Here is a 57,671-nt window from a genome sequence, read left to right on the forward strand (position 1 = left end):
AGCAGCGTGACACCGCGACGAAGGGCCTTCGAGTTGAAAGTTGTTTTAGCGTCCACCGGATCCTCCTCGGCCACCGCCGCCACCACCACCGCGAGTTCCACCGCCGCCACCACCACCGCGAGTTCCACCGCCGCCGCCACCTCGTCCACCACCACCGCCTGGACCTTGGCCGCCGCCTCCACCACCACGGGGCCCACCGCCGCCGGCGCCTTGTCCACCACCCGGACCTTGACCGCCTCCTCCGCGTGGTCCGCCACCGTTACCGCCGGGACCATTCCCGCCAGCTCCGTTGCCACCACCACGCGGACCGCCGCCTGGACCTTGTCCACCACCACCGGGGCCTTGGCCGCCGCCCGGTCCTTGTCCGCCAAAGCCGCCATTCCCACCAAAGCCGCCGTTACCCCCCGGACCGTTACCGTTGCCGCCAGGGCCTTGTCCACCAGCACCACCTTGACCACCCCCAATGCCACCGAGCCCGCCTGCTCCGGCACCAGCACCAGCGGCCCCTGCAGCTGCACCGAGTTGCGCAGCCGCCGAAGTGCTCCCCGCCGAAGCCTGGCCTTGGTTGGCATTTGCGCCGATCGATTTTTTCATTTCCGCCGCGGCCAGTTTGGCATCGGCTTCGACTTGCGGATCGACGATCCAGCGTGTGAGTTTGAAGGTAACCGGCGTCGTGGTGACCGCGGGGTCTTGTTCGACCAACACTTGAATGGAGAGCAAACCTTCCTGATCGATGGGCAACATTTCGACCGAGCACAACCATTCGCCCGAATCATCGGCGGGCTCTTTTACGACCGTTTCGGGCAAGGTGATGCCGCTGGCAATCTCGGCCATCTTGCTTTCGGCGAGCAACTGAGCCGTCGTCGAATCGCGAGCGATGGCAGCCGAGCGAGCACCAGTGCGGACGTGAAAGCCGAGCACAGCGAGCGCGCCGCCCAGAATGGTGAGGGCCAGCATCACTTCGAGCAGTGACAAACCACGACGATTACTCATGGAGTCACCTCGCCTGGTTGAATGGCGGCCAGCAGATCATCCAGCTTCTTTTCATCGCTGACCTGACTCGTGCCAGTCAGGCCGCGCAGGTTGATTCGATAGGCGTCTTGTTTCAAATCGCTCACGATCACGTAAGCGTCGGTCGCCGAACCATCCGGATAAAACAGAATCGGCCGGGACCACTGGCCACCTTCGGCTGTACCGGCATTCTGCAGCGAGGTCTCTACCGCGGAAGCCCGCGCCTGAAACTTCGCTTCGCCCGCGGCGAACGTAATGCCATCTTCCAGCTTCTTGGTTTCGACGGTTGCGTCGGGAGCTTCTACGGTGCCACCAAAGCCGTTGGTTGCTTCCGATTCGCCCTCGGTTGCTTCATCGCCCGAAGTCCAGGGCTGCAGCGAGAATTGATTGCCGTTCAGCTCGTAGCGGAAGACCTGAATGCGGCCGGTCTTCATCGCTTTAACGTGGGCTCGCGACCAGGCGATGCGCATCGATTCGGCCGCACTCTTCAGACGTTGGCGGCGGAGCATGTTGAGCACGTTCGGCGCGACAACCGCGCCGGCGACAACCAGGATCAGCAGCACCATCATGATTTCGATGAGCGTGAACGCACGGCGAGTCTGTGCAGGCAGCAATTCAACGGACCGCGAATTAGCGGACCGCGAAAACTGGGCGACAGAATGACATTCGCCGGGATGCATCGCTCACCTGTTTCAGACCAACCATTCCTAGAGACGAATGTCGTCCTGAGTTCCCGAAACCCGATCCTTGCCGTTTGAAGTGATGGTGTAGTTCTCACCATTCGGCTCGTAGTTGTATTGCTGATCCCAGGGATCAACCGGCACGACCCCCTTTTGCAGGTAGGGGCCCTTCCACTTGCCTTCCGGCACATCGTCAGGAGCGTTCACCAGACCCTCGAGGGTCGATGGCGGCATGCCGACGTCGAGTTGGTAAGCCGTGCAGGCGCTGCTCAACTGGTTCAGCTGATTCTTGGCGGCCCGTTCGTAGGCAGTCGCTTGCATTTGCAGCACCGACACACCGACGATCGAACCCAGGACCACGAGAATCCCGAGCACGAGCAAGATTTCGATGAGCGTAAAACCACGCCGTTTCTGCCGCCGCCGATTGACCAGAGAGGTCCGCATATCCGCTTCCTTCTACTAAAACCTGACTTCCAACTCATTTAACCCCTGCGGACGCCATCAGTCTCGCCGGGATGCCGCAAAAATTCGTTCGCGGCCGAATTATTAAAATCTATTAACCCAGAGCGCCCGCCATCTTGATGATTGGCACCAGCAAGGCAATGACCACCATCAGAATAACCGCCGCCAGAACCACCAGCATGAGGGGCTCCAGCAGCTTCACCAGCAAGTCGAGCTGCCGGGTCGTCCGCCGCTCGAGGCCGTCGGCCATGTCGACCAACACCTTGTCGAGGGTATTCGATTCCTCAGCCACGGCGATCATTTCGACCACCATCTTGGGAAAGTGACCGCTCGAGGCGAGTGGCCCGGCCAGGGTTTGACCGGACGAGATATTTTCGGCCGCGGCTGCCACAGCCTGCGAGATGACCTTATTGCCCGAGGCATCGCGACTGATATCGAGCGCCTTCAAAATCGGCACGCCATTGTGCAGCAGCGTTCCCAGCACGCGGCAGAACCGAGCCACCGCGAAGGCTTGAAAAATGCTTCCCGCCACCGGCACCTTGAGCTTCAATCGATCGCTCAGCAACCGGCCTTCTTCGGTCTGCAGCCGCATGTAGACAAAGATCCAGCCGACCACGGCCGCGATCACGAGCAACCAGCCCCACGAACGACAAAAGTAGCTGAAGTTAAGCAGGGCGTCGGTCATCCACGGCAGTTCGCCGCGCTCGCGGAGCTTTTCGAACATCACCGCAAACTTCGGCACGAAGAACACAATCAGGCCAGTAACCACCGACGAACCAACAACACCCAGAATGATCGGATAGGCGATCGCACTCATCGTGCGGCCCTTGAGCTCTTCCTGCAGTTCGGTGAACGATGCCACCCGTTCGAGCGCGTCTTCGAGAAAGCCGCCTTCTTGTCCCGCGCGCACCATGTTGATGGCCATCTCGCTGAACGCTTTCGGAAAGCGTTGCATGATGTCGGCCATCGAGTTGCCGTCCTCGACCTTGTGATGCACCTCGGTGAGGATCGACTTCAGATTCTTGTTCGACGTTTGATCGCGGAGCACCGCCAGCGATCGCAACAACGGCACGCCGCTGCGGAGCAGCGCGGCCAGCTGGTTGTAAACGCCAGCCATGATGTTGCCGCGCACCTTGAGCTTTGCCCCCGGCGCCAGATATCCCTTGCCGACGGTCACCTGCAGCGGGAACAACGTCTTGCCAGCCAACAACGAAATGGCTTCGCGTTCCGACTGCGCAGCAATCATGCCGGTAACTTTTTGACCGGTGAGCGTGCGAGCGGTGTAAGCGAAATCAGGCATGTGCGGAGGGGCTGGGATTTATATGAACTCCCTCTCCTCGGTACTCCGGGGAGAGGGCTGGGGTGAGGGGCTGAAGTTAGTGAGCGGTGACCTTAAATCTCCATCCTAATCAACGCTGAAAAAACCGCTGCTAGTGAGCAGTTCCCTCAGCCCTCTTAATCAACATGCTAAAATCGGCTTTAGCGTTACGAACGACTTCTTCGACACTACTGACACCATTCAGGACCTTCCGCCAGCCATCTTGCCGGAGCGTGATCATCCCTTGCTTGGTGGCCGCTTCGACGATCTTCCAGCTGCTGACGCGGTCGTGGGCCAACTGGCGAATGTCGTTGTCGGTGATCAGCAATTCGTAAATGCCAAGCCGGCCGCGATAACCAGTCGTGCGACATTCACGGCAACCGCTTGGTCCGTAGAGTTGTCGCCCGGGCAATTGATCCCAGGGGAAGTCTTGAGGGGCGTCTTCTTTGCCCAATGTGATCGGCTTCTTGCAGCTCGGGCAGAGACGGCGTAACAACCGCTGGGCCATCACTGCTTCGACAGTGCTCGCCACGAGGAACGGCTCGACACCCATATCGACGAGCCGCGTGTAAGCGCTGGCCGCGTCGTTGGTGTGGAGCGTGCTGAACACCAAGTGGCCCGTTAGCGATGCTTGAATCGCGTTCTCCGCCGTTTCCAGATCGCGAATTTCGCCGACGAGCACGATGTCTGGATCGTGACGCAAGATCGAACGGAGCGATTGGCCGAACGTCAAACCGATCTTGGTGTGAACCTGAATCTGGTTGATGCCCTGCAGCTGATATTCAACAGGATCTTCGGTCGTGATGATCTTCACGTCCGGCGTATTGATCTCGAGCAGCGCACTATAGAGCGTCGTCGTTTTGCCGGAACCGGTCGGCCCCGTCACCAGAATGATGCCGTGCGGCAGATCGATCGATTCGCGGAACGCTTTGTACGTATCCTTCTCCATACCGATCTGTTGCAGATCGAATTTCATCGCGCCCTTGTCGAGCACGCGCATGACCAGGCCTTCGCCGTGGATCATCGGGATGATCGACAAACGAATGTCGATTTCGCGGCCCGAAACCTTTAGCTTCATACGGCCGTCTTGCGGCAATCGCTTCTCAGCGATGTTGAGCCGCGCCATGATTTTCAAACGGCTGATGATGGCCGATTGAAAGCGATTGATTTCCGGCGGCACGGGCTGCGTTTGCAGCAAACCGTCGACGCGGTAACGAATCACGACGCCCGAGGGCTGCGATTCGATGTGCACGTCGCTCGCTCGCGACTCGATCGCTTCCAGCAGAATTTCGTTCACCAGGCGAACAACCGAGGCCTCCTGGGCCATTTCCGATAGTTCGCTGCCATCGGTTTCGATCTCGCTGAGGAGTTCGATCCCATCGTCTTCATCTTTGACGGCCGCTGCGACCAGGCCATCGACCGTTTCGCTGCCGACGCCCAAGTGCTTTTTGATGAGCTTCGAGATTTCCATCCGCGAAGCAAGGACCGGCATGACCGAGAAACCGGTCGCAGCCGAAACTTCGTCGAGCGGATAGAGATCGAAAGGGTTGCTGGTCGCCACCAACAACTGCCCACTGTCGCGGCGAATAGGAAAGAGCGTTTGCCGGTGAATCAGCCGCTGCGGAAAAGTCTTCAGCAACGAAAGATCAACCTCGGCTTCGGTCAGATCGATGAAATCAATGCCCACTTCGTCGCCGACCGCGCGCAAGGCCGCCTCTTCGGTCAGGAAGCCCAACTGCACGACGGTTTCGATCAGACGAATACCATCGCCGTGACCGTTGGCCTGCGAGCGCGACTGGGTAAGCTGCCGCTGATCGATCAATCCGCGGCGCAGCAGAATTTCACCGGCTTCCATCGTGTTCCAGACGGGTAGGGGGAGGGTCGAAGCACATCGTTTCAGGCAGGACCAGCCATCGGCGGCCGGCAACAGGCGAGCAGCTATCCATCATAAAGCGCCGCTCCGCGCCGCCCAAGCTTAATCAGGGCGGCAGCGGAAATTTCCAGCACTGAGGCGATACGCGATCGTACCCACAGCCTGCGGGCGAAGTTTCTACCAATTGCAGATTAGCGATGGCAGGCTGAAATGGCATCCAACCTGCAATCTTAACTCTGAGATCTGCAATCCTTAGTCGCCGTTGGCGGGACGTTGCAGCGGAGCACCACGGCCGCCGCCACGGTTACCTTGGCCGCCACGGTTACCTTGGCCGCCAGGACCACCTTGGCCACCGGGACCACCACCGAATTGCGGCTGGCTGAATTCGAACTTGGCGCCGAGCGCCTTGTCGAGCTTGGCCCGCTGTTCCGAGGTCAGAACACTCAGGATTTCAGCCTTGGTTTCTTCTTGAAGTTTGGCGATTTTCTTTTGCAGTTCGGCGCGAACTTCTTCAGCCTTCTTCGCCAGAGCTTCCTTCTGAGCGTCAGTAATGTTCAATTCCTTGGCCAGATCGTCGTTGATCCCGCCCGGCGAACGAGTGAATTGCGACGAACGTTGCAGCATCAACTGCTTGAGGCGTTCACGCTGCTGGGGCAACAGGATGGCGTCGAATTCCTTTTGCGTGGTTTCGCGGAATTCGCGGAACTTCGCGGTCCGTTCGTCTTCCGACAGATCGCGCATGCCACGGAAGAAGTCGCCGGCCTTTTCGCGTTGCGATTCGACCAGGGCATCAATCTTCTTTTCTTGATCGGGGACCAGATTCAACTCGGCCTTCACCTTGTCATCTTGAAGCAGGCCGCCGGCACCGCCACCACCAAAGCCACCCGGCCCACCGCCGCCAGGACCGCCTCGGCCGCCGCCCGGTTGTGCCTGTGCGAGAGAAACGAGCCCGACAGCCAATAACGCTGCCACCATGCCGATGCGAAACTTCATTGCTTACCACTCCCCGAAAAGATGAAATACAAGAAATACTGGCTGTGCCTGCATCCCGGTCTGTAAAGCATCAAACACCGAAGTACCCATGGGGGTATCGCGAATGCGGCAACCCGCATAGATCGAATTTGTAACTTTTCGTCACGCTTGCCGCTCCGGATTGCGTTCCTAGACTTTGCGAGGATCGCGAGTCAGCTCTTCCAGCGAAGGTAAGTCCTTATGACCGCAACAGATCTGCACTACAACGGCAAGCACCTCTTTTGGTTTGGGGTGGGCAATTTCAAAAAGACCAAAGAGTTTGCCGCCACTTCGGGCATGACCAACCACCAGACCGCCGACGAACAGGGCGAGCGCGACCGCGGGCCGATTCCCGAGGGGCAATACAAGTTCTTCATCAACAACGCGGGCACGGCGCATGTCGTGGACCCCAGCGATGACAACTTCACGCTCGACACCCGCCAGGGGATCGAGAGCCTGGAGGACATGAAGGACGACCAAGGTCACACCTTCAATTCGTCCGCCTGGGGCAAGAATCGGGTTCGCCTGAACCTCATCATGCTGAGCCATCCCAATCCCAAGACCTCGCAGCGAGGCGGTTTTTACCTGCACGATTCGCACAAAGGCTTCACGCACGGTTGCATCGAGGTGGATACGGCGTTCTTCAAACGCCTGCGAATCTTCGCCACCGAACAAGCCAAGCACAAAAACGGCAAGAAATTCCTGACCCTGCTGGTCAAATATCCCACCGCCGATGCCAGCACGCGCGGCGCAACGGCCAAATAGCCAATCGTTGATGGGTGTGTGTCAAAATCGCCCACCCGCCTCCAGATTGCAGCAAATTGCAACAGTTTGCTACTTGCCGGAGCACGCCAGCGGAAGTTAACGTGAAAGGAACTGCCCTGCCGCAGTTCCTCTCTCATCTCCGCAGGTCGTTCGGCCGCCATGCTTGCTTATCTCGTTATTCGCGAAGGCTCGAAGTGGACCGACGTTTTTCGCCTGGTTCCTGGGCGAACCGTGACCGTCGGCCGGGCTGGCACCAACCAAATCGTCATCAAGGACGAACGTTGCAGCCGGAACCACATCGAAGTCTTTTTGAACCGCGGCGAATGGACCCTCCGCGATCTCGACAGCCGCAACGGCACGTTCATCAACGGCAAGCAGGTCCGCGGCGACAATGTTCTCAAGCCGGGCGACATCATCCGCATCGCCAACTGTCAGCTGGGTTACGTACACGATCTCACACACGCCTTTCCCGATCCCGAAAGCAGCAGCGCCATTTCGATGCCGCTGCCGACGGGAGACGACACCATTCTCGGCGCGCTGATCGCCGATACCGGAGAAGTGCTCGATGTGGGTGACGCGAGCGTGCACGAGGTCAACGAACCGACGCACATCACGCATCGCCGCGGGCAGACGCGTTACCTCCGGCCTTCGCAGGCCAGCGATTTGCCGATTCCGCGCATCGGCCAAGCCGCGGCGAAACTTTGCCGGCTGGCGTTCGAACTTGCCAGTCAGCCCGATATTCCCAGCGTTGCAAATCTCGCATTGAACGGTCTGTTCGAAGGGACGCACGTCGATGCCGGCGCGGTGCTGCTGCTGCCGCGCGGCTATGAGGGGGCCGGCAATCCCACCGATCTGCAAGTCGTCGCTTCGCGCACTGATCACGAACCGGTCTATCACCGCGCCTCGAGTTTCTTGGCATCAACAGTCATCCGCGACGGCGAAGCAGTGCTCGCCCGCAACATCGAAGGCGACAGTCAACTCGGTCTGCGCGACAGCAAGGGTGAGTTCCACGCTACGAGCGTGATGTGCGCGCCGATCCGCCAGGACAAAAAAGTCATCGGGTTGATTCATCTCTACTCGACCGAAGACACCCGCGTTCCCGATCCCGACGATCTAGAGTTCACACTCGCGGTCGCCGAGAACCTCGCACTGGCCCTCCGCAATTTGCAACGGCAACAAGAGCTCGCCGAAAACCTGCATCAAACGCGCAACGAAATTCTGCAGCTCCGCAAGCAACTCGGCGCCGAAAGCGAGCTCGTCGGCAGCAGCCTGGTGCTCAACAGCGTGCAACAACAAATTGCTCGCGCCGCGCCGAGTCGTGCGACGGTACTGATCCGCGGTGAAAGCGGTGTGGGCAAAGAACTCGTGGCCCGGGCAATGCACTACGCCAGTCCGCGCAAAAAGGGCCCGTTCGTCTGTTTGAATTGCGCTGCACTTTCCGAAACGCTGCTGGAAAGCGAACTCTTTGGCCATGAACGGGGCGCGTTCACCGGCGCAACGGAGCGTAAGATCGGCAAGTTCGAAGCCGCCAATGGTGGCACGATCATGCTCGACGAAATCGGCGAAATGAGCCCGCAGATTCAAGCGAAGTTCCTCCGCGTGCTCGAAGGCCATCCTTTCGAACGCGTCGGCGGCAGTTCGCCGATCAAGGTCGATGTCCGCGTCATCGCCGCCACCAACCGCGACTTGGAACGGGCCGTGGCTGACAGTACGTTTCGCCGCGATCTTTACTTTCGCCTGCGCGTCGTCGAGATCTATGTCCCACCACTTCGTAAACGGCCCGAGGATGTGATCGAGCTCGCCCACTATTTTCTCGATCGCTACAACGCCGAAACCGGCCGCAAGATCCAAGGCTTCACGCCCGAAGCAAACGAGCAAATGCAAAGTTATCGGTGGCCGGGCAATGTTCGCGAGTTGAAGAATGTCATCGAGCGCGCCGTGGTTCTTTCGCGAACTGATCTGATCGACGTCGACGATCTCAACCTTTCGACGCTCGGCACGACAACGACCGACTCCAACGAACTGCCGGTCGTCAAAGCCACGTTCGAGCCGATGTCGCTCGAGGACTTGGAAAAGAAGCACATCCACGCCACGCTCAACGCGACTAACTGGAACAAAAGCCGAACGGCTTCGATCCTGGGCGTCGAGCGCTCAACGCTCGATCGCAAAATCAAACGCTACGAGCTCAAACCACCGGCGGGACGCAGCGATTGGTTGGCGACAGAGTAGGCGGTTACGTTCGCTTCGCGATTCGTTCCTGAAACACTTCCCGCCAGCTTTCGGCTAGTTGCGGGAGCGCCGCAATTTCCGCAGCCGCGGCCAAGTTTTTCTTTTCGAAATACATCAACTGCTGAGCGCGGGTGATGTTCCAAGTGGGATGCGGCCGCTCGAGCAATTGCAGAGGCTCTCCAGCATCGATCGCGCCTGGCTCCAACACACGCACATACCAACCGCTGCGCCCGTTCTGAGTTACCTGCCGAGCAAGATCGGCGATTCGCCACCGGCGCGACAGTTTCCAGCATGGCTGCCGCGGCTGAGAAACTTCCAGTCGCGCGCCGCCGAGTTGAAACACATCGCCGATGCAAACGGTGTCTTCCGTCAATCCGGCAACCGTGAGGTTCTCACCAAACGCGCCACCTGACCAATCGACTTGCGTGTGTTCCTGTTTCCAAAACGGAAAGTGATCGGCCGAATAGGTCAGCACTGCCTTGTCCACGCCGCCATGAAATCGCAAGTCGGCCTGGCCATCGCCAACAATACCGAGCGGTGTGACTTCCGCTGGTCCTGTGATCGGCTGTTTGAAAAAAGCGGTGGTCCACAGACGATCGTTCTCATCGACGGCATCTTCGCGGCCGTAGGTTTGTGGCTGGGCAACTTGAATCGAGAGCAACGTAGCCTGCGTCACCGCTTCACCTTCATTTCAGTCGTTGTCGTTCGTTGTCATTTCAGCGCGCGTGACACACGTGGATCACAGAGAACGACAATTCCCCAAATGCCAAAACCGATGCAAAAAAGACAGCAAGGACTGCACGGCAAGAGCGCAGCAATCGAGCCGATCCACGCCATCTGCAAACCTTTGCCACGGAACATGGCGACCGCCCCGACAATCATGCCTCCGATGTGCAATGTGCCGACGGTGCCCAGAGCAAGCACCGTGAATAGCAGTGCGTCCTTGTCCTGGCCTTGCGGATTGGGATTGAGAACTCCAACGGCGATTGTCAGCAGCATGTAAGAGAGACAAAACACCACGCCGATGACGATACCGATCGCCGGCCCGAGCAATTTTAGTCGCACCTCTTGGTTGGTCAGAGGCATCTGATCCATGGGTGAACCCGCAAACGTCGGTGACGCGTAGGGGTTCACGGGACCGACGGGTCTGCCGCCAGAAGGTGCGAAATCGCTGAACGGATTGGCCTGTGCCGGAGACGGCGACGAAGCGCTCGGCAGGGATGCGAACGGACTCGATATTCCGCCTCCGCTCAGTGGCGTCAGCGGCTGCAGGCCGGAACTGGGAGCTGCTGGCGACGAAGTGTCCGGCACCGCCGAAATGGTCTGACAACTAGGACAGCGGGCCTTTTTTCCCGCCGCGTCGTCGTTGACGCGAATGCGTGTTCTGCAGCTCGGGCAATCGAATTCAATGGCCATAACGGATGGGGTGATAGCAGCGGAACTTCAAGCGGCGGCGTGTTTTCGGTGCAATTGTAGCCGCGCCGGTTCAATACGGTTGCAAAGGCCCACGCAATTCCACTGCGCCGCGGCGGATCTACGCCGGATCAGAGCTGTCAGCTCTGCCGTGTCTGTGTGGAGGCGGATGGTCGATTTTTCGCAAGCCACTAGCCAATTACAAACTACCCGAATTAGCTACGATAAAGTGTGATAATTGGGACGCAATATTGCTGGCGATTCTTGCCCTTAAGTCTTTCTTTGCAATGACTTGCAGAAAAAATGGCTTCTCGCATTGCCTGTTATAATCTGGGGGTATGAAAGGGGGGCGTCGCCAGCGTGAATGTTACCTTTGGAAAATGGATCGTCGGTCGCTTGCAAAAAAAGTCGATATATTTTCCACAGGAGGCGCGAACCTTGGGTGATCCAAGGCGTCTAACCTGACAGAACCACAGCGGACATGGTCTGGTCCGAGCCGGGTGACAAAGTCGCCGCTCGAATTTGCCGTTTTTCGCTGAGGTTGATAGGTAGGCCGGTCAGCCAGTCTCCTTACTATGAGGATGCAGGGCTGACGGTCAGGTACAGTTTGTGTCAGTCGAGGAGAAGTTAGCCAATTTTTGCTGGCAGTTGTTTGCGGGCGAGGTTCGAGCGTCTGGGCTTTGCAAGCCTGGACATCCTTCGCAGCAGAGCACTTATTAGCGTCAATTCGGCCTAGTTTTTCACTCAGGAGTTGTAGTAGTCGTTGTTGTTTTTTTCGTTTCTCTCGTGAGCAGGGCACTCCAGTAAAGTGCCTCCTTGCCTCGCGCGAAGGGAGTTTTGCAATGCGCAGCATCATCAATACCATCGCCACCGTGACGCGTAATGTCGTCGTCGCCGCGAATCGCCAAGCCGTAACGGCAGTGGCAGGTATGGGTACGCTGCGCGTAGCAGGCCACCCATCGCGCCATCTCGATACCGGATCGGCAGGAATAAAGCGCGGCAAATCGGGCTATGAACGCTCCGATTTGTGGTTTGCGTGGCTTCCGTGCCAGCTATTCCGGGATTTGTGCCCAGCCGTTGACCTCAGTAGTCAACGACCCGGGCCATCATCCCGGAGCCGGCGTCCGCAAGGGTTCAGAAGTCGGTTATGTGGGTAATCAGTCGGGCTTTGTGCTGCTAACGCAGCGGCCTGACAACTCACAAAACCTACTCGCTCCGTAGCGGATGCCAGCCGGGCTGGATGTGGATGCTCCACATTCGCGTTGCCCGCCGCTGTTGCCGCTCGTTGCTCGCACTGCACTTTGCATCGCCGCCTCCGGCCGATCCCGCGCTCGTCGTCTATCCAGACACAGCTCGCAGGGTTCGGTTCGCTCGGTTGCGAATGCACCAAACGAGAGAACATCCATCATGAACGGTTTTGAAAACACTTTGGAATTGCAGAATTTGGAATTGATTGCCCTGGTGCAGCGCGCTCAGACGGGTGACCGGGTCGCCTTTGGCGAGTTGTTCGAGCGGTTCGAGCGGCATGTGCTGGCGATCGCCATTCGTCGGTTGGGTGACTACGCCGAGGCGCAGGAGCTGTGCCAGGACGTGTTCATCCAGGCCCTGACGAAGATCAGCCAGCTGCGGCAGCCGGAAGCTTTCGCGGGTTGGTTGCGGTCGATCACGAACCGGATGGCCATCAACCGGGTCGTGCGGAAGAGCCACGATCAGCCGCTCGATAACGAAGCGCTCGAGCTGAACTGCATCGTCGAAGAGACGCCGCTCGAGAACGCGCTCGAGGACGAGCGGAAGGATCGGGTCCGGGAAGGTCTCGCCCAGCTGGGCGATGTCGACCGGGAGACGCTCGAAGCCTTCTACGTTCGGGGTCAGTCGCTGGTCGAAATGGCCGACGAATTCGACGCGCCGCTCGGCACGATCAAGCGGCGGTTGCACGTCGCTCGGAAGCGGCTCGCGAAGCACGTGGAAGAGCTGGTGGCTGTGTAAGCTGCCGGGTTCTTGCTCTTAATCCTAACTCCCTCTCCTCGGTACTCCGGGGAGAGGGTTGGGGTGAGGGGTTGAATCGTGCTTGTACATTTTTTGATAACAACAATCTGGGCGAGCTATCGATCGATAGCTCGCCCTTTTTGCTGCGCGGGGCGAACTTCGCTAGAATGCCACCAGCCTATCGGGGCTGGCCGGAGCAATTTCGTGATGAATCCTTTCCTGCGCGCCGCCGTTCTTGCGGTTCTCACCTATGGCCTGATTTCTTCGCTGCGCGCCGATGAACCCGAAAACGTCGCGACGGTCAGCGCCAAACTCAACAGCGACGATCCGTCGGTTCAGTGGGATGGCTTGAGCGATCTTGTCGTTTCGCACGAAGGGCTGGTGGGCTGCTTGCCCGCGCTCGTCAAGTTGGCGCACCGTGACTCGGAATGGCGAGTCGATGCCCTGGTAAAGATCGGCCGATTCGATCGTCGCGCCCGGGGCACCGGGCCACAAATTGCCGACTTGCTCGAGCATGCGAACGTCGACATTCGCATCGCCGCCGCCGATGCAATTTTGCGCATCGAGAAAAAGAACGAGCCGTCCGTGAAAACTTTAGTCGGCGCACTTCGAGCCGAAAATGCCCTCCGCCGAAAATCAGCTGTTGAGGCACTGTCGTATCACTCGCGTGTTTCGCAGAGTGCGTTGCCCGCTCTGCTCGCCGCCGTCAACGATCCGGAAAAAGACGTTCGCGCCGAGGTCGCAACGGCGCTCGGCGAGATTGCTTCGCCCACGTCCACCGAAGTTTTCGCGACTCTCCAGAAACTTCTCGACGACAAAGACCCCTGGGTTCGCGGCCACGCCGCCGCCGCCCTGTGGCAACTCGATGAGCCCGCCGAGGCACTGCTGCCGACACTCACAAAGCTGGTGAAGGAATACGAAGTCGATCCCCGCCGTGATGTAATTCAAGACATCTGGGGCCACGACGCGGGGATCAAATTGATTCAAAAAATCGGCTCCGCCGCCGAAGCGGCTGTGCCTGCGCTCACCGCCGCGCTCGATAGTCCGCAAACCGGCGAGCGTCTGGCCGCGGCCGATGCGCTCGCGGCCATCGGCCCAGCCGCGGCCCCGGCCATCGACCGCTTGAGCAAATCGCTGCGCGACACCCAAGGTCACACATTTGTTTTCGCACATCGTGCCTGGTTCGTGAGCGATCAAGCAGCCATCGCTTTAGGCAAAATTGGGCCGGCGGCGCGTCCCAAATTGTTCGCGGCCCTCGAAGATCCTGATGAGCGGGTTCGCAGTCTGGCCGCGTCCCAATTGGCGACCATGCCACCAGACAACGAGACAGTAGCAGCGCTGCAAAAGTTACTCCGTGACAAGAGCGTTCCCGTGCAAGCCAGTGCGGCCTTTCATCTCGGCAAACTGGGACCGCGCGCCAAAGTTGCCGTGCCGGAGTTAGTCAACTTGCTCAACGAAAAAGGGGACTGGACTTCCTTTCCTGGCGGCGGCATTGGAACAACCTATAGCCTCGCAGACCATGCGGCCGCAGCGCTGCAAGAGTTAAAGCCCTCGGTGGCAGAGGTCGTTCCCACGCTCGTTGAGATGCTCCGCAAGGATCAACGCCTGGAACCCGCGCTGCAAAGATACCTACGCGAATTGGGACCAGCCGCGAAAGATGTCATTCCGCTACTCGAGCCGCGGCTGAAAAAAGCGGAAGAGCGGATGAATATCGCCTTGGTGCTGACGCGAGTCGCGCCGGATCATCCCGGTCTGCTCGATTTGCTGCAGGACCACTTTGATCGAAACAACAACATCGAGACATTCGCACAGGCGGTTGGGGAGTTGGAGCCGCGCGGTCGCGCTGCTCTTCCAAGGTTGCGACGGGCGCTGGAAAAAGATGGAGAGTATCTTGAGGTTCGCAGTGCAATTGCTCCCGCGCTCGTGCGCATCGATCCGGACGACAGTTCCGCCGTCGTGCTGTTGGCGGAAGTGTTGCAGGCCGACCGATGGAATCGCTTGGATCCGGGGGCGAAGGACGCTTGGCGCGCGCTGGGCAACAAGCGAGTCGCCGCTGAAGCGAAGTTACTTGCGGGACTCACGGCAGTGGGCACCGAGCCGACGGACAGCGCCTATTTTCGCGATGTGCTGGAAAAGGAAGCCCGGCTGCGATCGGCGTTGTTGCTGCACGACTTGGGGACTCAAGAACCAGCAGTCGTCAAAGCTCTGATCGCGCTCTGCGGCTGCGACGGTTGCAGCGTGCGCGGTGAAGCTGCCGATGCGCTCGGCGAAATCGGCTCCGCTGCTGCCAGCGCGGCGACGACTCTCGTTAAATTGCTCGACGACGAAGATCAGTACACGGTCGACGGCGACTTTTACGGCAATGTTGGGACGAAACACCTGCCCGGCGATCATGCTCGCGACGCCCTCTCCCGAATTGGCACGCCAGCGATCCCTGCTTTGCAAACTGCCCTGAAATCGGACTCGCGCACGATTCGCCGCCGCGCTGCGGAGGCAATCGGCAACATGGGCACTGCAGGCCAAGCGGCGGGCGATGATTTGCTCCGCGCACTGCGGGACCCGCATCAGGCAATTCGCGCAGCCGCCGCGCGGGGACTCGGCCAACTGGGCGAAGCGCGCCCCGCTACGATCGAAGCCCTGACGACGGCTGTTGCCGACAAGCATCTGGCCGTTCGTCTCGCGGCTCAGGAATCGCGGGCGGCACTGACAAAAATTCGCAACTAAAGAGTGACCGATGTCTGATGCGTACTTACGAATCGTGGATGTGGAAGTCCCCGAGGAAGATGCTCCTGCGATGGGCAAGAAGGTGATCGATCGGTTTCGCAAACTGGGGCTGATCACCGGCAAACTGAATAAGAAGTGTGTGCTGGGTGAGGGTGGTGGATATGTGCCAGGACCTGCGATCACGAAGTACAAGGTCTATCGCCACGATATCACCAAGTTCTTTCCACCGCAAAAAGGCTATGAGTTCTTTGACCATCGCTGGAATGGCGCGGAACCGATCGTCGGCGGGCATTACAACTCTTATGCATTTCCGGAAGCCTGGGCCGGAGCGACTTGCTCGAAGTGCAACAAGCCAATCAGCAACCGCGACGACGAATTCTTCTACGCCATTTGCGATGCAGTGCAGAAGTGGCAAGAGGAAGAATGCCGAGGCCCCGTTGCCTGTCCGCTTTGCAAAAAGAAAACGGATATCACCAAATGGCAATGTCGTACGCCGCTCGGAATCGGAAATCTCTCGTTCAGCTTTTGGAACTGGACCGAGTTCGACTCGCCTGACTGGAGTATTGATATTCCAGCCATCGTGGCCGAGGTGACGGGCACACGATCGAACTGACTTCGGGAAATATTTGAGAGCAGTTGTTGAGAGGGATGATTGCTTACGATGAGTGATGAATTTGAAATGCTGGTGGATGTCGACGTTTCTTTGAAAGATGCACCCACGGTCTGCAAGCAGGTCGTCGATCGGTTGCGCGAGCTGAAGTTGATCACTGGCAGATTGACGAAAGAATGCGTACTCGGCAAGAGTGGTTACATGCCAGGGCCAGGTGTCGCTCAGGCCTATCGGCGCGATAAGCGAGAACATGACTTTCGCGAACTGAAGACTTGCGGCGTTGAACCGGAGGTCGGCAGGCACTTTAATGTTTGGGCGCTGGGAGAAGCCTGCGAAGGGTTTGTTTGCCCGAAGTGCGGTGAGGCGATCGACGCCTTTGATGAGAAATTCGGTGAGTCGCTGAATTCCGGCCTGACTCTCTGGTCGGAGCAAGCATCCAAAGCTCCTGTCGCTTGTCTGCATTGCCGCAAGAAAACTGACGTCACCAAGTGGCATTGCCATCCGCCGCTCGGCTTCGGCAATCTTTCGTTCAGCTTTTGGAATTGGCCGCCGCTCAACTCTCCGTCGTGGCAAATCAACATTCCAGCCATCGTGCGCGAAGTGACCGGCCACACGATTGTTGAGTCGTATGGGCACGTCTAACGTTCACTCGCGCAGCGCGCGGGCCTGTTGGTGGCATTGCTGGATTCGCGATGCTAGTTCCGTGACGATTTGCTCATCGCTCATGTTCGCAATCAGTTCTGCGGAAATCGGCTCGCCAATGACCACGGCCATCCGGCCGAGGCGAGGCAACTTCGCAGTGCGCGGCCAGGCTTGGAAGGCGCCGTCGAGGCCGACCGGCACGAGTGGCGCTTTGCTGCGGCGAGCGACGGAACAAAATCCGGGTTTCAGCGGCAGTACTTCGCCGTCGGGAGTGCGAGTTCCCTCGGGAAAGATCAGCACTTGCTCGCCCGCTTTGAGACGGCGGAGCGTTTCCTTCAAGCCGGCCAGGCCGCCACCCTCGCGATCGATGGGAATGGCATCGAGGTAACGAATCAGCGGCGCGAGAATCGGATTGTGGAACAACGTATCGCGGGCCAGATAGTTCATCCGGCGATTGCAGGTCAGGCCGACCAGCACGGGATCAAAGAAGCTTTGATGGTTGGAGCAAATCAACCCGCCGCCGGCCTTCGGGAAGTTTTCCGAGCCCTGCCAGCGCAGGCGAAAGCATACCGTTCCGGCCAATCGTGCGAAGACGCGGAAGGCGTCGTATCCAATTTGCTGAGACCAGGGACGTTCCATGCGGCAGAAATTCAAGGGTGCGATTCACGTCAGTGAATATTCTAATTCGACGGCCAGCCAGTGTGGGAACAGGGGCAAAACTACTCAATTTGTCGTATCAACCACGCCGATTCTTCGGTTAGACTGGGCTTCAGTCCCGCCACCTCTCCCTGGTGCTGATCATGCATAACTCCCGCCGTGCGTTTACGCTCGTTGAGCTGCTCGTAGTCATCGCCATCATCGGCGTACTCGTGGCGCTTCTTTTGCCCGCCGTGCAGGCCGCTCGCGAAGCTGCCCGGCGGACGCAGTGCAAGAACAACTTCAAGCAGCTCGCGCTCGCGATTCATACTTATCACGATTCGATTCTCTACCTGCCGCCGGGTTATATCTCGACCAATCCGGGCGTGGCAGGTTCGTCGTCGTGGTGCCGGACCGGCGGTTTGCAGGGCGCGCCTTGGACGGTTTTGATCCTGCCTTACATCGAGCAGGGGAACCAGCACTCGCAGTTCAATTTCAACTCGACGTTTCAGGACGATAGCAATGACATGAATGTTGCCAATCGCGCTGTGGTCCAGCCGATGAAGTTCTTTGCTTGCCCGTCGGACATTCGCCTGATCAAAAACAAAAACTGGAACAGCTACTTCGGCGTGCAAGGCGGCGGGGCGGCTCCCGATTGCGGCAACACCGATTGCAGTGCGGCCAATGAGCGCGGCATGTATGTGACGGGTTTGCTCTACGCCGGTTCCAAACTGGCTTTCAAGAATGCGACTGATGGCACGGCCAACGTCTTTTTGATCGGCGAAAATCGCTACGGCAGCACCGTGTGGGCGGCCAGCGCGAAACAAGACGGCTGCGCGTTTGTCCGCAACATGGCCGGTGCTCAAGATGCGATCAACGTCTTCAAGACGACAGGCGTGCACGAAACACGCGGGTTCAGCAGTTACCATCCTGGCACCTGCGGATTCGTGATGCTCGATGGTTCCGTCCACACGGTGACGGAGAACATCGATCTGAATACTTACCGCCAACTCGCCCAGCGCGACGATGCTCTGCCAACCGGAGGCTTTCAGTAGTGACTCGCTTGTCCGTTTTGTTATTGATAATGCTGTGGGCGTGCCTCGCGGGCTGCGGCAGCAATAGTGATGGCCCACGACGATATGCAGTTTCCGGCTCGGTCACCTACCAAGGCAAGCCGGTCCCCAAGGGCTTCATCACGCTCGAGCCCGATGCAGTTGCCGGCAACAGCGGCCCCGGCGGCGGCACAGAGATTCGCAACGGCAAATACAACACGAAAGTGGCCGGTGGTGTTGTGGGTGGTGCCTACAAAGTTCGCATCGTCGGCACTGATGGTGTGAAGGTCACCGTTTCGGGCGAAGAGTTGGCCGATGGCCGGCCGCTATTCCCGCCGTATGAAACGACGTTGGAATTTCCAAAGCAGGGGACCGTGAAGAATTTCGAAATCCCGGCCGCACCCTAGCCAGGATTTGCCAGTTAGCTAAACGAGCGTAAGTTCTCGTTGGCGTTTTTGCACGATTCCTTCGAGCTTCGTGATCACTTGGTCTTGGGTGAGGCCATCGGTGCAAACATCGATGGCATCGGCGGCGCGGCGAAGCGCACCGTACTCGCGCTCGCTGTCGCGTCGGTCACGTTCGTTGAGTTGAGCGAGAACATCTTCGTACGAGATAGCCTCGCCACGCTGTTTCAGCTCCGCATGCCTGCGCCCGGCCCGTTCCTCGGCCGAGGCCGTGAGGAAGATCTTGCACTCGGCATTGGGGAACGCGATCGTTCCTTGATCACGGCCTTCGGTCACGGTGTCGTTGCTATTGGCAAACTCGCGTTGCAGTTGCACGAGTCGTTCGCGAACTCGGCGGTTATCGGCGGCAAGAAAAACTTGTGTGGCAACTTCGCTGGTGCGGATTAGCGCGGTCACATCAAAGCCATCGAGCAGCACACGGTCGTCGTGCATGATCAGCGAGACCCGCTGCGCCATCTCGGCGATCGTATCGTGATCTTGCGGGCCCAGTTTGCGACGGAGTGCAGCGTAGGTAATTGCGCGGTACATCGCGCCGGTATCGAGGAATTGAAATCCCAACCGGTGGGCGAGCCGCCTGGCCACGCTACTTTTGCCGGCCCCCGCGGGGCCATCGATGGCGACGATCATGCTGACTAAAACCTCACCTGGACCCACTGCCATTCATGCGGCGTGAGTTCAACTCGCACTTTGCCTTCTTCCACTTCCAGCTTTCGCAAACCTTCCCCTTGATAGTCGACAACCTGCCCGCTGGCCAGAGGCCGAAAAGTGCGAATTGCGGCCTTCGCCGGACGGCCCTCGGTTTCTAGCAGTCGTAACTGCAATCCAGCGACGCGTCCCTCTTCGACAAGGGGCTGGCAGGACGTGACGAAGACATTGCGCGCGTCGAGATGAGCCAGCCAGCCGGTTGTGCCGGAATGCGGACACGGCGCGTTCTCGACGACCGTTGGCCCGGCCAAAAGCGAGATGGCTTCGGTAAGAGGATACTTTACATCGACTCCCACGCCGAAGTTGAATTGCCGGGCACGCTCGCCACGGGTGATCAGCAGGCTATCGAGCATCCGCGAATCGTGGCGACGATGAAACGGCAAACCGCCCGTGAGAATCGTCGTGTTGTCCTTGACTGTAACCACGTCGATGTAGTGCGGCGCTTCGCATTGCTTGCCGCCGAAGGGCACGCGGGTTTGATGCAGCGTGCGAAACAGTTCCGCGGATGGATCAGGCCAGGCGAACCGAGCGCAGTAGTATGAGTTCCACGGATCGGCCCGCGGCTGTTCGATGGGATCGAGCTCGACCTGAATCTGCAGCACACGACTGCCGCGCGAGACGCGATATTTCTGCACAAAGCCCGCGAGTTTTTTTCCCTCACGATCGAGCAAGCGACCTTTGCAAGTGACTTCGCCGATCGCGGTGGTCGCGGCGGTGACTTCAACCGAATCGGCTGCCATCACGGAGTAAACTGCCGTTTCGTCGGGATCGCGATAGGTATCGCCCGGCTTTTGTGATGGCCCCGGCAGCCGCAAAGCAAGTTGCTGCGACATGCGATTGCCGCGTTTACCGTACTCGTGCAGCGCGCCGAGTGTGCCGGTGACGGGGTTGATGATGGCTTCGAAGAATTCGTTGCGGAGGACGTTTTCCTCAGCCAGCATCGGCTGCTTGGTGTCCTTGGCTGGTTTGTTCTCCGCAGGAATCCAGACAAAGCCCAGCGGTGGCACGTCAACGACGACCTGACCAGCCGCAGCAGTTCCACCGACTGCGTAGATTGGCTTTTCAATCGCCGGCAGCGCGGTGAAGTTCTTCACCTCGATTGTCTCGCGACGAACGAAGCTATGGGGATTCACCACGAGCACACCTTTGCCCGCAGCGCGACTGCGGCCAGCAAGGGCATCGCTCAGGCGAGCAGCCGCGGACGACTTTCGGCTTTCTGCTTCCGCGATCGCAGTCGGCGAGCCCATGACGTCGTCGGCATGATCCGGTTCATACTTAGCAGCCGATTGCACATCTCCGCTGACCGCGCTCGCCAGGGATTGCATCGTATTGGCAACGGTCTGCAGAGTGTGCTCTTGCCAGTAGCGAACCGAGTTGGAAATCGGATCGTCCTGCCGACGAATCACGCCTTGCTTGAGATACGGCGACTTGTAGCGATCGGGTTCAAAGCGATCGATGTGACCGGGCTGCGCCGTCTCGCGGAAGTAATGCTCAACGGTCACGAATTTGCCGAGGGCCGAGCAGTATTTGGCGATCCGCTGCAAATCACCGAGCCAGCAACAAGCCTGTCCGGGCCAGTGCGCGAGGCAAATCGTGGCGACGTGATCGCCGTCCATCGATTCGCCGAGCTTGGTGGCGTAGGTCACAAACGTCTGCGGTTTGGAAGCATCGAGCGGCGGCCGCGCAATGGCGTCGATGGCTTGGCCGTCGAGACCTTCCCAGCGAACCTTTAGTTGCGTGCCGTCGGGAACCTTGCCGTCTTCGAGCGAAGTATGGAGCGCGCCTTTGTAACCAAGGCGATTCAAAATGCCCGGCAGTTGCGGCGTGAGACCGAATTTCCAGCGGCCGTAAACTTCCGGCGGCTTGCCGAGGATCGATTCGTAGGCTTGCTTGCCCAACTCAAGTTCCGCCTCGATCCCTTCAAGCGACAACAGCGGTAACCGCCGTTCAGTCCCTTCGCCGCCGATGATGCCGAGCGTGCCTTGTTGGATTCGTTCGCGCACGAGTTCCAGGGACTGCGGTTCCTTCGCTGCCAGTTGCCCAGCAACTGTGCCCGAGATCAGCAAGTTGCTCGGCGTCGTCGTGACCAGTTCATCACGCAGCGGCTGACCGATCGTCGACTCGGCCATCAGCTTGATATCGATGATCAAGGCATCGACCGGGTAATAATGATCACGCTCTTCAGCAAGCAGGCTGAAACACGCGCCGAGCTTCTCGCGGGCTAGTGTTTCGTTTCCTTCAACTGCCGCTTGAGCGGCGGCGACGGCCTGGCTCTTGAAATAGGTTTCGTCGAGATTGCTCGAATAACGCATCTGCCGCGTGAGCAGCGCAATCTGCAGATAAGCGTAACCCAGCGCGAGGAAGTCCGCGGCCAAATCAGCATTCACCGGATTCTCGCGCGGGCCGAGAAAGGCGAGCGCCGCATCGACGATTTCCTGGCGATTCGTTTTGCCGCGAATCAAACAGCCGCCCGACTCTTTCACTCGCTGGGCATAGCCGGTTGGCAGGCGTTCTTTGCAAACCGTCGGCACGGCGATGAGTCGGCCGGGCAACTCTTGCGGCGGATCTTCAATCCGTTTCCATTCCAGCGCCTGCCCCGCCGAAGCGATCAACTCGGGATGCCACAGCGCCGACCAATTCGCGAGCAGGCTCTGCGAATCATCCCCATCGTGATACGTAGGAAAATCTTCCAAGCTATGGCAAGGAAGCAGGATCAGTAGTTCGGTGAAACGAGCCATGGGCGGGAGAGCGAAAGAGAAAGGTCGGCACGACGCCTCTCGTTGGCGAGAGGACGCGTCTTCAGGCGGGGCACATTGCCTCCACGGATGCCCTCGCTCACGCTACGGGCTGTCTGAAGACGGCATTGTAGACAATGCCACCTTAATTATTGCCGCCGCGAGCGCCCAGTGCGAGACGCCGATTCACATACCAATGCCGCAGATATTCGATGACGGCAGGCAGGATCGAGACAAACACGATGCCGAGGACAACCAGTTCGAAGTGCTCTTTGATGATCGGCAAGCCGCCGAAAAAATAGCCGGCAAAGGTCATGCTTAAAACCCAGAACGCGCCGCCGACGACGTTGTAGAACAGGAACTTGCTGTAGTTCATCTGCCCGACGCCGGCCACGAACGGCGCAAATGTCCGAACGATCGGTACGAAACGGGCGATGACAATCGTCTTCGCGCCGTAGGTCTCAAAGAACTTTTGCGTCTTCTCTAGATGCTTGGGATTGAGCCAACGCGAAAACTTACCGCTAAGGACGCGCGGCCCCAGGTAACGGCCAATGTGGAAATTGACCATGTCGCCGAGCACTGCCGCAGCGAATAGCAGCACGCAGATCAGCCAGACATTCAGGCCCGAATCAGGATTCGCGGCAATCGCCCCGGCAGCAAACAGCAACGAGTCACCCGGCAGAAACGGCGTGACGACGAGCCCCGTTTCGGCGAACACAATCGCGAACAAAATCGCATACGTCCACAGACCATAGTCGGCCGTGAGCGTGGTGAGTTTGTCATCGAGATGGAGAAACCACTGCAGCCAGTCGGGCACGCGAGGACCCTTTGCAACTTCGTTTCAATCGTGAACCTAAACCCATTATAGGTTTTCCCTGTGCGCAGCCCCAGGCGAATAAGCCGCACAATCGGCGTAACTGGCATGAGGAAATCACGCAATTTGCCGGCTGTGCGTTCTCTATTACTCCTTGGCGAGCGGCACGTTGATCCGCGCTAGATAGATTGCCGACTTCCCTTCGTGTGATGAATAGAAGCTCATCCACAACTGGTTGTCGTGCCAAACCAAGCCGGGGTAGCTCGTGTCGCCGCCACTCTTGAGCGTGAGCACCGGCTCGTACTCGCCGTCGGCAGTCATCCGCGCGACGGCCGTCTTCGTGCCGCCGGGATAAGTCCGTCCAGCCGCCCACAGCGAACCATCGGGGAGCTGAATGAAGTTCGGCCCGCCGACGCGATGCTTGGTTTCGGTCCACTTCCAACTGGTGTAAGGCGCTGAACTGCGACCGATCCAGCCGTTTTGCGTGCCACCTTCGCGACGGACCAGCGCCACCATTTCGCCGTCGGGCAAAAAGCGGAGCGTCGTTTCGTTGGGATGGCCAGGCACGTCGAGATGCGTGACCAGTTCGTACTTCACACCATCGCTGCTGGCGACGAGTTTCAACTTCCAATCGGCGGGCCCCGGTTCGGCCTTGCCAGTCTTCGCTGCCTCTTGCGCAGCCGCCGATGTCCGCTCCGATGCGTCGTACGAAATCCCATACGCCTTGCCGTCGTGCCAGGTTACTCGCCACAGCCATTCTCCTTCGGTCAGTGTGCGAACCGGCGGCGTCCATTCTTTTCCGTCTTTTGAAAAAGTTACCCGCGGCTGCCGGCCGAGCAATTTCTTTCCCTCATACACCGAGCCGCCGGCGACCATCATCAAGCGGTTGTCGGGCGTGATTGAAAGCTTGGGATCGCGCAGGTCGATACCCTTTTCGCCGATCAGCGCCGCCGATTCCCACTTCTTGCCATCGCCGGAAACCAGCACACGCAACTGACCGTCGCCACCGACGTGAGCATCGGCTTCGCGAAAGCTGCAGCAGCCGAAACCAGAGAGGTCGTTGTCAGGAAAAGGATCGCCGCGAAGAGGAGTCGGTGCTGTTTCATGGTATGAATGAATCTGGAGGAAGCTCGCGCCCGCTACTTCGGGGATTTTAAAGGAAGACGCCGCGCGGTCCCAAGCAAAAAGAGAACGCAGCCATGGATTTGTTGCCGGAACATCTGAAAGGGCAGTCACTCTACGACCGGAGCTATCAGAAGCGAACCGACGCGCTGACGGCAGCCGCGGCCGATCCACGCTGGGCTGAAACTTGGACGGAGCTAGGACAGGGTGCGCCGACGCTCGCTGGTCTCGCGCGAATTTGTTCCACGGCGCTCGCGACCGGCGGCAATCCCGATCTGCCGTTGTCGCTCGAAGCCAAGACGTTGCTTGTGGCCGCGAAAGAGCGCGGCACGCTGGAAGTGAAAGGCTCGAATCGGGCCTTTGATGCTCCCGGCCGAATGCTGGCCGTCTATGTCGAATCGGCTGCTGATCGCACGCTCATTTTCCGCAGCCGCGAGAATCCCGCGTTCACGATTCGCTTTCTCGCCGGCTTTCGCGAACTCTGCCAGGCCGGCCTCGCGATGCATCACATCTATCACGAGTTCTCACTGACCCGCGACGGCCTTGATCGGGCCGCCACGGTCGATCCCAGCGAAGTCGAACGCCTGCTGGCCATGGCGACCGACTTCGGCGTGCTGGAGTAACTAGTTCCAACCGTGCGCGTCGCGCACCTTGATCATCGTCGCCAGAATCGTATTCCACGTTTGCGGATTTTCGAGCACCGCATTGGGGAACATGCAGCCGTCCCAGCAGATGTGCCGAATGCCGCGGCTGGCAGCATCTTTCAACCAACCGCCGGCCGTCTTGACGATGTCAAGCTTGCCGTTCGGATCATCGGCGGCACAGTGACGGCCCGTCTTGTCGTGCGAACCCGTGCCATGCACGCTGCCGTCGTTCTGAGCAACGTGGAAATCAATCGTCCACGGCCGCAGGGCTTCGGTCATCTTGTGAAAAGCTGCGTCGAACTGCGCCTGATCGTAACCGGGCTTCAGTAGCGCGGCTTCTTCGGCGTTGTAACCGAGCAGATACAGATAAGTATGGGCCTGATCGGCTTGGAAGCCGACAGTGCCGGGCATGTTCACTTCGTTCAGCAGGTCGAGCATTGCCTTCCACGAATGCATGCCGGCCCAGCAAATTTCGCCTTCGGCAGCGAGACGTTCGCCGTGGTCCTTCGCCACTTGCGCCGCTTCGCGAAACGTTTGCGCGATCTTCTTCGTATTGCCGACCGGATCGGCCGACCAGTGGCTGGGCGAATCAGCCGAATCGATTCGGATCACGCCATACTTCCGCACGCCATGTTCGTTGAGAATCTTCGTAATCCGGCAAGCCTTCTGCACCGCGAGGACGAAGTTCTTGCGATCTTCGGCGCTTCCCATGGCCGAACCGCCCACCGTCCCTGGCCAAACCGGCGCGACGACCGAACCAACATTCAAGCCATAGCTGGCAATCTTATCGGCCATCGCGCGGATCGCGTCGTCACTGGCATCGGGATCGGTGTGCGGATGAAACAGAAATAGATCGATCCCTTCAAACTTCTGGCCGTTCACATTCGCCGCAGCAGTCAACTCGAGCATCCGATCGAGGCTGATCGGCGGATGATCGGTGCCGGGCTCTTTGCCGACGAGACCGGGCCACATGGCGTTGTGAAGTTTGGGATAGGTGTTCGGCATGGAGAGATTTCCTTCGGTTAATCTTTGATTGAATTCAGCCAAGCAATGTAATCGTTGATGATATCGAACTCGTCGCGTTTGGCGTGCTGCTTCAGAAAGCGTTGAAGATCAGTGCGCGCGATCATTGGGAATGCCAGACTACGTTCGATGGTTTCGTACTCGGCCTCGGGAGTACGACCAAACAGCTGCAATCCGCCACGCTCGTAACGCCAGATTTCAGGAATTCCCAAACTGGCATAAGCTTCGAAGCGGTTGAGCGACTTGCTCGTCACATCGACCTCAATTACCAAATCAGGCGGCGGATGCTTTTCAAGTGTGATCCGTTTCACTCCACGAACTTTCGCGGAGTTTGCCACATAGTAACACTCGTCCGGCTCCAGTCCGCGATTTTTCAATTCGCGCTTCAAGGTAATGGAGCCGCCGGATGACATGCGAATCTGCAAGACAACCGAAATGTTCTCGACAAACCGTGCGAGCAATTTCTTGATGGCTTCGTGTTCGTGAGAGAGCGTCATGATTTCCAGCGTGCCATCCACATAAGTGTGAGGGAAACGACGGTCTTCAAACGCTTCCAGCAGTTTTTCGTAAGCCTGCCAGGAAACATCCTCCAGGAGGAAGCAGGCAGACTTCTTTGGTCGCTGAACGATCATCACGAGACTCGCTAAACTTGGGCGCTACTTCGCATCCCCCACCATCGGCACCTTCTTGTGCACATCGGGTCCGAAGTACCGCAAACCGACCAGCGGTTCGCTGCCGGTGTTTTCGATTTCGTAGCCCTTGGTGGCGGCATCGTAGCTGATGAAGACTTCGTCCTCGGTCTCTTGGCCGAAGCGGATCATCGCCGGCGTTTGCAGCGCCAGTTTGCCGATGCGGCCCTTGCCTTGCACCGTGATCCAGCCGCTGCTGCCGGGGTCCTTGATGGTGCACTTCACGCCCGGATCGATCGTCAATTCCTTGGCACTGAAGAGTTGCTCTCCATCGACGTGGCCGTAGACGATCCACTTGTCGGTGTAGCCCGGGCCGCTCGACTTCTTGTCGACGATTGGTTCCAGGTAGTTGTTGTTCTTGAAGTGCGTATCGACGTTCTTCTCCCAGTCGAGTTGACCGATGATGAAGTCGAGATCCTGGTGCTTATCGGCAGGCATATCCTTCACAAGCAATGACCATGGCACGTAGCGACCTTCGACGATGTTCTGAAACATGCCGAAGACGTCGCTGCCCCATTGCGGTTCATACGTGCAGAGCGAACCTGGAGCGTGCAACACGCCCGGCGGAATCAACCAGCCAGTGCCGCGCTTCAGGCGATAGGCTCGGCTGAGATCGAGAATGCCGTTCTCGCCCTTGTTCCAGTTCTGCAGGCACTTCTTCAGATCGTCCTTCGTGGTGCCGGGCTCGAGGCCCATGAAGGTGTAGCAAAAGTTGTTGTCGACGTTGTTGTATTGCGGCGGGAAGTAATAGCTCTCGGGCTTTCCTTCTTGACCGACGAGCTTCGCGTTCGCGGCGCTCTGGTGCATATGGTGTGGGATCGGCCCCATGTTGTCGAAGAACTTCGAATAGACCGGCCAGCGGTTGTACTTCTTAAACATCGTCTTGCCGATGAGTCGAGCGCCGGCTTCTTCGACGGCGTCGCGGAGCAGGAACTGCTTTCCTTCGAAACTGGCAAAGCTCAGGCCTTCGTGCCAAACACGACCTTCGTTGGCCGCTTCGGTGGTGCTGCTGAACCACCGCTCATCGATGCCGCCGCGATTGGCGCCATAGGCGTAGAGATCTTGCGGGTGCAACTTGATCCGGCGGCCCGGGTGCAAAAAGCTGCGCGGCACCCACGTCGGCGTGAGGCGGAGCACCCCTTCTCCCTTGTCGAGCGCCCGATCGAGAATTTTGCTGATGCTGTCCTTCTTCACAACGTTCGGTTGAGCTGCTGCGGTCGACATGGTTGCGGAATCACTCCAGTGGGGAGAGGCGAATTATCGAATAAAAAGAACAGAAACAGCCAGTTGTATTCGGTTTAGCAGAGGGCGACAAGCCAAGCAAAATGCCGAGTAACTACGGTTTTTCACTGCTTGGGCAGGTGCAGACGAACTTCCGGCAGCCGGGACAGCCGCTACCATACTTTTTGGCTACAGCTTCGGTCAGGTCGATGCCGGCGACGTTGGCCATGGTGGTGAGCCAGGCAAGGACGTCGGCGAATTCACCGAGCCGTTCTTCATGCGAACCGTTGCGGAGTGAGGTAGCGAGCTCGCCCACCTCTTCAGCAAACCAGAGAAAAGTCCCTTCCAGACCGCGGGCCTGGTCCTTTTCGAAGTACATCTCTTTGATGAGGGCCTGCAGATCGGCGAGCGAAATATTGGTTGGCTGGGTCATGGTTGTTCTCGGTGAAAAATGTAGCTGAATTCGCCAGAATTCAGATGGTCGAGTCTGGTTACCGGTTCTGAATTCTGGCGAATTCAGCTACTTCGTTTTAATCAGCTTTTTGAGTTCTTCGAGATCGGCGAAGTCCGGCGCTGCTTTGTTGAGGTCGCCAAGCGCAATTTCTGCCTCGGCCGTTTTCTTCAATTTAACCAGTGCACGGATCTGATCTGCCCGCCAAGTGGGTTGCGAACCATCGAGCGAAACAGCCAGCCGTAGTTCGCGCTCGGCCAACTCGTACTTTTCGAGACCAAGCGCCGCAGAACCACGCAGCGCGTGGGTGGTGGCGTCGCGCAGGTTGAGAAACATCGCGTCCGTGGCCCAGCGATATGCTACTGCGTGATCCTTGGCCGCGAGAGACAGCTGCGCGAGCTTTTTCCGCATCGGCAAATTGTCGCCATCCTTGGCCGCGAGTTGGGCGAGGATCGGCGCGAGCTTGGCGTCGTCTTTGTTGCTCAAGTAAATCCGCGCAAGACCTTTCAGCCAACGGTCGTCGGCGGGAAATGCTTTGCGGCCGCGCTCGTAGCACTTTTCTGCACCAGCCAGATCATTCGCCGCGGTCAACAACTCGGCGAGCAAACCGAGCGCATCGGCATCGGCCGGTTCGACTTCGATCGCCGGCCGCAGCAACGTCAGCGCTTCGTCATCATCGCCCACCAAGCGAGCAAAGCGGGCGAGGACATACGCGGCCTGCATTTGCTGCTTGTCTTTTTCAAGAGCGAGTTTGGCCCAGCGACGGGCTTGGGGGCGATTGTCTTTCTCGAGATACGCTCGCGCGAGAATCGCCGCGGAGCGGGCATCGGCTCGATTGTCTTCGGCGGATTTCAGCAGTTGTTCGATAGGCCTGGCATGCGGCGCGGTTGGGGTTCGCAATTTGTCGACTTCGGCAGCGAGGAACTTGTCGTAGCCGGCATCAAAATCCTTTTGATTCACGCCCAGCGTTTCCTGAATGGCGTCAACGATGCTTTTGCGATTCGCGAGTGCTGCGAGGAGCTTGGCGATCGATTCGCCGCCGAAGCGGTGGCGGATGTAATCGACGTAGATTTCCGACTGGCAGTAAGCAAGCGTCCAATCCTCATGATTCGAGGGTCGGATGAAACCGAAGGTGATGTTGTCGAGTTCGAACAGATCGCCCGCCTCGGCGCGTTTGAGCAGTATCTTGTTCCAATCGGCAGGTCGTGGCTGATCCTCGAGATGAACGGCCAAGCCCTCGGTCAGCCAGTGCGGAATGCGAAAATCGGTTTGCTGCAGATTCACGACGTGCACGAACTCGTGACGCAGCACGCGAGCCCAGTTGATCTTTTCGCCCAGCTCGTCGGGCGAGACCATCGCGACCATTTTTCCCGCGCACGCCCCGATCGTGCCGATAAACGGCAGGCCGACCATGCGCGCACTGAACCAGCCGTGCCCTTTGGTATTCTTCGCTCGGCTGAAGAATTCAATCAGCGTTTTCTGCGGGGGGGCGAAACCGAGCTCTTTGGTGATCTGCGGATAGATTTCATCCTCGAGCACCTCGGCCGCGTATTTCGCCACCAATTCACTCTGGCCGCGATCGAATTTCAAAACGAAGTGCTCGGTTTCGAGTACCGCGTAGTTTTGCAGCACATCGAGCACTTCCAGCGTGTTCTTCACCCGCACGTTGAATGGATCGAGCTGGAACGCTTCGTCGAGCAATTTGGCCGCCCGCGGTTCATCGCCGAGTCGCATCAGCGACAAACCGAGGCCGCCGCGGATGTAAATGTGCTGCGGCAGTTTTTCGAGTGCCGCCGAGTAGAACGCTTCGGCGAGCGCGAAGTGCCGCATTCGATCACAGGCTTCGGCAGCGACGTAATAGACTTCACCGAGGCAGGTTGGTTTTTCATCAAGCGGCTTGAGCAGTTCGCTCATTCGAGGTGACGACTTCGCTGGTATGCCGCCGTCGAGATACCCGAAACAGGCCAGCAGCCGGCCTTTCGTTTCTAGCGAGTGGGGCTGTAACTCAATCGCTTTCTCCAAGAGCGCAATCGCCGCGGCCGGTGATTGTTCGGCGATGAACGTATCGGCTTCTAGTTGGCGAGCGAGGAGCAGATCGTCGCGTGCTTCGAGCGATCGTTTAATTGCGGCTCGAGCGCGCGGGAGATCGAACTTGTCGACCAAAAGACTCGCCTGCGCGGCATGCAACTCAGCAGCCCGCGGATGAATCGCCAAAGCCGCCTGCAGCTGATCAGCAGCATCGGCTTCGTTGTACTTCTCTTGGAAGAGGAGACAACTATCGAAGTGTGCCGGCCAGAAGCGTTCGTTTCGTTTCAGCGACGTCGCGTAGACATCATTGATGATCCGCGCGAATAGTCCGGTGCTTTTGCCATAGCGAGCGTAGCGGGCCGCCGCTTGGGCGATGATCCGCAGTTCATACGGATCCTTGATGGTCTCCAGCCGGTTCATCACGGCGATGATTTTCAGCCAGGCTTGCTGGGCTTCGTCGAGCTTGCCGTTGAGTCGCGCGAGCTCGGCTTGAACAAAGCGGGCCGTAATCGAGTTCTCATCTAAGTCGCGGGCACTATTGACCGCTAGTTCTGCGAGTTTCAAATCCCCCTGATCGAGCGCCAGCCGTGACTGTTCAGCCCGCACTTTGGCATCGCTGGGAAACCGTTTCACGGCAGCCGCGATTTCTTCGGCGGCTCGTTCGCGTTTGCCGACTTCCTCGTGGCAACGCATCAAACCAATCGCAGCCGCGGGATTAATCTCACTTTCTTCCGCAAAGGCTTCGCGGGCTTCTTCGTAGCGCCCTTTGAGGAGTAGATTTTGCGCCGCGGTTAGATCGGCTCCATGCGCCGAAAACGCGATCGTCGCACATAATGTAAGAGCGACAAGCAGCAGCCGCCCCCTTACTCGCACGGTCTCGGGGAACGTAATATGGAAGGGTTGGCTTGCGGAACACATGCGTGACCTGTTGAGCCCGATGATCAGCCACCGATTGCTATTTGGCAGCCTAAACCATTCCGCCCCTTGCGAACATGACCGAGCCAAACGCCCAAGATACACAGCCGTTCACGACCGTCGCCAAAGTGGGCGAGATTCCCGAGGGGCAAGGAAACGCGTACGCCGTCGGCGGCCGGATGGTCGCGGTCTTTTGCGAGGACGGCAAGTATTTCGCCATCGACGATTTTTGCCCGCACATGGGGGCGTCGCTCGCTGGTGGCTATGTCGAGAAAGGGGCGGTTAGTTGCCCCTGGCATGCCTGGCGATTCTGCATTCACGACGGCAAATGGCTGGATAACCCGCGGATCAAGATCGATGCCTTCGAGACCCGTGTCGAGGGTGACGAAGTGCAGGTGCGCGTGCTGCCGAAGGCTCCGCCACCGGGTGCGGTTACGCCATCGTAGGGTGGGTCGAGCGGTACTCCGCGAGGCCCACCGGGTTTCACGTTTAGCTAGCAGTTCTGGTGGGCCTCGTGGAGTACCACTCGACCCGCCCTACACAAAGCTCGCATTGACCCAAAACGCGGCAGTGTCGATACTCCGCAGCATTCATTCTCGCGAAAGTCCGTCCATGTCCGCCGTTGCTACTTCTGTTGACCTTGCCAGCTACTGCCGTGAAACGGCGGCCCGCGTGCAGCGTGCTGCCGCCGAACTGGCCGTTTGCACTGGTGCGCAAAAGAATGGTTGGCTGCGAGCGAGCGCTGCCGCGTTGCGAAAAGCGACGGCGGAAATCCTTGCTGCCAACGAACTCGATCTGGCCGCTGCGCCGGGTTATGGCTTGACCGACGCTGCCATCGATCGCTTGCGGCTCACTCCCAAGCGGATCGAAGAAATCGCCATCGGTCTGGAAGAGGTCGCCGCGCTGCCGGATCCGGTTGGCGAAGTGATCGAATCAACGGTTCGCCCGAACGGCTTACAGGTGCTGAAGACGCGAGTGCCGCTCGGCGTCGTGTTTTTCATTTACGAATCGCGACCGAATGTGACAGCCGATGCCGCCGCCATTTGCTTGAAGAGTGGCAACGGCGTGATTCTGCGCGGCGGTAAAGAAGCCGCGCATTCAAGTCGGGCGGTGGTCGATGTCCTCACAAGTTGTGCTGCCGATTTCAACTTGCCGCCGGATGCATTGCATCTGGTCGAAACTCTCGACCGGGCCGCTGTCGGTCATTTTCTCGCCCTGCCGCAATACATCGACGTCGCGATTCCCCGCGGCGGCGAAAGCTTGATCCGCCGTGTCACGGCAGAAGCCAAGATGCCTGTGATCAAGCATTTCGACGGCAACTGCCACGTCTATATCGACGAACACGCCGATGCAGCCATTGCGGAGCGGGTGGTCGTCAATTCGAAGTGTCATCGCCTCGGCGTCTGCAACGCTGCCGAGTCGCTGCTGATTCATCGTGCCGTCGCTGCGAAGTTACTGCCTAGCATTGCCGATGCGCTCACGAAGAACGGCATTGAGATTCGGGGCGACGAAGCGACGCAAAAGTTGATCAACGCGAAGCCAGCCACTGAAGCCGACTACGGCACGGAATATCTCGGCCCGATCATTTCCTGCAAGATCGTCGACTCGCTGCAGGCCGCCATCGACCACATCAATCGCTATGGCAGCAAACACACCGACGCGATCATCACCGGCGATCTCGCAGCGGCCCGCACGTTCACGGCTCGCGTCGATAGTTCCGCCGTAATGGTCAACGCCAGCACGCGGTTCAACGACGGTTTTCAGTTCGGCCTCGGCGCCGAAATCGGCATCAGCACTGACAAGTTCCACGCCCGCGGACCGTGCGGATTGAAGGAACTGACGACGTATAAGTATGTGTGCTGGGGCGAAGGGCAAGTCAGGGATTAGGACGCGTTGTAGGGTGGGTCGAATGTACCACGAGGCCCACCGAACGGACGCAAGTCAAAGGAGTGACCGCAGTGGCCGACGAAGTTCTCAGCCAGGCCGAAGTCGAGAGCCTGCTCAGCCAAATGGAAGCGGGGGGCACGCGCGCAGTCGCCGCTCCCGTGGCACCGGTCCCCGCGGCTGGAGCGATCGCCGCTGGCAAAACGCCTCGACCTCGCGAAAAAGTCACCCCCTACGACTTCAAACGCCCCGAGCGCGTCGGCAAAGAACAAATGCGGGCCCTGCAGTCATTGCACGAGGGCTTTGGCCGAAATTTCGGCGCTGCGATGTCGGCACTTCTCCGCAGCATCGTCGATGTAAAACTCACCAGCGTCGATCAGCTGACCTACAGCGAATTCGTCTTCAGCCTTGAGAACCCGACCTATTTCAACGTCTTGCGCGCTGAACCGCTCGAAGGAAATCTGATTCTCGACATCAATCCCTCGATCCTCTACCCGATCATCGATCGCCTACTCGGCGGCGGCAAGGAAAGCACGCCCACCGCGCGCAGGCCGCTCACCGAAATCGAGCTTCGCCTCGTCTCGCGGATCACGCAGCTGTTCCTCAATGAACTGAAACGTGCCTGGGAAAATGTCCTCACGTTGAAGCTTTCGGTTGAGCGCGTCGAAAGCAATCCGCAGCTCGTGCAAATTGTGCCGCCGAACGAAGTGGTCGTGCTGATCAGCTTCGAACTGATGCTCGGCGAAATCCGCGGCATGATCAACCTGTGCATTCCCTACAACTCGATCGAACGCATCGGCAGCAAGCTGACGTCGAACACCTGGTCGAGCTACGGTAAGCAAAACATGTCGCCCGCGCAGGTCGCCCAAATCAGTCGGCAAATCGATCGCGCCTTAGTCGACGTCGTCGTGACGATGGCAGAAACGAACATCACCACCGAAGACCTCATCGGCCTGCGCGTTGGCGACATCATCACCACCGATCACGATATCCGCAGCCCCCTGCAAGTCGCAGTGCAGGACGTGACAAAGTTTCACGCGAGCCCCGGTGCGTTCAAGGGACAGAAAGCGATCAAGATCGAGGCGACTCTGCCTCCGACGCCCAAGGTTGGTTAGAGCGACTTCGCGACCTTTTCGCTGAGTATCTCGCAAAACGTATACGGGGAAGTGGTAAGATAGTCGAATGCCACCTGCTAATTCCCCCGCTGACAAACCGACTTGGAAATCAAACCCTCGCGTTATCCTCCTCGGTTCGGGAGACCGCCCCAACGTTCCGCAAGGTGCTGAAGACCTACGCCCCATCATCGAAAAGCATAGCCAACTCGTTCATGAGGATCTGCACTTCGTCCCGGGCTCGCTTCCGACTGCGGACTTTGCCGTCGTGCTCGGTGGCGATGGTTCGATCCTCCGCGCCGCAAAGTTGATGGGCGCCGTACAACTGCCAATCCTCGGCGTGAACATGGGGAAGCTCGGTTTTCTCGCCTGGCACAGCCCGGGCGATTTTGCGGAAACGCTGCCTGAGGTTGCGGCGGGAAAATGTCAGATCGTCGAGCATCTGATGTTTCGTTGTTCGCTGGTCCGCGATGGCAAAGTGCTGGAGTCGCATCTCGGCGTGAACGAAGCCGTCATCGCCACCGGCCATCCGTTCACGATGCTCAATGTGCATCTGTATGTCGACGGCGATCTGGCCACGACTTATGCCTGCGATGGCCTGATCATCAGCACGCCAGTGGGTTCGACGGCGCACAGTCTTTCTGCCGGTGGGCCGATTCTGCGCAGTACGCTAGCAGGCTTTGTCATCGTGCCGATCTGTCCGCACACGATGACGGTTCGGCCCGTCGTCGATACTGCCGAGCGCATCTACGAAATGGAAGTGTTGCAGCCGAATCCTGGCACAACGCTGGTTATCGATGGCCGGGTGATCGGCCATTTGCAGCCCGGCGATCGAGTCCGCGTCGAGCGGGCTGATAGCACGTTCAAGCTCATCGCGGCCCGTGGCCACAATTACTACGCGACGCTGCGGGACAAATTGGGCTGGGCTGGAAACGTCTATCGGAAGTAAACTCTCCCTTCCGAAACGCCCAATCATTCATCTCGCAAGGACGCGCCGATGATTCGCACTTCCCTGCTCACCGCCGTTTGCTTCGCCTTCACTGCCACGATCGCGCTGGCGCAGAACGACGCCGAGACCTTTGACCTCGCCTACAAATTCGAGGCCGGTCAGAACTTTCACACCAAGGTGCTGCACCTAGTGACGGTCGAAACGCGGATCAAGGGGCAGACGCAAGTCGCCACCACGCGCAGCCTGTCGACCAAGACCTGGAAGATTCAGAAGATCGCCGACAACGGCAACATTACGTTCGTACACATGGTCGACCACGTCGACATGCAGCAAACAGTAACGGGCCGACAGGAAGTGAAATACAACAGCCTGACTGACAAGAAACCGCCGCACGGCTATGAGCTCGTCGCTGCCGCCGTCGGTGTGCCGCTGGCCACCGTCACGATGGACCGCCACGGCCGAGTGCTGGAACGCAAGGACACGCACAATCAGTTCAATCCAGGCATCGGCGAACTCACCATTCCGCTGCCGCAGCAAAAAGTGAAGATCGGCACGAAGTGGTCGATTCCTGACGAAGTGAAACTGAAGCAGGACAACGGCCAAGTGAAGAAGATCGAAACGATGCAGGTTTACAAGCTGGAAAAAGTGGAAACCGGCGTCGCCACGATCTCGCTCGAAACGCAAGTCATCACGCCGCTCAACGATCCCAAGCTCCGCAGCGAGCTGGTGCAACGGCTGCAGCGGGGCACGATCAAATTCGACCTTGATGCGGGCCGTTTAATCGCCAAGCAGTTTGACATGACCGAAACCGTCATTGGTTTCAATGGCGCCGACAGCCAGATGGAATTTCTGGCCCGTTTCACCGAAGAGCCCTCCACTGGCGTTGCCACGGCTGAAGTGCCAGGGCAACCGGCGAAGCGCTAAGTTTTTCGTACTTGCTATCCGGCAGCTGGCGCAACCGCTCGCTGCTGCTGATACGCGATTTCATACGAACTCTGCACCGGATCGGGCCGTTGTGTTTCGCTGATTTCGCGCAAGGCATTTGCGCAGGCGAGAAACGCATCGACAATCAACGGATCGAAATGGCGTCCCGCTTGTTCGCCGATCATTTGCACAGCTTGCTCGTGCGGAAAGGCGTCTTTGTAGACGCGCTTCGTCGTGAGCGCGTCATAGACGTCGGCAACGGCGACGATCCGGCCGCACAGCGGAATGTCGTTTCCAGCGAGGCCCTGCGGATAGCCCGTGCCGTCGTATTTTTCGTGATGCGTCAGCGCGATGTTGCGGGCCATGCGCAGGAACTTGGCCGTGGGGTATTTATCGAGCGCGGCTTGCAGCGTATCGGCGCCGATTGTGGTGTGCCGCTTCATCACTTCGAATTCTTCGGGAGTGAAGCGGCCCGGCTTCAGCAGAATCGCATCGGGAATGCCGACCTTGCCGATGTCGTGCAGCGGGCTTGTCTGCTGAATCAGGTGAATGAACTCGCGGTCGATCTCGTTCGGGAACATCTGCCGTTCCAGCAGATATTTTGCCAGGCAGCCGCAGTATTTTTGCACGCGCTCAAGATGTTCACCGGTATCGGTATCGCGACTTTCGGCAAGACGGGCTAGGGCAAAGATCGTTACGTCGCGTGTTTCGAGTCCGAGGATTCGTTCTCCCGCGCGAACTCGCAGAATTAGTTCCGGTGGATGAAACGGTTTGACAATGAAATCATCGGCGCCGGCCGCGAGACCTTGCACAATTTCGTCGTTGCCGCGATGACTCGTCAGGAGCACGAAATAGATATAGTGCTCGAACTCGCCACTGCGAACCGCGCGGCACAGTTCCAAGCCAGTAAGGCCCGGCATATCCCAATCGGAAACGACGAGTTGCACGCGCGGTTGCTGCGGATCGGCCGTTTGTTGCCGAAGAATATCGAGCGCTTCGCGGCCGTTGCTCGCCGTGATGACGTCAAAGCCCGAACGCTGCAGCGTGTGCTCCAGCATCGCGAGCGCGATTTCGTCGTCGTCTACTAATAATGCCAACATGACGTTTGTTTGCCCCGTTTGTTGGTTCAGTTACGCCGCGCCGCCGGCAGTCGCCAGTTGCGCGCCCAGCTGATTGCTCAGCGCGACAATGGCTGCTTCGGTGTGCGAGGCTGCGTGACGTAGTTCCACAAGGAGCGCTGGCAGGGCGTCCGCTTCATGCTTCTTGGCCAAGTCCTCGAGACCACGAGCGGCTGCGAGCAACTGCTGGGCTTCGAGATTGGCACTCATGCCCGCGAGCGAGTGAGCGCCGCGAGCGAGATTTTCAAAATTGGTTTCTTCCGCGGCAGTCAACACGCTGAGCACGTCGACCGGAATGCGGACGAGGGCTTTATCGAGGACTCGCTTGAGAAAGCTATCGTCGTTCATGCACCGAGCACGGAGCGGCTTGAGATCGAGAATCGGCAGGATCTTTGACATGGACTCTTCTTCGACCGGCTGAGTTGTCGTTGCAGTCGCCGCTTCAGGCGTGGATTCAGTTGTTGTCGCCACCGGTGTTTCCGTACGCGGCAGAATTTCTTCGATCGCGGCCAGCAGCAGCGTGGGGTTGATCGGCTTGGTCACGTAGTTGTCCATGCCGGCCGACAAGCAGCGATCGCGATCGCCGGCGACAGCGTTGGCCGTGAGGGCGATGATCGGCAGCCGACGCGCGGCTTTTGTCTCGGCTTCTTGTTTGCGGATCGTCCGTGTCGTTTCAAAGCCGTCGAGCTCCGGCATCTGGCAATCCATCAGCACCAGGTCGTAATCGCGGCGAGCGAGTTCCTCGAGTGCGAGGCGGCCGTTGCCGACTAGTTCGCAGTGATAACCGGCCGCGGCGAGAATTTCGGAAACGACTTGCTGATTCACTTCGTTGTCTTCGGCGACCAGAATCCGCACGTTCTTCTTGTTGATGCGGAGAGCTGGAGCAGCGGCGGGCAACGCATGCGGTTGGGCCTTCCGCTGGGGTCCGAACATTTCGACCACCGTGTCGAAGAGCTTCGACTGACGAACTGGCTTCGGCAAACAGGCCGATAAACCACTACGGGCCAGGCGTGGATCATCGAAGAGGGTGCCGGAGGAACTGAGCATCACCAGGCGAGCTTCTTCGAAATCGGGCTGCAGGCGAATGGCCCGCGCCAGCTCGAGGCCATCCATTCCGGGCATGTTGAAATCGAGCAGCACCAGCTGAAAAGGCCGTTTCTGACTATGGCCCATAGCGAGGCGTTCGAGAGCTTCGCGACCACCAGGAACCGTGTCGATCGGCAGGCCCCAACTAGCAAATTGCTCTTCGAGCAGCTCGCGATTGGTTTGATTGTCGTCGACCGCGAGCACTCGCACGTTGGCGAGATTTTGCGGCATGATCAGCGGTCGACGCTGCGTGAGGGGTTGTACCTTGAGCGGAATCGTGAACCAGAACTGCGAACCTTTATTGAGCGTACTGTTCACTCCGATCTCGCCGCCGTAGAGCGTGACCAGCTCGCGGCAAATCGCCAGGCCTAAGCCAGTTCCGCCGTATTTGCGGGTGGTCGAGACATCGACCTGCGAGAATGATTGGAACAAGCGGTCGACGCGGTCGGTTGGAATGCCGATGCCGGTGTCTTCGACGGTGAAGCGAACGTTGACGACGTGCTCATCGGGATGCTCCACTTCGTCACGCAACGCATGCAGCACCACTTGGCCGCGCTGCGTGAACTTTAGCGCGTTGTTGATCAGGTTCACCACGATTTGCCGCAAGCGATCAGGATCGCTCGCCACGCTGGTCGGCAGGTCGGGAGCAAGATGACAGACCAGTTCGATTCCTTTTTCGGCGGCTTTCTCAGCAAACAGCTCGCAGCTGTCTTCGAGCAAAGCATGCAGATCGAAATCGGTTTGTTCTAACTCCAGCTTGCCGGCTTCGATCTTCGAAAAATCGAGAATGTCATTAACCAGGGCCAGCAGAGTGTCGGCGGAGTTCTTCGCGACGCGAGCATAGCGATGCTGCTGCTGCGTGAGGTGAGTTCCTTGCAGCAATTCGAGCATCCCGATCACGCCGTTGAGCGGCGTGCGGATTTCATGGCTCATGCGGGCGAGGAACTCGCTCTTGGCCGAGCTCGAGGCGAGGGCGGCTTCCTTCTGGCGGATCAGTTCTTCGGCGTGCTTACGTTCGCTGATGTCTTCGACTGTTCCTTCGTAGTACTGCACATCGCCGGCATCATCGCGAATCACGCGGGCATTTTCCGAAATCCAAATCACCTTGCCGTCGCAGCGAAAGACTTGCGATTCGAAATTGCGAACGACCCCGGTCTCTTTGATTTGCTGGGCAAACTCATGACGCCGCCGCGGATCGACGTACAACTGATGCTGAATATCACGAATGCCCCGCTGCATTTGGCCGACGTTTTCATAGCCGTAGATGCGGGCAAGCGTGGGATTGGCGGCAATATATTGGCCGTCGGGAGTCGTTTGAAAAATGCCTTCAACGGCGTTCTCAAAAATGCTGCGATACTTTTCTTCGGCGGTGCGCAGTGCTCGCACAACATCTTCGCGGCTGCGGATCTCAGCTTGTGCGCGCTCGACGACGCGGTTGTAGAGACCGGCGATTTGGCCGACTTCGGTACTATTGTTTGCCGGCACTTCCTGGCTGAAATCGCCAGTGAGTCGTTGCTCCTCCATCGCTTGCAACAACTGAGCAACGGCAACAGAAGTGGTTGTGCCTGCCGGAACGGCGTGATTGGTCGTTGAGTGCGTCCGTCCGTTGCGGAACAGCCACCAGCAAGTGCCGCCGAGAACGCACGCAAGCGTCGCCAGGGCGCCAACGGCGACCAGGCAAACGCAGACAATCATCGATAGACCTTCGGCTGAGAAATTGGAAGTAATCATGACACGATCATTCATTGCGAAAATGACGACCGGATCTTTACCGCCAAGTAAGATGCCGACCAGGATGTCGTTCACCGCGAGCAGTAATGCTGCGCACCGTGAACTTGCAAATTATTCATGCTTCAAAACCTAGCTTGCGGGAAAGTGCAGATAACGAATTCGTGTCACAAATTCCACTACTTTTGGATCGGTGGTGCGGTTTATGACGGTGGTTGTGCCCCGGCTGCGTAGTTGGCAGCCGTGCTTTGAGCGAGCGACAACAAGCCCCATGGCCGCTAATGAAGCTGGCTAAGGAATACCAATCCACCCACGACGACGATTGCGAAGACCACCAAGAACAGTATTAAGCAACCGCGTTGTGAATCTTGATGCGACTTCAAACAATCAGCGCAATAATGCTCGATATGAGTCGAGTGGGCGCCGCTGAACTGGACGTTCCAGACGTGCGCGATGCAACTTAATTGGTTGCACCTATGGCAACGAGTCGTAGCCGGCTGAGCACAGGCATGGCATGTGGCAGCAGAGCCTTTCGAGGCAGGCCGCATTGGATAGCCGCAGTGCGGGCAGGCTTCGGCGGCTGTCGAGATTTTCTGCGCGCACTCAGGACAAATGATCAAAGGCATGTGGATCCCTTTGAACGGTATTCGCTACTGGTAAGCGACTATTGTAAGGAGTCTTCGCGGCGAAATTGCAAAATTATTTTGATGGAATTATCCTTCACATCTGCCAAGATGATTCTGCGACTTCATGATTCCTGCTGGGTCGGAGTTCTTGAGATGAAACTTTGGTTGACGAGCCTGCTGTTCTCTTTCGTCCTCTGCTCGCTCCCCTTTGCCGCTACACCCGCGCAGGAAAAGCCCGCCGCTGAAAAAGGTGCGCTGCGAACTTGGAAGGCCAAGGAAGGAACCTTCTCGACCGAAGCGAAGCTCTTGGAAAAGAAGGGCGAGGAAGTTGTTCTGGAACGGCAGGACGGCAAAGTGATCACCGTACCGCTCGCCAAACTCAGCTTCGACGATCGGGTGTATGTCGCCGATTGGTTGAAGAACTCGGTGTTCGGCGGTCCTGCGACACCAGCGAAACCAGTAACGCCTCCGGCATCGGGCGACACTCCTGCACCGGCGAAGGAAGATGCCTTTGATGCCGCCGCGGTTCTGAAGTCTTGGGACGTTCCATACGAGCCCGTTCAATTGACACTGCTATCGCGCTGGAAGCTCGATCGCAAACCAGACTATTTAGAGTTCACCGCCGATGGCGAGCTTGTTTACGCGGCGTTCTATCGCGAAGCGAAGCATCTGATCTATCAAGCCAAGGATGCGAAGCTGCTGCACACAATCGAGTATGGCACGGCGCCCCTCACGGCGGCGGCGATCAGTCCCGATGGCAAGCATCTGGTAACCACGCTCGGCGATAAAGGCTGCGGTGTGTATGACATCGCGGCCCAAAAGGAAGTCTTCGTGCACGAGCGGCCGAAGAACACGACGCGGTTGCTGATGATGGCCGGCAAGTCAACCTGGCTGGTGGCTTCGCAACCAAATGGCGTTTGGCATCGCTATCCATTGCTCGGTGGCCGCGGCTTGGAAGTGCCGTTGCCGAGACCCGCGGATGCGGCAGGCGAAGCCCCTGAGCCGGCGGCCGATACGCACACCGAACTGGCGAGCAGCGCCGATGGCACGCGGCTGCTCGTCAGTTATTCGTCGAAGCTGGGCGGCGTATTGATCGCGACGTTCAACGAAGACGGCACGGCGAAAGATCCGTATGTCGTTCCCATCCGTGGCCCGCTCAACGGGCCAGTCGCCATGGGCAATCGCATCAGCTGTTTCCAGCTGGTGAACAATCAACTCTTTTGGATGCGGCAGTTCGATGAGCCCGGCAATTCGCCGCTGCTCCCTTTCCGGCTGCTTGCTCCGGCTCCGCCGCAGATTTTTGTTTCGCCCGACGATCAGTTTTCGATGATCTTTGAACCGACCCCGGGTGTACTCACTTTCAAACATCTGAACTCGATGTATTCGAAAGGCTTTCAGCTCTACGACCAATACAAACCGGAACTGGTACGCATGAATTGGGGTCAGGAGCGATTGGCCTTTTGCGATGCCGAAGGGGGACTCGAAATCTTGAAATTCAGCGGGCTGCAGTCGCCCGCCCAGAAGATCGATGCCGATCTTCAAGCCTGGCTCTTGAACAAGCAGGACGATCGCATCGAAAAAATGGCAGCGGTACTCGAGAAAGAAAAGGGCGAATTCGCTGGCACGATGGGGGGCGAATCGAAGCTGAAGTTCATGGTGAACTATCTCCTGACCGCCCAGCCGCTGCGTTACATCAAGGGACATCCGCCGCTGGTGGAATGGAACAAGCGGGCTGCCGAGACGCGCCTCGGCCGTTATCACCGCCTGGAACTCGCCATCGGCGCGGCGTGGCGATCACGCGGTGGTGGTTTCGCCAACACCGTGACTCCCGAAGGCTGGAAGGGCTTTCATGAGAAGCTCGCCGAAGCCGAGGAGATCGTCGAGTCGTTCGCCAAGGAAGCGACCATTCCGCCGATTGCCTATCCGCTGATCTTCGATGTTGCCAAGGGACAGCAGTGGGATGAAGACCGCGTCAAGAAAATCGTCGAGCGGATGCTGAAGGAATGCCCCGAGAATCACCCCGCGCATGCCTCGTATTCGGAAACGCTCATGCCACGCTGGGGTGGCGAAATCGATGATTGTAAGAAGTACGCCGAGCGTCTAGTCAAGGAATTTCCCGGCCCGGTGGGCGAAGGCGCCTACACAGCGATCGCCTTGCGACTGCACAACTATCACGCCGCGGGAATCTTCGACGAGCTCGGTCTCGACCGCGAGAAAGCGCAAGCCGGCGTGAAGCACCTCTTTCGCGATCAGCTCGATACACCCCGTTATCGGCAAACCGAGCTGCTGATGGCCATTCTCGCCCGCAACAGCGAGAAGGCCCGCGAATGGAAAGCGGAGATCGTTCGCAAGAACGACGCCTGGCTGCCGGGTGTGATGCAGGAGGCGTTCTTCACCAAAATCATGACACTGCTGAACTAGTGATCGTGTCCGTGACCACCGAAGGCGATCTTTTGCGTGAAGGGCTTACCGGCGATGGTCACTTCGATCGTCGCAAGCTCGGTCTTGATCGGGCCGTGTAGTTCGCGCTTCACCAATTCAAACTGTTGGGCCGTCGGCATGTCGCCGGTCGTGCGATCGACGGCGGCTAGTTCGTGCGTGATGGTTTCGTCGCCTGACTTTTCCTTGATGACGATCACTTCTTGAGCACTGGCAGCGGCAGGGTTCTTTTTAATATCCTTGTCGAGCAAATAGACTGTCACCTTGCCGCTCTTATCGTCGAGCACAAACTCGGCGTGATATTCCTCATCGCCCAGCGCCATTACCTGGCCTCCGTGCGGGCCATGTTCGGCGTGCGAGTGAGAATGCTCGTGACCGCCGTCCCCTTTCTTTGGCGGAACGGGATTGCCGCCACCGCAACCCGTCAGAAAAAAGCTGCCACAGAAAAGAGCGGTCAAAACAAACAGCGCGCGACGTTGCATCGGATAAACCTTGAATAAAGCTGCTGGAGAGCAAATGGACATGAAAACCTCAGCTGCCAGCCATCGTATCGCTGCCAGCGAACGATTCGCAAGGGAGCCTGTGGTAAGACCCGCGCAGAGCGAGTTTATTCCCCCGCTTTAACTCGATTGCCGAATAATCAAGCTTCGGCAAATTGCGATTCCGCGGCCAATCGATAGTGTCCCTGCTGTGCCAGCAGTTCGTCGTGCGTACCCAGTTGCACGATGCGTCCTTCCTCGAGCACCATCACCAGATCGCAGGCCCGCAGCGTGCTCAGGCGGTGCGCCACGATGAACGTCGTACGGCCACTCATGGCTTGTTCGATCGAACCGAGAATCTCGTGCTCAGTGTGGGGATCGATGGCCGCCGCCGGATCGTCGAGCAGTAACAAGGCTGGATCTAGCAGCACCGCGCGAGCAATCGCGATCCGCTGGCGTTGCCCGCCCGATAGATCGAGCCCACTCTCGCCGAGCACCGTTTGATACCCATCGGGAAGATCGACGATAAACTCATGCGCCGCGGCGATCCTGGCCGCCTTCTCAACCTGCGCTTGCGTCGCCTCCGGATGACCAAAGGCGATGTTCGCGGCCACCGTGTTGCTGAAGAGAAATGTTTCCTGAAAGACCAAGCCGATGTTTTGTCGCAGCTCATCCAGATCAAGCGTCCGCAGATCATGACCATCGAGGGCGATCGATCCGCGGGTGGGATCATAGAAACGGCAGAGGAGGCTCAGCAGCGTGCTCTTTCCAGCGCCGGTCGCGCCGAGAATGCCGATCCGCGTGCCGGCGGGAATCGTCAAATTCACATCGCTAAGGACCGGCGAACCGGGCACGTACTCAAACCAGATGTCGTTCAGCGATACATCGCCGCGAGCTCGACCGATGTGGGCTGGCGCGACGGGGTTCATCACATGAATGGGCGCGTCGAGAATCTCAAACACTCGCTGCGCACCACTTAAACTTTGCTGCACGCTGTTGGCAATGTTCGTCAGATTCGCCACTTGGCTTGAGAACTGCTGTAGCAGCCCAGCAAACACAATGAGACCGGATCCCAATGGCAGTTCGCCGCGCGTCACGAGATACCCGCCATACGCGAGCAGAATCACCAGGTTGATCTGCGTCATGTAACCAATCAGCGGCCCAAAGAGCGACACTCGCCAGAAGATGCCCTGCTGCTGATCTTTCACCTCGCGGTTGTCGGCGGCAAAGCGGTTGATCTCTTCCTGCTCGCGGCCAAAACCCTTGATGACCTGGACCCCTTGAATGCTCTCGGCCAGCCGCAGAATTACGTTGTCCACCAGTTCGCGATTGCGGTCGTATAGCGGCCGCACCATCCGCGAGAAAATCGCCGTCACCAGCCACATCAGCGGCGTGGTTGCCAGGCAAGCTAGCGTCAGCCAGACGTGAATGCTCAGCATGTAGCCCATGAAACCGATGAGCGACAGCGTGAGAATGACCAGCTGAATCAGCACGCCGTCGACAAAGGCCCGCACCGACTGCACGTCGCTCGTCACGCGGTTGATGATCGAACCCGTCGCGTTGGCATCGAAGAAATTGAACGACAAGCGCTGCAACTTGTCGTAAACCTGCGCCCGCAGATCGACCACAATGCGAGTGTGAATGAGATAGCCGGCCGATAGTGCGTAGGTGTAGTTCAATACGCCGCGGGTTAGCTCAAGCGCGAGAATGAAACCTGCGATCGCAGCTACTTGCCAAATCGGTTCCCAATAACCGGGCGGAAAGCCAAACGCGAGTCGGTCGGGCACGCCGGCCTTGGGATCGATGAAATGCCGGATCAAATCGATGCCAAAACCGGTAAGGCCCAAGCAGGAGAGCGAGGTGCACAGAAGCAGCGCCTGCAGCACTAACAGGCGAATACAGCCCCAGCGATATTTCCAGCCGAGCCCGAGCATGCGGCGCATGAGCGCCCAATTGGAGGTACCAGGCTCGGCGGTGGGAGAGTCAGCAGACAAGGTTGCAGAGAATAGAGGCGGAAAGTGAAACCGCCATTCTAGCAAATAATGCCCCCGGGCCGGCTTGGGAGGTTAATGGCTTTTGCCTTCCTCGAAGTAGCGCAAAAGCCAGTGACCCTTGCCACAGGGGCAGGGGCGATCGATGAACTACTTCTTAACCTTCACAATCTGCATCGAATTCACATCGAACCAAACCTTCCCCTTCGTCGCGCGCATTTCGGCGACAAGGGCGACTTCCTGTGTCGGCTGGGTGACCACGAACTCATGTTCCAGATCGGTCCAGCCGGTAGTTCCTTCCAGTTTGTTGGTTCGCTGACCGCCGGAGAGACGCAGGCCAGCGCCCGTGCCGGAGGATTCGGTAACGGCAGCCACTTCGGTGACGCGAGCCTTGCCTTGCAGCTTGTACGTGCCGGCCTGGAGCAACACTTTCGTGCGGAAGGAATCGGCGCAACGGCCACTGGCGCCAACGCCGATTACCATGCACTTCACGCCCGTGGGAGTATCTTCCGTCAGCATTGCATCGGTGGCCGGTTGCGGCGCCCAAATCGCGACCTTGCCCACGCCATTCGAGTCGAACTTCAGCGGCCGCGGTTCGATGGTCGCGTTTTGCGTTACCAGGCTTTTCGCGCGGTTGGTGAGGCGTTCTTTCAACCCCTTCATTTGATTGTCGTGATCGTTCCCGGCGTTCGCATTGATTGCGGCGAGCACGGGGCGGGTGCGAGCGTGAATCTGGTCGAGCCGCTGATGTAACTTATCCGGCGGGTTAAAAATCGGCAGCAGTTCGTTTAGGCGATCGCGATAACGGCCTCGCCACTCAGGATTCGACATCACCGCATTGGCCACCATCGCGCCCGGCACGTTGAGCACGCTGGTATTCGTATCTCCGAACATCTGATCCATGCCGTGCGGAAAGAAATACGCCTTTTTATTCGTCGGATCGAAGTAGAACTTGTAGTTGTTGCGGTTGTTGCAATAGCCGTCCCAGTGGCAACACATCAGCTCGAGCGCCATGAAACTGAGGAAGTTGTCGACGTCGAGCAGGGCATCCACCCGTTCCCAACGCTTCGCGGCATCTCCCTCTCGGCAGGCGGCGACCAGCGCTTTCACATCGGCTTTGTCGTCAGCGCCTTTACCCTCGTCGCGCTCCATGTTGCCGTCGATATCCTGGCAAAATCCGCCGTCGTAAAGATTGCCGTCGTTGTCGGCAAAGTGGCGTTTGAGGAAGTTCTTATCGAAGCCCTCTTTCAGTCCGTAAAAACCCAGATCGCGATTGTTAATCCAGACGCGGGCATGCGTCGCGCGAGCCGCCGCCACGCCGCCGGCCAGGTTGATATCGCTGCAGATAATTTCGTGCAGATACGACGGATCCTGTACGCTGTTGTTGAGATGAAACTTGATCATCGCATGGAAGTTTTGCTTCTTCACATACTTGCCCATGTTCAGCGTGACGGCCGGCCGGTCGTCGATGCTGCGAAAGCTCCCCGCCGCTCCTTTGCACTTGATGCCGACATCTTTGTATTCGGTCTTGTCGTTCTCAACGACGCGGCACTTCACATAAGCCCGCAGGTTGCCGCGGAGCTTGTTCAGTTCGCCATCCTCGATGAAGATTTTCATCGTGGGGATTTCGCCGTTGATGAAGAACGCATCGCTGGCGTCGGGCGATTTGCTCTTTTTGCGCGGTAGCGGGCTGTTCTGCTGAGCCAGGGCGGTCTGTGGCAGATTGGCCCAATCGATGGCGGCAGCCGTGGCCGCGATACCCAGAAATGTCCGCCGCTGAATCGAGTCGCGCATGAGCGTGGCCTTCGCTGCCTGGTTATCCAACGATCAGAAAAGTCCCGGGCTTGATAAGCAGGAGCAGGCCCGGTCACCAACAAGTGGCTCCATCCTGCGAGTCTGTTACACCCCGCACGCAAAAGCAAGCCGGGAAAGCGGTTCGAGCCAAAATCAATGCTCGTCAACCAGCGCTTCGGCCAACGGCAACGTCACCTGCACGCGCGTTCCTCGCCCCGGCTGGCTGTCGATTTGAGTCACGCCCCCGATCAGGCGAGCTCGCTCTTTCATCCCCGTCAGGCCATAACGGGTCGACTTCACCTGGGTCGGATCAAACCCACTTCCGTCATCCGCAATGGTGAGCAGCAATTGCTGACCACTCTGCTCGACGCAAACCTTCGCTGCCGAAGCACCGCTGTGGCGGCTGACATTGTTGAGCGCCTCCTGCACGATGCGAAGGATGATCATTTCGAAGGCCGGCGCCAGATGTCGCAGCTGCACGTTTGTTGTGAGCGAAACCTGCAAGCCGTGATCCTCTTCAAAACGCCGCACCAGCTTCTGCAGCGAAGCGATAAAGCCGGCCTGATCGAGCACCACAGGAATCAGGCCGCGAATCAGCCGGCGCGCTTCGGCGACACTATCCCTTAAGGTGCGAATCCCTTTTTCCAGGTTCGCCGCTGCTGCAGGATTTTCAAAAGTTGCCTGCCGGGCCGCTGATTCCAGCAGCATCGCCGCGCCGGCCATGTCCTGCACCACGCCGTCGTGAATTTCAAAGGCCAGCAGTTGCCGGTCGCGCTCGTGCAATTCCAGCGAGCGATGGAGCAGAGCCCGTTCGCGCAACAGCAATTCGTGCTCCGCCCGCAAGGCGGCGCACTCGGCGCGCAGCGACTCAAGCGATTCTTCGGCAGACACGATTCATCCTTCGTGAGGTCGTTGCTTCGATGCACGACTTAGCTGGGGCCCAGTGCAAACATACGTCACAAACCGGGCAGGATCTGGCTCTCACTCAACTTATCCGCGAATTACAAACTCCGCCTTTGCTGATGCGCGAAATGAATGGATTATTCACTTTCGGAGTTGGCCCTGCTCGGCTATCGCTTAAACGAAACCGAACATCGATAAGTACCAAACAATCACCTGATTTGCCGTCTCAGAATGTTCGGCCAGGTTAATCAGGGGGAGATAAAGCCACCGAACGGAATCCGAATCGAGGTATTCGTTGCTGACCAGCCAATTGGCGGGGCCGATCGATAGAACATAGGCGACCGGCAGCAACAACAGCACAACCAGCGTAGCGACGGCGGCGGCAGAACGGCGATTGTCGGTACGCTCGGTCATGGCAGAATCCCTCCCGTAGGCCTGAACGACCAGGCACCTTCCATCGCCCATCGGCCGGAACAGCGCGGAGCTTGTTCCGGCCTGCTGCGACTACTACTTACAGGTAGCGGTTGAACAAATTCTCGAGATATTCCTGCCGGCCGCTCTTGTTCGGGGAGACTTCCCCCTTCTGCAGCATGTAGGTTTCGAGCGAGGTGAAGTCAGCTTTGCCGCTTTCGATCTCGGCGCCCACACCGCTGTCGAAGCTGCTGTAGCGTTCCTTCACAAACTTGTCGAATTCCCCTTCGGCTCGGATCGCTGCGGCCACCTTCAAGCCCTTGGCGAACGCATCCATGCCGCCGATGTGGGCGTAAAACAGATCGATCGGCTCGAAGCTTTCGCGGCGGACCTTGGCGTCGAAGTTCACGCCGCCGGGGGCGATGCCGCCGTGCTTCAAAAGCATCAGCATGATCTCGGTCGTCAGATAGTAGTTCGTCGGGAACTGATCGGTGTCCCAACCGAGCATCACGTCGCCCGTATTGGCATCGATGCTGCCGAGCGCACCTTGCATGCCCGTGTAATCGAGCTCGTGCATCATCGTGTGGCCGGCCAGCGTCGCGTGGTTGGTCTCGAGGTTCAGCTTGAAGTGCGGCAGCAGGTCGTACGCGCGGAGGAAGTTCAAGCAAGCCGCGGCGTCGCTGTCGTACTGATGCTTGGTCGGTTCTTTCGGTTTGGGTTCGATCAAGAACTGCCCGGTGAAGCCGATCTTCTTGGCGTAATCGACAGCCATGTGGAAGAACTTGGCCAGGTGATCGATCTCGCGTTTCAGATCGGTGTTGAACAGATTCTGGTAGCCTTCGCGGCCGCCCCAGAACACATAGTTCTCACCGCCGAGTTCCTTCGTCACTTCGAGGCACTTCTTCACGCTCGCCGCTGCGAAGGCAAAGACGTCGGCGTTGCAGGTCGTCGCAGCACCGTGCATGAAGCGCGGATGGCTGAACATGTTCGCCGTGCCCCACAACAGCTTGATGCCGGTGCGTTGCTGTTCTTCCTTCAGAGCCTTGGCGACCGTGTCGAAGATCTTGTTCGTCTCGGTGAGGTTTGCTCCTTCGGGAGCGACATCGCGATCGTGAAACGCGTAATAAGGCGCGCCGAGCTTTTCGATCAGTTCGAAAGCCACGCGGACGCGCTTCACGGCGTTTTCGACGCTCGGGCTGCCGTCATCCCAGGGGCGAATCGCCGTGCCGGGGCCGAACGGGTCGCTACCCGTGCCGCGGAAGGTGTGCCAATAGACGATGCTGAACCGCAGGTGGTCCTTCATCGATTTCCCTTCGATCATTTCGCTTTCGTTGTACCAGCGAAACGCCAGGGGGTTCCTCGACGACGGGCCTTCGTACTTGATTTTGCTGACTTCAGGAAACGCGGCTGCCATGACGGTTGTGCTCAATTCCAAAGACAAAAGACGGAGAGTAAATCCGGGGCGGGCCCGGTAATGAACCGGCGTTATCGTCGCAAATTCCCCCCTCACTGGCAACGGCCAACCGCCCTGGCGTGGATGGGGGTTATATAACAGGCATGAAGAATTGCGAATGGCCCGAAATGCTTGCTGGGATTCGATCTGCGAAAAACATGCCACGAGTTGCTATAACCTTTTATAACCCTTTTATAACCTCTGATTACGACCTGATGACGAGTTGCTATTGTTATTCTATCCCCAATTAATGGCAACTTGTCTGCCGTTACCGCGTCCCAGACGATCGGCCTACTTGTCCTGCTTTTTCTTCTGCTTCGTCTTGGCGGGAGTCGCTGAGGATTTCTCTCCAGGTTCAAGTTCGGCTGGCCGGGCAGCAGCGAACTGCTCGAGCGCCTTTTGCAACTTGGCCGACGCCGTTTTGGCAGCCGCCGATTGGTCCGCCGCGGCAAGCGCCTGCTTCTCGTTCGGATCGGCTTTCAGGTCGTACAAATCGCCGTTGCGGTAGAGTTTGTATTCGCGATCGAAGGCAAACTCTTTCACCGTCAGATTGTCGTTCTGCCGCGGCGAGTACCAGTGATACAGCCATTCGCGTGGCGAACCTTTTTCGCCACGCAGCTGCGATAAGAAACTCACGCCGTCGATTTTCTCCGGCAAGTTCTTTTCCGCCGTCGTGCCCGCCGCGGCGACAATCGTGGGGAGCACGTCGACGCTGCTGATCAGGTCGCTGTTCACCTGCCCCGCCTTGATTACCGCCGGCCAACTGGCGATCAGTGGCACGTGCGTGCCGCGCTGCGTGGTCGTTCCTTTGCCACCTTTGTAGTTCGCATTCTGAAACTTGCTCGTCACACCGGTCCCCGTGCCATTGTCTCCGAGGAAGATGAGGAGCGTGTTGTCGCGAATCCCCAACTCGCCGAGCTTCTTGTCGAGCTCGCCGATCATCTTGTCCATGTACGTCGTCATGTCGGCGAAGTGCTTCTCCGCGCGATTGACCTGCTCTCCCATCGCCCGCGGATCCCAATCGGCACTGTCGGGCGTCGGCTGAAACGGATCGTGAGTCAGCGTCATGGGGTAATACAGAAAGAATGGATGATCTTTGTGCCGCGTGACAAAATCGATCGCAAACTCATTCAGCAACTTCGGCCCATACTCGCCGTTCGTAAAATCCTTCTCTACGCCGTTGTACTCCAGCCCCGGATTCGCATACCGCGGCGGCCGTCGCGTCTGTTGCCACAGGCACGATTCATCGAAACCAAAATGCTTCGGCGAATCGACCTCGCGCCCGAGTTGCCACTTGCCACAAATGCCGGTCGCATAGCCGGCTTTCTTCAGCACATGCGCAAACGTCGTCTCCGTCCGCCGCAGCGTGCCGAAGTTGACGTAGTTCCGCACGTTGTACATGCCCGTCATCAACTGCACCCGCGTCGGAGTACACAGCGGCTGCACATGACACTGCTCAAACCGCATCCCACCCGCCGCAAGCCGATCGAGATTCGGCGTTTGATAGGACTGGCCACCATTGGCGGTCACGCACTCATAGCCAAAGTCATCGCCTAGGATCAACACGATATTCGGACCGCTCGCGAGCGCATCAGCAGCCAACGCAACCAGCGAGAGAAACAAGGCCAAGATTATTTTGATTCGCATTCGGTCACCTAGTTTCGTTCCGGCGGAACCATCGTCGTTGCCGCAGCCACTCGAGCGTCGGCAGTCACGTAAGGTTCGCGTCTTTGCGACCGCAGGTACAGCCCCTGCAGCAGCATGTTGCAGGTCATCAGCGTCGCCACTTCTAGCGGCGCCCACATCGGCGTGAGGGCAAAGACAATGGCCATGACAAACATCACGCCGCCGACGATGTAATAAAAACCGGCTTCGACCGCGTGCGAGAGAAAACTGAGCGCCGCGGCGCCGGCCCACAGGCCATAAACCATCAGCCGCAAGTTTGGTCGGTCGGCGGGAACGGTGATGAGCACCACGCTCAGGAGCACGGCCATCGCAATCGTATGGCCGATCCAAGTCGTGAGAAAATGCTTCCGTTGCCAACTCGGAATGAGCCGCAACGACGGCGCGCCGACGCGGATCATCAGCGGCAACATGACAAACAGCACAAAGCTGGTCGTCGCGATCATGCCGTTGGCGTAATACGGCTTGCCGGTGAGAAAGTACCAGGCGATGAGATGCGTTGTGAGTGGAATCGGACAGAAAAAGAGCATCCACTTCGTAAAACCCTGAATCCGCTCGTCGAAACCGTGATGCGTAATCGTACGCGTCACCTGTTCGACTAGCGTCAGCGATTGCGCGCTGATCGGTTCATTCTGCAGAAAGGCCTGCAAGTCTTGGGCGAGCGCTGCCGCGTTGGCGTAGCGATTCGCCGGTTTCTTTTCGAGGCATTTCAAGCAAATGATTTCGATGTCGCGCGGAACTTTCGGCTGCACCATCCGCGGCGGCAGCGGATCTTGTTCGCGCACGGCTTGAATCGTTTCGATGACCGAATCGCCTTTGAACGGCGGCCGACCGGTGAGCATTTCATACAGCATCACACCCAGCGCGTAGACATCGGTGGCCGGGCCGATTTCGCTGCCGTTCCCAGCTGCTTGTTCCGGCGCCATGTACGTCGGCGAGCCGATGATCGCGCCGGTCAGCGTGTGGGCGATATTTCCTTCGGCCCGTTTCGCCAGGCCGAAGTCAGCGATCTTTGGCGTGCCATTGGCATCGATCAACACATTGCCGGGCTTCAAGTCGCGATGAACGATGCCGCGCTCGTGCGCGTGTTGAATCCCCTTGGCCAGCGCGAGAATCAACTCAGCCGCCCGTCGCGGCGGCAATGCGGTCCCTTCGATCTGATGCGAGAGATTGCCGCCGGGAACAAACTCCAGCGTCAGATAAGGACAGTCGTTCTGCTCGCCGATTTCGTAGATCTGCACGATGTTCGGATGCGCGAGCCGAGCGACGGCTTCGGCTTCGGCGCGAAAACGCGAGAGCTCTTGTCGACTCGCATTCACGCCCGAGAGGATCATCTTGATCGCAACGATCCGGTTGAGCGCCAACTGCCGCGCTTTATAAACGACGCCCATTCCTCCCTGGCCGATCAGCTCCAGAATCTCATAGCCAATCAAGTTCGGCAGCGCAAGCGGCGTGCGACCTCCTGCGAAGCTCCCTGATACTTCCGGCGAGAGTTCGAGTGCAGCGAGAATCTTTTCCCGCCGAGCGATCCGATCGCGCAGCTCTTGTTGCAAGCGAGGATCATTCGGACAGAGCATTTCGGCCGAAACCGATTCACCGGCAGCGCGGCGTTCCTCCCATTCGACGAGGAGTTCCAGCACCGGATCAATCGGCGGCGGAGTAAGTAAATTTGCAACCGGCTGTGTACGTTCGTCGTTCATCACAGCCTCGCGATTTGCGTCAGGTCAGCAGCTAGATATTCCGTCGCCGCGACCCACAGATAACTGACTTTCCGCGGATGAAGCTCCAGAATCTTGGCAATTTCCGCCTGCGGCAAGCCAAGATAGTAGTGCATCTCGAAAATGGTCCGCTCGGCATCGGCCAGCGTGCCAACCTTGTTGTGAAACTCGGTCCAAATGGCGAGACGAGCGCCGTCGAGCGATTGATCGCCCGGCTCCATACGACTGGCGAGCGAGTCGTTTGCGGGGAACATTGTTTCATGCTGATGAAACGTTCGTTGCCGATCAGCGACCATATCGAGCAGCACCTGCCGGATCTTGTGGGCGGCCAACCGAAAAAAATCGGCGACCGTCGGCGGATCGGCTTTGTCCATGGCTTGGATCAAGCGGAGCCAGGTTTCGTGCACCACACTATCGACATCGTGCCGCCGCTGCAGGTTCGGAAACGACCCGGACAAAATCTTGCCGGCTAGCCGTCGCAGCCGACCGCAGGCCTGTTCGAGAAATTCGCGGCGGGCCTGCTGATCGCCCGCGCGGAGGCGATCGAGCAATTGCTGCAGTTCCACCGTGACGGCCGAATCCATGCACCACCTGCCCGAAGTCGTGCGGCAGCCAGAAGTTACCACAATTCGGAAGATTCTTGAAATTTGGGTGTCCGAAGTGCACCCTACGGCTGCTTAGCTACTAGAGGAGCTTATTAGGAGCCACCTGCCGCCGCAAGTCAAAATGAATGGCGGGCACAACACCATGACTAGCACGAATATTAGCACTGCGTACTCGCAGCAATGGAACACTGCCATGAAAACCTTCATCGCCCTAACCTTGATCGCAGCCCTCGGCGGGACGTCGGCGGGGCTCTGGTTTCATTTTTTCCCTCGCAGCCACGAACTCCGTTTGCCGGGGACCGTCGAATCGCAGGAAGTGCGACTGAGCTCGCGCGTTGGCGGCCGGGTGTCGAAGGTGTATGTCGACGACGGCGCCGTGCTCGAAGCCGGCGCGAAAATCATCGACCTGGAAATGCCCGAACTTGATGCGCAGCGCGCCCAACTCGTCGCGCAGAAGAATGCCGCCGAAGCCAACGTTGCCAAGCTCGTCGAAGGGCCGCGCAAACAAGAGATCGCTGCTGCCAAGGCCGCCGTCGATGCGTCGAAGGCTCGACTCGACTTGATGAACGCTGGTTTCCGTCCCGAAGAAACCGAGCAAGTCGCCGGCGATCTGGCCGCCGCTCGCGCCGACTTGGCCAACGCTCGCGTCGATATGGACCGCGAACGGAACCTGTTGAATCAGAAGGCAACCAGCCAGCAGAATTTCGATGCCGCCGTCGCCAAATATGGCCGGTTGAGCGGCCAGGTTTCGGCGCTCGATGCGAAACATCGGATGTATAGCAAGGGATATCGCGATCAGGAAAAAGCCGAAGCCGAAGCGGAACTCGCTCGCTTGCAGGCCAATCTCGATCTGCTGTACGCCGGCACTCGTGACGAGGACAAAGATGAAGCCCGCGCGCAGGTCGCACAACTCGACGGCAAGCTCGCTGAGCTCGACGTGATGCGGGCCGAACGAACCGTCTTCGCGCCCGAGAAATGCGTCGTGCAAACCGTCTCGGTCCGCCCCGGCGACATCGCCGCGCCAAATCGGCCGGTCGCTCTCGTCCTCCGCGCTGATGACTTGTGGGTGAAGGCTTATATCTCGGAAATCCAAATGGGCCTGATCAAGGTCGGCCAAAAAGTGGAAGTGACGATGGACACCTTCCCGAACAAACGCTTCAGCGGCGAAGTGATCTACATCGCCCCGCAAAGCGAGTTCACGCCCCGCAACGTGCAGACCGTTGATGAACGCCGGCACCAGGTCTTCGGCGTGAAGGTGCGCGTCGCTGATCCGCAAGGAGTTTTCAAAGCGGGGATGGCGGCGGATGTTTGGTTGAAGAAATAGCGTGTTGCGAAGCAACAACGTCACTCCCTCTCCTCGGTACTCCGGGGAGAGGGCCGGGGTGAGGGGCTGACTTGCAAATCACCTCCCCAAGCCAAAAGCCCCTCACCCTAACCCTCTCCCCGGCGTACCGAGGAGAGGGAACTCCCAATTCACAACTCATTGAGTTAGCAATCATGTCCATCAATTCAAATACCCCAGTCATCGACGTCCGCAACGTCACTCTTCGCTTCGGCACCTTCACCGCCGTAGATCGCGTCGATCTGCAAGTGCAAGCCGGCGAAGTCTTCGGCCTGCTCGGGCCCAACGGTTCGGGAAAAACCACGCTAATTCGCGCTCTCTGCGGTTTGCTGCCGCTGGCCGAAGGTTCGGCGAGCGTGCTAGGGCACAATGTGGCGACCGAGGCCGATGTGGTGCGGCAATCGATCGGCTACATGTCGCAAAAGTTCTCCCTCTACGCCGACCTGACCGTTCAGGAGAACATGGATTTCTATTCCGGCATCTACGGATTGCGGAACGCACAAGCCAAGGAGCGGCAACGCGAGCTCGTCGAACTCACTGGCCTGCAACCTTATCTCAGCCGTTGGGCTGGCCGGCTCAGCGGTGGTTGGAAACAACGGCTCGCGATGGTTTGTGCCTTGCTCCATCGGCCCAAGCTCGTCTTCCTCGATGAACCGACGGCGGGTGTCGATCCAGTAGCCCGCCGCGAGTTGTGGGACTTGCTCTTTCAACTCGCGGCACAGGGCATCACGCTGCTCGTCACCACGCACTACATGGACGAAGCCGAACGCTGTGGCCGGGTTGGTTATCTCCACTTGTCGAAGTTGCTCGTGATTGGTTCTCCGAGCGAACTCAAGCAACTTCCCGAAGTCACGCCGCCTGGTTTTCATCGCATCGAAATCGTCGCGCCCGACATCGCCGAGTTGCTCAATCGACTGAAGCATCGACCGACGGTGAAGGAAGCCACGATCTTCGGCCAATCGATTCACGCCCTCGTCGATCAAAAAGATGACCTGCGCGATCTGACTGGCCCCGATGTGAGCGTGCGGCCGGCCGGCGCCAATCTGGAAGATGTGTTTGTGACCATTGCCCGCAACCGCACCCGCGAATTGGCTCAAGCTTCGTAAGGAACCTGCACCATGACTGGCGACACCTTTTTGCGGACGTTTTCGATTGCTCGCAAGGAAATGCTCCACATCTTGCGCGATCCGCAGACGCTCTTTTTCACGATCTTCGTCCCCGTGATGGAGCTCTTCATGCTCGGCTACGCGATCGATACGAACGTGCGCAATGTGCGCACGGTCGCTGTCGATCACGCCGGCACGCAAGAAAGCCGGCGACTGCTCGAGCAATTCGAAAACAGCGGCGACTTCAAAATCACGCATAAGGTCTACAGCGACACCGAGGCTTATCAGCTGATCGTTGCCGGCAAGGCTCGCGTGGGAATTATCATTCCTGAAGATTATTCGCGACGCCTGGAGGCAGGCGAATCGGCCGAAATGCTCGTGTTGGTCGACGGCACCGAGTCGAGCATCGCTGCCGAGGCGGTGAACGTCAGCAATGCGATCGCGCTGCGCGAATCGCTGGCCCGCATCCTGCAAGACCAGGCTTTTCCGATCGAAGCCCGGCCGCGGATTCTCTTCAACCCTGACACGCGCTCGGCGAACTTTTTCATTCCCGGCTTGATGGTGGTGATGTGCCAAATGATGTCGACCGTCCTGTCGGCGAACGCGATCGTTCGCGAGAAAGAACTCGGCACGCTCGAGCAACTTTACATGACACCGGTCCGCCGCGGCGAATTGATCCTCGGCAAGATGGGGCCATACATTTTGCTCACGCTGCTCGAGTTTTGCTTCATCGCCTTCCTGATGTGGTCGATTTTCCGCGTGCCGATTCAGGGATATTTCATCACGCTGATCATGATCACGTTTCCCTTCGTCCTCGCGAACCTCGGCGTCGGCTTGTGGATCTCGACGAAGGCAGCCACTCGCGAAGCGGCCGGCCAGGTCGCGATGGGAACGTTTCTGCCGTCGATTTTTCTGTCGGGCTACGTTTTTCCGATCGACTCAATGCCCTGGCCGTTGCAGCACGTGGCCAACTTGATTCCCACGACTTGGATGATCGATGCTTCGCGCAGCGTGATCCTGCGTGGCGGCGGCTGGCAGGAACTGTGGCAACACGCCATCGTGCTGTGGTGCATGGCGATCACGGCAGTGATCTTCGG

49 protein-coding genes and 1 pseudogene (2 of these 50 only partly in view) are annotated in these 57,671 nt (G+C 58.5%); 18 read left to right on the forward strand and 32 right to left on the reverse strand.

What is annotated here, in order from left to right; all coding sequences use genetic code 11:
* The 7 genes from M9Q49_RS35475 to M9Q49_RS17235 form a co-directional block, all read right to left on the reverse strand.
* Positions 1–149: the beginning of a type II secretion system protein GspJ gene (locus M9Q49_RS35475; protein WP_261365066.1), read on the reverse strand. Its footprint begins 1,540 nt before the window's first position; only the first 149 of its 1,689 coding nucleotides appear in the window; the start codon lies at positions 147–149; its stop codon lies off the left edge, out of view.
* Complete coding sequence (locus M9Q49_RS17210) at positions 46–993, reverse strand: type IV pilus modification PilV family protein (protein WP_254510039.1); 948 nt, start codon at positions 991–993, stop codon at positions 46–48. Before M9Q49_RS17210 ends, M9Q49_RS35475 begins: the two co-directional genes overlap by 104 nt.
* Positions 990–1,625 (reverse strand): pilus assembly FimT family protein, encoded by a 636-nt coding sequence (locus M9Q49_RS17215; RefSeq protein WP_254510040.1) that lies wholly within the window; start codon positions 1,623–1,625, stop codon positions 990–992. Before M9Q49_RS17215 ends, M9Q49_RS17210 begins: the two co-directional genes overlap by 4 nt.
* Positions 1,626–1,718: 93 nt before the next feature.
* Positions 1,719–2,135, reverse strand: a complete 417-nt coding sequence (gene gspG, locus M9Q49_RS17220) for a type II secretion system major pseudopilin GspG (RefSeq protein ID WP_254510041.1) — start codon at positions 2,133–2,135, stop codon at positions 1,719–1,721.
* Positions 2,136–2,247: 112 nt separating this feature from the next.
* Complete coding sequence (locus tag M9Q49_RS17225; RefSeq protein WP_254510042.1) at positions 2,248–3,453, reverse strand: type II secretion system F family protein; 1,206 nt, start codon at positions 3,451–3,453, stop codon at positions 2,248–2,250.
* A gap of 130 nt (positions 3,454–3,583) precedes the next feature.
* Positions 3,584–5,326, reverse strand: coding sequence for a GspE/PulE family protein (locus M9Q49_RS17230; RefSeq protein WP_254510043.1), 1,743 nt, complete (start codon positions 5,324–5,326; stop codon positions 3,584–3,586).
* 270 nt (positions 5,327–5,596) lie between these two features.
* On the reverse strand, positions 5,597–6,337 hold the full coding sequence (locus M9Q49_RS17235) for a hypothetical protein (protein WP_254510044.1): 741 nt from the start codon (positions 6,335–6,337) through the stop codon (positions 5,597–5,599).
* A gap of 219 nt (positions 6,338–6,556) precedes the next feature.
* Between M9Q49_RS17235 and M9Q49_RS17240 the strand changes: the two genes are divergently transcribed.
* Both M9Q49_RS17240 and M9Q49_RS17245 read left to right on the forward strand, forming a co-directional pair.
* Positions 6,557–7,120, forward strand: coding sequence for a hypothetical protein (locus M9Q49_RS17240; protein WP_254510045.1), 564 nt, complete (start codon positions 6,557–6,559; stop codon positions 7,118–7,120).
* Between the two features lie 159 nt (positions 7,121–7,279).
* Complete coding sequence (locus M9Q49_RS17245; RefSeq protein WP_254510046.1) at positions 7,280–9,349, forward strand: sigma 54-interacting transcriptional regulator; 2,070 nt, start codon at positions 7,280–7,282, stop codon at positions 9,347–9,349.
* A 4-nt stretch (positions 9,350–9,353) separates the two neighbouring features.
* Here the strand turns inward: M9Q49_RS17245 and M9Q49_RS17250 are convergent, their stop codons facing one another.
* The 3 genes and pseudogenes from M9Q49_RS17250 to M9Q49_RS36105 form a co-directional block, all read right to left on the reverse strand.
* Positions 9,354–10,025: an MOSC domain-containing protein gene (locus M9Q49_RS17250; RefSeq protein WP_254510047.1), complete on the reverse strand. Its 672-nt coding sequence runs from the start codon at positions 10,023–10,025 to the stop codon at positions 9,354–9,356.
* Between the two features lie 35 nt (positions 10,026–10,060).
* Positions 10,061–10,444, reverse strand: a complete 384-nt coding sequence (locus M9Q49_RS17255; protein ID WP_254510048.1) for a hypothetical protein — start codon at positions 10,442–10,444, stop codon at positions 10,061–10,063.
* Between the two features lie 237 nt (positions 10,445–10,681).
* A pseudogene (locus M9Q49_RS36105) lies at positions 10,682–10,765 on the reverse strand (MJ0042-type zinc finger domain-containing protein); the annotation flags it as partial.
* 1,425 nt (positions 10,766–12,190) lie between these two features.
* Here M9Q49_RS36105 and M9Q49_RS17260 point away from each other — a divergent pair.
* The 4 genes from M9Q49_RS17260 (at position 12,191) to M9Q49_RS17275 (ending at position 16,724) form a co-directional block, all read left to right on the forward strand.
* Entirely contained in the window at positions 12,191–12,748 is a 558-nt protein-coding gene (locus M9Q49_RS17260) for an RNA polymerase sigma factor (RefSeq protein WP_254510049.1), read from the forward strand.
* Between the two features lie 207 nt (positions 12,749–12,955).
* Positions 12,956–15,472 (forward strand): HEAT repeat domain-containing protein, encoded by a 2,517-nt coding sequence (locus M9Q49_RS17265; protein WP_254510050.1) that lies wholly within the window; start codon positions 12,956–12,958, stop codon positions 15,470–15,472.
* Positions 15,473–15,482: 10 nt separating this feature from the next.
* Positions 15,483–16,085, forward strand: coding sequence for a hypothetical protein (locus M9Q49_RS17270; RefSeq protein ID WP_254510051.1), 603 nt, complete (start codon positions 15,483–15,485; stop codon positions 16,083–16,085).
* 48 nt (positions 16,086–16,133) lie between these two features.
* Positions 16,134–16,724: a hypothetical protein gene (locus M9Q49_RS17275; RefSeq protein ID WP_254510052.1), complete on the forward strand. Its 591-nt coding sequence runs from the start codon at positions 16,134–16,136 to the stop codon at positions 16,722–16,724.
* 3 nt (positions 16,725–16,727) lie between these two features.
* On the opposite strand, the gene M9Q49_RS17280 is transcribed toward M9Q49_RS17275, so the two are convergent.
* A complete protein-coding gene (locus M9Q49_RS17280) occupies positions 16,728–17,363 on the reverse strand; it encodes a lysophospholipid acyltransferase family protein (RefSeq protein WP_254510053.1) in 636 nt (211 codons plus the stop codon).
* Positions 17,364–17,524: 161 nt separating this feature from the next.
* Between M9Q49_RS17280 and M9Q49_RS17285 the strand changes: the two genes are divergently transcribed.
* Together M9Q49_RS17285 and M9Q49_RS17290 are read left to right on the forward strand one after the other, a co-directional pair.
* Positions 17,525–18,415 (forward strand): DUF1559 domain-containing protein, encoded by an 891-nt coding sequence (locus tag M9Q49_RS17285; RefSeq protein ID WP_254510054.1) that lies wholly within the window; start codon positions 17,525–17,527, stop codon positions 18,413–18,415.
* Complete coding sequence (locus tag M9Q49_RS17290) at positions 18,415–18,819, forward strand: hypothetical protein (protein WP_254510055.1); 405 nt, start codon at positions 18,415–18,417, stop codon at positions 18,817–18,819. Before M9Q49_RS17285 ends, M9Q49_RS17290 begins: the two co-directional genes overlap by 1 nt.
* A gap of 18 nt (positions 18,820–18,837) precedes the next feature.
* Here M9Q49_RS17290 and cmk read toward each other — a convergent pair whose 3' ends face one another.
* The 4 genes from cmk to M9Q49_RS17310 form a co-directional block, all read right to left on the reverse strand.
* Positions 18,838–19,503 carry a (d)CMP kinase gene (gene cmk / locus M9Q49_RS17295; RefSeq protein WP_254510056.1) on the reverse strand — a complete coding sequence of 222 codons (666 nt, stop codon included), beginning with the start codon at positions 19,501–19,503 and terminating at the stop codon, positions 18,838–18,840.
* A gap of 5 nt (positions 19,504–19,508) precedes the next feature.
* Positions 19,509–22,319, reverse strand: coding sequence for a hypothetical protein (locus M9Q49_RS17300; RefSeq protein ID WP_254510057.1), 2,811 nt, complete (start codon positions 22,317–22,319; stop codon positions 19,509–19,511).
* Positions 22,320–22,461: 142 nt separating this feature from the next.
* Positions 22,462–23,133: a DedA family protein gene (locus M9Q49_RS17305; RefSeq protein ID WP_254510058.1), complete on the reverse strand. Its 672-nt coding sequence runs from the start codon at positions 23,131–23,133 to the stop codon at positions 22,462–22,464.
* 144 nt (positions 23,134–23,277) lie between these two features.
* Positions 23,278–24,366, reverse strand: coding sequence for an exo-alpha-sialidase (locus M9Q49_RS17310; RefSeq protein ID WP_254510059.1), 1,089 nt, complete (start codon positions 24,364–24,366; stop codon positions 23,278–23,280).
* On the opposite strand from M9Q49_RS17310, the gene M9Q49_RS17315 reads away from it, so the two are divergent.
* Entirely contained in the window at positions 24,330–24,875 is a 546-nt protein-coding gene (locus M9Q49_RS17315) for a hypothetical protein (RefSeq protein ID WP_254510060.1), read from the forward strand. The genes M9Q49_RS17310 and M9Q49_RS17315 overlap by 37 nt on opposite strands.
* On the opposite strand, the gene M9Q49_RS17320 is transcribed toward M9Q49_RS17315, so the two are convergent.
* The 5 genes from M9Q49_RS17320 to M9Q49_RS17340 form a co-directional block, all read right to left on the reverse strand.
* Entirely contained in the window at positions 24,876–25,901 is a 1,026-nt protein-coding gene (locus M9Q49_RS17320; protein ID WP_254510061.1) for a sugar phosphate isomerase/epimerase family protein, read from the reverse strand.
* A gap of 17 nt (positions 25,902–25,918) precedes the next feature.
* A complete protein-coding gene (locus M9Q49_RS17325; RefSeq protein ID WP_254510062.1) occupies positions 25,919–26,551 on the reverse strand; it encodes a Uma2 family endonuclease in 633 nt (210 codons plus the stop codon).
* Between the two features lie 24 nt (positions 26,552–26,575).
* Positions 26,576–27,832 carry a hypothetical protein gene (locus M9Q49_RS17330; protein ID WP_254510063.1) on the reverse strand — a complete coding sequence of 419 codons (1,257 nt, stop codon included), beginning with the start codon at positions 27,830–27,832 and terminating at the stop codon, positions 26,576–26,578.
* Positions 27,833–27,944: 112 nt separating this feature from the next.
* The gene (locus tag M9Q49_RS17335) at positions 27,945–28,262 is read right to left on the reverse strand and encodes a MazG nucleotide pyrophosphohydrolase domain-containing protein (protein ID WP_254510064.1); all 318 of its coding nucleotides are present in this window, start codon (positions 28,260–28,262) and stop codon (positions 27,945–27,947) included.
* An 87-nt stretch (positions 28,263–28,349) separates the two neighbouring features.
* On the reverse strand, positions 28,350–31,226 hold the full coding sequence (locus M9Q49_RS17340) for a tetratricopeptide repeat protein (protein ID WP_254510065.1): 2,877 nt from the start codon (positions 31,224–31,226) through the stop codon (positions 28,350–28,352).
* A 74-nt stretch (positions 31,227–31,300) separates the two neighbouring features.
* On the opposite strand from M9Q49_RS17340, the gene M9Q49_RS17345 reads away from it, so the two are divergent.
* The 5 genes from M9Q49_RS17345 (at position 31,301) to M9Q49_RS17365 (ending at position 36,092) form a co-directional block, all read left to right on the forward strand.
* Positions 31,301–31,669 carry a Rieske (2Fe-2S) protein gene (locus M9Q49_RS17345; RefSeq protein WP_254510066.1) on the forward strand — a complete coding sequence of 123 codons (369 nt, stop codon included), beginning with the start codon at positions 31,301–31,303 and terminating at the stop codon, positions 31,667–31,669.
* A gap of 166 nt (positions 31,670–31,835) precedes the next feature.
* On the forward strand, positions 31,836–33,110 hold the full coding sequence (locus tag M9Q49_RS17350) for a glutamate-5-semialdehyde dehydrogenase (RefSeq protein WP_254510067.1): 1,275 nt from the start codon (positions 31,836–31,838) through the stop codon (positions 33,108–33,110).
* Positions 33,111–33,181: 71 nt separating this feature from the next.
* The gene (gene fliM, locus M9Q49_RS17355; protein ID WP_254510068.1) at positions 33,182–34,222 is read left to right on the forward strand and encodes a flagellar motor switch protein FliM; all 1,041 of its coding nucleotides are present in this window, start codon (positions 33,182–33,184) and stop codon (positions 34,220–34,222) included.
* Between the two features lie 67 nt (positions 34,223–34,289).
* Complete coding sequence (locus M9Q49_RS17360) at positions 34,290–35,168, forward strand: NAD(+)/NADH kinase (RefSeq protein ID WP_254510069.1); 879 nt, start codon at positions 34,290–34,292, stop codon at positions 35,166–35,168.
* A 48-nt stretch (positions 35,169–35,216) separates the two neighbouring features.
* On the forward strand, positions 35,217–36,092 hold the full coding sequence (locus M9Q49_RS17365) for a hypothetical protein (protein WP_254510070.1): 876 nt from the start codon (positions 35,217–35,219) through the stop codon (positions 36,090–36,092).
* 14 nt (positions 36,093–36,106) lie between these two features.
* Here the strand turns inward: M9Q49_RS17365 and M9Q49_RS17370 are convergent, their stop codons facing one another.
* The 3 genes from M9Q49_RS17370 to M9Q49_RS36110 form a co-directional block, all read right to left on the reverse strand.
* Entirely contained in the window at positions 36,107–37,192 is a 1,086-nt protein-coding gene (locus tag M9Q49_RS17370; RefSeq protein ID WP_254510071.1) for an HD-GYP domain-containing protein, read from the reverse strand.
* Positions 37,193–37,222: 30 nt separating this feature from the next.
* Positions 37,223–40,027 carry a response regulator gene (locus M9Q49_RS17375; RefSeq protein WP_254510072.1) on the reverse strand — a complete coding sequence of 935 codons (2,805 nt, stop codon included), beginning with the start codon at positions 40,025–40,027 and terminating at the stop codon, positions 37,223–37,225.
* A gap of 275 nt (positions 40,028–40,302) precedes the next feature.
* Positions 40,303–40,650: a zinc ribbon domain-containing protein gene (locus M9Q49_RS36110; RefSeq protein ID WP_390844256.1), complete on the reverse strand. Its 348-nt coding sequence runs from the start codon at positions 40,648–40,650 to the stop codon at positions 40,303–40,305.
* Positions 40,651–40,803: 153 nt separating this feature from the next.
* On the opposite strand from M9Q49_RS36110, the gene M9Q49_RS17380 reads away from it, so the two are divergent.
* Entirely contained in the window at positions 40,804–43,071 is a 2,268-nt protein-coding gene (locus tag M9Q49_RS17380) for an SHD1 domain-containing protein (protein ID WP_254510073.1), read from the forward strand.
* On the opposite strand, the gene M9Q49_RS17385 is transcribed toward M9Q49_RS17380, so the two are convergent.
* From M9Q49_RS17385 to M9Q49_RS17425, 9 genes are all read right to left on the reverse strand, one after another.
* Entirely contained in the window at positions 43,068–43,571 is a 504-nt protein-coding gene (locus M9Q49_RS17385; protein ID WP_254510074.1) for a hypothetical protein, read from the reverse strand. The two genes, M9Q49_RS17380 and M9Q49_RS17385, sit on opposite strands and share 4 nt — an antisense overlap.
* A gap of 158 nt (positions 43,572–43,729) precedes the next feature.
* Positions 43,730–45,511 (reverse strand): ABC transporter ATP-binding protein, encoded by a 1,782-nt coding sequence (locus tag M9Q49_RS17390; RefSeq protein ID WP_254510075.1) that lies wholly within the window; start codon positions 45,509–45,511, stop codon positions 43,730–43,732.
* 198 nt (positions 45,512–45,709) lie between these two features.
* Positions 45,710–47,353, reverse strand: a complete 1,644-nt coding sequence (locus M9Q49_RS17395; RefSeq protein WP_254510076.1) for a CotH kinase family protein — start codon at positions 47,351–47,353, stop codon at positions 45,710–45,712.
* A 153-nt stretch (positions 47,354–47,506) separates the two neighbouring features.
* Positions 47,507–48,244 (reverse strand): sensor histidine kinase, encoded by a 738-nt coding sequence (locus M9Q49_RS17400; RefSeq protein WP_254510077.1) that lies wholly within the window; start codon positions 48,242–48,244, stop codon positions 47,507–47,509.
* Positions 48,245–48,430: 186 nt separating this feature from the next.
* Complete coding sequence (locus tag M9Q49_RS17405) at positions 48,431–48,670, reverse strand: hypothetical protein (protein ID WP_254510078.1); 240 nt, start codon at positions 48,668–48,670, stop codon at positions 48,431–48,433.
* Positions 48,671–48,767: 97 nt separating this feature from the next.
* On the reverse strand, positions 48,768–50,081 hold the full coding sequence (xylA, locus tag M9Q49_RS17410; RefSeq protein ID WP_254510079.1) for a xylose isomerase: 1,314 nt from the start codon (positions 50,079–50,081) through the stop codon (positions 48,768–48,770).
* Positions 50,082–50,411: 330 nt separating this feature from the next.
* The gene (locus tag M9Q49_RS17415; protein WP_254510080.1) at positions 50,412–51,767 is read right to left on the reverse strand and encodes a sulfatase-like hydrolase/transferase; all 1,356 of its coding nucleotides are present in this window, start codon (positions 51,765–51,767) and stop codon (positions 50,412–50,414) included.
* 8 nt (positions 51,768–51,775) lie between these two features.
* Positions 51,776–53,503 (reverse strand): serine/threonine-protein kinase, encoded by a 1,728-nt coding sequence (locus M9Q49_RS17420; protein ID WP_254510081.1) that lies wholly within the window; start codon positions 53,501–53,503, stop codon positions 51,776–51,778.
* Positions 53,503–54,105 carry an RNA polymerase sigma factor gene (locus tag M9Q49_RS17425; RefSeq protein ID WP_254510082.1) on the reverse strand — a complete coding sequence of 201 codons (603 nt, stop codon included), beginning with the start codon at positions 54,103–54,105 and terminating at the stop codon, positions 53,503–53,505. The genes M9Q49_RS17420 and M9Q49_RS17425 overlap by 1 nt, the downstream gene beginning before the upstream one ends.
* A gap of 214 nt (positions 54,106–54,319) precedes the next feature.
* Between M9Q49_RS17425 and M9Q49_RS17430 the strand changes: the two genes are divergently transcribed.
* The 3 genes from M9Q49_RS17430 to M9Q49_RS17440 form a co-directional block, all read left to right on the forward strand.
* Positions 54,320–55,450 carry an HlyD family secretion protein gene (locus M9Q49_RS17430; RefSeq protein WP_254510083.1) on the forward strand — a complete coding sequence of 377 codons (1,131 nt, stop codon included), beginning with the start codon at positions 54,320–54,322 and terminating at the stop codon, positions 55,448–55,450.
* Between the two features lie 173 nt (positions 55,451–55,623).
* Positions 55,624–56,574 (forward strand): ABC transporter ATP-binding protein, encoded by a 951-nt coding sequence (locus M9Q49_RS17435; RefSeq protein ID WP_254510084.1) that lies wholly within the window; start codon positions 55,624–55,626, stop codon positions 56,572–56,574.
* A gap of 12 nt (positions 56,575–56,586) precedes the next feature.
* On the forward strand, positions 56,587–57,671 hold the 5' portion of the coding sequence (locus M9Q49_RS17440) for an ABC transporter permease (protein ID WP_254510085.1). The gene runs 28 nt beyond the window's last position; 1,085 of the gene's 1,113 nt are visible here — the first part of the coding sequence; its start codon is at positions 56,587–56,589; its stop codon lies beyond the right edge, outside the window.

Source organism: Anatilimnocola floriformis, from assembly GCF_024256385.1.
Lineage (GTDB): Bacteria > Planctomycetota > Planctomycetia > Pirellulales > Pirellulaceae > Anatilimnocola > Anatilimnocola floriformis.

Coding starts and splice junctions, on each gene's coding strand:
- M9Q49_RS17430 (WP_254510083.1), top strand. CDS start 54,320: ATGAAAACCTTCATCGCCCTAACCTTGATCGCAGCCCTCGGCGGGACG.
- M9Q49_RS17415 (WP_254510080.1), bottom strand. CDS start 51,767: ATGCGAATCAAAATAATCTTGGCCTTGTTTCTCTCGCTGGTTGCGTTG.
- M9Q49_RS17330 (WP_254510063.1), bottom strand. CDS start 27,832: ATGTCGACCGCAGCAGCTCAACCGAACGTTGTGAAGAAGGACAGCATC.
- M9Q49_RS17315 (WP_254510060.1), top strand. CDS start 24,330: ATGGATTTGTTGCCGGAACATCTGAAAGGGCAGTCACTCTACGACCGG.
- M9Q49_RS17325 (WP_254510062.1), bottom strand. CDS start 26,551: ATGATCGTTCAGCGACCAAAGAAGTCTGCCTGCTTCCTCCTGGAGGAT.
- M9Q49_RS17345 (WP_254510066.1), top strand. CDS start 31,301: ATGACCGAGCCAAACGCCCAAGATACACAGCCGTTCACGACCGTCGCC.
- M9Q49_RS17255 (WP_254510048.1), bottom strand. CDS start 10,444: ATGGATCAGATGCCTCTGACCAACCAAGAGGTGCGACTAAAATTGCTC.
- M9Q49_RS17365 (WP_254510070.1), top strand. CDS start 35,217: ATGATTCGCACTTCCCTGCTCACCGCCGTTTGCTTCGCCTTCACTGCC.
- M9Q49_RS17420 (WP_254510081.1), bottom strand. CDS start 53,503: ATGAACGACGAACGTACACAGCCGGTTGCAAATTTACTTACTCCGCCG.
- M9Q49_RS17370 (WP_254510071.1), bottom strand. CDS start 37,192: ATGTTGGCATTATTAGTAGACGACGACGAAATCGCGCTCGCGATGCTG.
- cmk (WP_254510056.1), bottom strand. CDS start 19,503: ATGATCGTCGCCATCGATGGCCCCGCGGGGGCCGGCAAAAGTAGCGTG.
- M9Q49_RS17390 (WP_254510075.1), bottom strand. CDS start 45,511: ATGCGCCGCATGCTCGGGCTCGGCTGGAAATATCGCTGGGGCTGTATT.
- M9Q49_RS17405 (WP_254510078.1), bottom strand. CDS start 48,670: ATGACCGAGCGTACCGACAATCGCCGTTCTGCCGCCGCCGTCGCTACG.
- M9Q49_RS17265 (WP_254510050.1), top strand. CDS start 12,956: ATGAATCCTTTCCTGCGCGCCGCCGTTCTTGCGGTTCTCACCTATGGC.
- M9Q49_RS17230 (WP_254510043.1), bottom strand. CDS start 5,326: ATGGAAGCCGGTGAAATTCTGCTGCGCCGCGGATTGATCGATCAGCGG.
- M9Q49_RS17435 (WP_254510084.1), top strand. CDS start 55,624: ATGTCCATCAATTCAAATACCCCAGTCATCGACGTCCGCAACGTCACT.
- M9Q49_RS17285 (WP_254510054.1), top strand. CDS start 17,525: ATGCATAACTCCCGCCGTGCGTTTACGCTCGTTGAGCTGCTCGTAGTC.
- M9Q49_RS17210 (WP_254510039.1), bottom strand. CDS start 993: ATGAGTAATCGTCGTGGTTTGTCACTGCTCGAAGTGATGCTGGCCCTC.
- M9Q49_RS17375 (WP_254510072.1), bottom strand. CDS start 40,027: ATGATTACTTCCAATTTCTCAGCCGAAGGTCTATCGATGATTGTCTGC.
- M9Q49_RS17270 (WP_254510051.1), top strand. CDS start 15,483: ATGTCTGATGCGTACTTACGAATCGTGGATGTGGAAGTCCCCGAGGAA.
- M9Q49_RS17425 (WP_254510082.1), bottom strand. CDS start 54,105: ATGGATTCGGCCGTCACGGTGGAACTGCAGCAATTGCTCGATCGCCTC.
- M9Q49_RS36110 (WP_390844256.1), bottom strand. CDS start 40,650: ATGCCTTTGATCATTTGTCCTGAGTGCGCGCAGAAAATCTCGACAGCC.
- M9Q49_RS17280 (WP_254510053.1), bottom strand. CDS start 17,363: ATGGAACGTCCCTGGTCTCAGCAAATTGGATACGACGCCTTCCGCGTC.
- xylA (WP_254510079.1), bottom strand. CDS start 50,081: ATGGCAGCCGCGTTTCCTGAAGTCAGCAAAATCAAGTACGAAGGCCCG.
- M9Q49_RS17395 (WP_254510076.1), bottom strand. CDS start 47,353: ATGCGCGACTCGATTCAGCGGCGGACATTTCTGGGTATCGCGGCCACG.
- M9Q49_RS17235 (WP_254510044.1), bottom strand. CDS start 6,337: ATGAAGTTTCGCATCGGCATGGTGGCAGCGTTATTGGCTGTCGGGCTC.
- M9Q49_RS17340 (WP_254510065.1), bottom strand. CDS start 31,226: ATGTGTTCCGCAAGCCAACCCTTCCATATTACGTTCCCCGAGACCGTG.
- gspG (WP_254510041.1), bottom strand. CDS start 2,135: ATGCGGACCTCTCTGGTCAATCGGCGGCGGCAGAAACGGCGTGGTTTT.
- M9Q49_RS17350 (WP_254510067.1), top strand. CDS start 31,836: ATGTCCGCCGTTGCTACTTCTGTTGACCTTGCCAGCTACTGCCGTGAA.
- M9Q49_RS17335 (WP_254510064.1), bottom strand. CDS start 28,262: ATGACCCAGCCAACCAATATTTCGCTCGCCGATCTGCAGGCCCTCATC.
- M9Q49_RS17320 (WP_254510061.1), bottom strand. CDS start 25,901: ATGCCGAACACCTATCCCAAACTTCACAACGCCATGTGGCCCGGTCTC.
- M9Q49_RS17245 (WP_254510046.1), top strand. CDS start 7,280: ATGCTTGCTTATCTCGTTATTCGCGAAGGCTCGAAGTGGACCGACGTT.
- M9Q49_RS17275 (WP_254510052.1), top strand. CDS start 16,134: ATGAGTGATGAATTTGAAATGCTGGTGGATGTCGACGTTTCTTTGAAA.
- M9Q49_RS17240 (WP_254510045.1), top strand. CDS start 6,557: ATGACCGCAACAGATCTGCACTACAACGGCAAGCACCTCTTTTGGTTT.
- M9Q49_RS17380 (WP_254510073.1), top strand. CDS start 40,804: ATGAAACTTTGGTTGACGAGCCTGCTGTTCTCTTTCGTCCTCTGCTCG.
- M9Q49_RS17225 (WP_254510042.1), bottom strand. CDS start 3,453: ATGCCTGATTTCGCTTACACCGCTCGCACGCTCACCGGTCAAAAAGTT.
- M9Q49_RS17300 (WP_254510057.1), bottom strand. CDS start 22,319: ATGGCTCGTTTCACCGAACTACTGATCCTGCTTCCTTGCCATAGCTTG.
- M9Q49_RS17360 (WP_254510069.1), top strand. CDS start 34,290: ATGCCACCTGCTAATTCCCCCGCTGACAAACCGACTTGGAAATCAAAC.
- M9Q49_RS17385 (WP_254510074.1), bottom strand. CDS start 43,571: ATGCAACGTCGCGCGCTGTTTGTTTTGACCGCTCTTTTCTGTGGCAGC.